Genomic DNA, 57,671 nt, shown 5'->3' with positions numbered 1-57,671 from the left:
TACAGCACGGTAAGACGAGTATCCGCTCACCTCTTCGAACTCATTACATAGCTGCTTTTCTTCTGATTTACTCGGAACGATTTCTTTAAACCGACGATAGGCAGCCATTAATTCTTCCCTGTCAATTCCTTTCTCATATACCCGTTCGATCGCTTCAAAAAATTTAACCACATCAATGACTTCTTCCGTTGACCAGTGCGTTGAAAAAGGATAAGAATAATTCATCCGTCACACCCCCTTTCCCTTCGCTTGCCTTTTACCCAAGATGATTTTCTTCTTTTGCATATTATTGAGCTTGCTAGGCAAACCTTTATGAACATGCTATAATCTTTTTGCTTTTATACAAATGTACTTGTACAAATAGTTACGTTATAACAGATGAGGTGAAAAGTAAATTGTCACAATTCGATACACCATTGTTTACCGGGTTAAAAGCCCATGCGGCAAAAAACCCTGTACAATTTCATATTCCAGGCCATAAAAAAGGCAGCGGAATGGACCCGGAGTTCCGCCATTTTATTGGTGAAAATGCACTTTCTATTGATTTAATTAATATATCACCATTGGATGATCTCCATCATCCTCATGGAATGATTAAGCAAGCCCAGGACTTAGCCGCTGAAGCATTCGGAGCGGATCACACTTTTTTTTCAGTACAAGGTACGAGTGGAGCTATTATGGCAATGGTAATGGCTGTGTGCGGACCAGGAGAAAAAATTATCGTTCCCCGGAATGTTCATAAATCGGTTATGACAGCGATTGTTTTCTCAGGAGCTGTCCCGATCTTTATTCATCCTGAAATTGATGCAGAGCTCGGAATTTCCCATGGTATTACAACAGATTCCGTTAAGCGGGCATTACAGGAACACCCAGATGCAAAAGGACTTCTCGTCATCAACCCAACGTACTTTGGCATTTCGGGGGATTTACAGCAAATCGTTGACATTGCTCATTCATTTAATGTCCCTGTTCTTGTTGACGAAGCACACGGCGTTCATATTCACTTTCATGATGAATTGCCGATGTCTGCTATGCAGGCAGGCGCAGATATGGCCGCAACGAGCGTTCACAAACTTGGTGGTTCATTAACTCAAAGCTCTATTTTAAATGTAAAAGATGGTCTCGTTTCATCGAAGCGTGTACAAACTATTTTAAGCATGATGACAACGACATCCACCTCTTATTTACTGCTCGCTTCTCTTGATGCTGCCCGGAAGCGCCTTGTTACTGAAGGGGAACAGCTGATTGATGAAGCCATTCATTTGGCACGCTCTATGCGTAAGCAAATCAACGAAATTCCCCATCTGTATTGTGCAGGGGAAGAAATACTCGGATCAAAAGCCACTTATGACTTTGATCCAACAAAATTAATTATTTCAGTAAAAAAACTAGGTATGACTGGGCATGAAGCAGAGAATTGGCTGAGAGAGAATTATAATATCGAAGTAGAGCTATCCGATCTATATAACATCCTTTGTATTGTTACACCTGGTGATACGGAGAAAGAAGCAGACCTTTTAATCCGTGCGCTTGCTCATATGGCCGATGTTTTCGAAGAAGCAGAACAAAAAGTTCATGCAGAAGCACTCCTGCCGGACATCCCATTATTAGCATTGTCACCGAGAGATGCTTTTTACGCAGAAACAGAGGTTGTGCCATTTGAAGAATCCGCTGGACGGATTAGTGCTGAATTTATCATGGTCTATCCTCCTGGCATTCCAATCTTTATTCCAGGAGAAATTATTACAGAAGAGAACTTAATTTATATTCGTAAAAATCTTGAGGCCGGTCTTCCTGTTCAAGGACCGGAAGACTTTCATCTAAACACATTACGAGTTATTAAAGAGCGGAAAGCAATTAGCTAACCAAAAAGCAGAACGAGCCGTTTTATATACAAAGAGGCAGCCTGAAGGTGTTTCGCATAGACTTTGTCTACATCAGCAGGCTGCCTTCATTCATTTCAACACAAGCTTATTTACACCACAATGGATGCTGTTATTTCCATCATCATTTAGCTGCATTCATGACTAGCACGGGTGCTGATCGTTTTTGCACACTATTTCTTAAACCTAATTGACCGTATTCGTTGGAACCCCAGGTGTACACCGCACCGGCAGATGTAAGCACGACTGTATGATTCTGCCCGGCCCCCGATTGAACGATATTTTTCAAACTGACTGGTACTGGGACATTGGTATTTTGACTTGGTGACCATACGTCATATATAGGAGTTTCACGTCCATTTCCTAGTTTTCCATACGTATTTTCTCCCCACGTCACTACATTTCCGTTATTCGTAATGGCGATACTATGGCGATTTCCCCCGTCCACTTGAAGAATATTTGTGACGTTCCCTTTATTATTGATTCCTTTCACTGGAACCGGATAACTTTTTATTCCTTCACGCAGACCGCTGCCCAGCTGACCTGTATCATTGTCACCCCATGACCAGATCGTGCCGTCTTTTTTCACAGCCAGACTATAATATGTTCCTGCTGCAATCGCTTTTACATCAGTCAAGCCATTCACCCTATAAGGAAGAACAACATTATTCATTAATTGTTGGCCTGTTTTTCCATTGCCAATTTGCCCGCGTTCATTGTTGCCAAATGCCCAAACCGTCCCGTCTGACTTCAACGCAAGTGTGTGATAACGGCCGCCTGCAATAGCAATTACTTTATTTAGTCCTTTTACTTGTATAGGTGTCGTAATTGTGGCTGGTTTCGTCGTACCGTTCCCTGCTTGGCCATAGTTGTTATTTCCCCATATCCATACAGTGCCATCCTTCTTTAAAGCAATCATATGTTCTTCACCAGAAGCAATATCTTTCACATTCGTAATAGGTATCTTATATGGAATTGGCTTAGGTCCATAAACAGAAGCCAAAGGAGATCCCCACATCCAAACCGTACCATTTGATTGCAGAGCAAGTGAATAGTTATAACCCGCCGCAATATCCACTACTTTGTTCAATCCTTTTACTTGTACTGCTTTAAAACTATTAACAGTTGTTCCATTCCCCAGCTGGCCGGTTTGATTCCATCCAAACGTCCAAACCGTACCATTTTTCTTTAATACTAACGTATGGTTTTCACCCGTTGCAATCGCTGTTCCAGGAATGCCTTTAATTGGCGGCGGCTGTTTTCCATTTACTTTTACTTGGATCTCTATCGTTAATCCTTCATATTGGGCTGTAATGATTGTTTGACCAGCCGATACGCCTGCAATCTTTCCTTTTGACACCGTTGCTATTTTAGGGTTGGCAGAATGCCAGGCAGCTAGGTTCGTTATATCCTTTTTTGTGTAGTCGGAATATTGGGCTATTAATTTAAGCTCCGCTGCTTTCCCTTGATCTACTGTAATAGATTTCTGCGCCACGTATAAATCTGTTACATAAGACTCGTCTACTTGCGGCTCATCGTCCTCATAGGGCAGTTCTACTTGTGAAGCATCCTCTTCGAGAACAAAAGAAAATTGAACTTTACTGGCTGATAGAGCATCAATTTTAACTTTTGCATATTTCCCGTTCTCTAATTGGATAAGATAAACAGCGTTTTGCTTCACTGTTAAACTCGTTAACGGATAACCCAGCCCGTCAGCAGGAAACTTCACACTGTTCAATGAAAGCGGTTCTGTCAATGACTGGTTCGTCATTTCAGCAATTTTTCTCGCACCGATATGACCATAACTATTGATCACAAAATCAGCTGCCTGCGCCTCTTTAGTCACGCGAACAGCATCTAGATCAAATCCGCCGCTTTTTAATGGATTTCCAGACCATTCTAATGTATGTGGATACAAAGGTTCATAAACGGCTCGTTGTACATCCGACCAATAAATAACGTCGTCCTTCGCCTGTACAGATGCGGATGAATTCCATACTTGAATCACTAAAAAACAAAAAGCGAAAACAATAAATGACAAGCTTTTTTTCATTTACCCATCTCCCTATTTTTCTATTTATTTGAAAATATTCATTTCTCTTCCTTTATCATAAGACAGTCTATTCCCTATTTTCAATCCTAAGTTATAGTACATTATATTCACTAAACAATAAAAAAAGAGACACCTATGCCCCTTTTGTCTTATTTATCTTACTCATTCATCTAACAACATTCAGGAAAAAATAAAAAACAGTTGAATCAACTGATAAACAACCTCCTTACCTGTCCAATAAAAGAGCATTATCGACACGGTAATGAACAAACCCTTCCTCTGTGAGCTGAGCATTTTCTGCGCTGCGGACATACAAAGATAAAAAAAGACGATAAATAAAAGTCCGTGAAACGTTTTAGAGTCTCCTTCAGACAGCCAGGCAGCCAGCGTATAAAAACTCCAAATCATCATATGAAAGATGAATATGAGATAATACTTCATCGATTTTCCGCCCATCTCTTCTTATTTTTAATCTTCCTTACACTTTCCTGTTGGTTTCGTTGGGAGCACTCACTTTCCCCTCCAATCAACAAAGCAGCACAACATTGCCTATTTTTAATACAGTTTATGGCTGCAACAGCAGAATTTTAACTAAATAAACATAAAAAATAGAACTGCCCAAAGGCAGTTCTATTTTTTATGTTTATTTTACGATATGAATCGGTGTTCCAAGAGCTACTTCCGCAGCTTCCATTGAAATTTCACCTAATGTTGGATGTGCATGGATCGTCATTGCGATATCTTCCGCTGTCATACCAGCTTCAATAGCAAGTCCAAGCTCTGCGATCATGTCAGATGCTCCAGATCCCGCAATTTGTGCACCAATAACCAATCCGTCTTCTTTACGTGTAATAAGCTTAACGAATCCATCCGTGCTGTTTAACGCTAATGCACGGCCGTTAGCTGCAAACGGGAATTTGGCTGCTGTGATTTGAATACCTTCTGCTTTTGCTTCTGCTTCTGTGTATCCGACAGTTGCTAATTCAGGTTCTGTAAAGCATACAGCCGGGATCGCTAGATAATCGATCTCAGAACGTTCTCCTGCAATTGCCTCTGCAGCAATTTTACCTTCATAAGAAGCTTTATGTGCTAATGGAGGACCTTGAACAATGTCACCAATTGCATAAATGTTAGATACGCTTGTGCGGCATTGTTTATCAATTTCAATTAATCCGCGTTCTGTAATTTTTACGCCAACCTGCTCAAGACCGAGCTCTGCTGTATTTGGTTTACGGCCAACAGTAACAAGTACGTAGTCCGCTTCTGCCTTTTCTTCTTGGCCATTCGCTTCATACGTAACAATGACGCCATTCTCAGTTTCTTCAGCTGATTTAGCCATTGCTTTTGTAACGATTTTTACGCCTTTTTTCTTTAAGTTACGTTTAACAAGAGCTGACATTTGCTTTTCAAAGCCGTTTAAAATCTCGTCCGCTCCTTCAAGAATTGTCACTTCTGTTCCAAGGTTAGCATAAGCAGTAGAAAGCTCAGCTCCGATATATCCGCCGCCGACAACGATCATTTTATTTGGAACTTCTTTCAATGCCAAAGCGCCTGTTGAATTAATTACGCGCTCTGAAAACTTGAAGTTAGGAATCTCAATAGGATGAGAGCCTGTCGCAACAATTGCATGGTTGAACTTATACGTTTGAGCAGAATTTTCGTTCATGACACGAAGCGTATTTGCATCTACAAAATAAGCTTCACCGCGAACGATTTCTACTTTATTTCCTTTTAACAGTCCTTCTACCCCGCCAGTAAGCTTCTTCACAACACCGGCTTTCCACTCTTGGACTTTTTCAAAATTAACTGTTACGTTTTCAGCTATGATTCCGATATCATCTGAATGTTTAGCCTGCTCATAACGGTGTGCAGCTGTAAGTAATGCTTTCGAAGGAATACAGCCGACGTTCAAGCAAACACCGCCAAGCTCTCCTTTTTCGACAATCGTTACTTTTTGTCCAAGCTGAGCAGCACGAATAGCTGCCACGTATCCGCCAGGACCAGCTCCAATGACGATCGTATCAGTTTCAATCGGGAAATCTCCTACTACCATGGTATTACGCCTCCATTAATAAAAGTTCTGGGTCATTCAATAAACGCTTAATATGATTAAGCGCATTTTGAGCTGTCGCTCCATCAATCATACGATGGTCAAAGCTCAATGATAATGCTAACACAGGTGCCGCTATAATTTCACCATTTTTTACAATAGGTTTTTCAGAAATACGCCCAATTCCTAAAATCGCCACTTCTGGATGGTTAATGACTGGTGTAAACCATTGTCCACCCGCTGATCCGATATTAGTGATTGTACAAGAAGCGCCTTTCATCTCGGCTGGAGCAAGTTTTCCTTCACGAGCTTTTCCTGCCAATTCATTAATCTCATCGGAAATCATAAACATAGACTTACGATCAGCATTTTTCACCACTGGCACTAGTAAACCTTTATCCGTATCAGCCGCAATTCCAATGTTGTAATAATGCTTGTGAACAATTTCCTCTGTTGCATCGTCAAGTGACGTATTTAAAGCTGGGTATTCACGCAAAGCACTCGTTAATGCTTTTACAACATAAGGAAGGAACGTTAACTTAATACCTTTTTCTTCAGCCACTGCTTTAAATTTCTTGCGGTGAGCCCAGAGCTTCGTCACTTCCACTTCATCCATTAATGTCACGTGTGGAGCTGTATGCTTAGAATGAACCATCGCTTTAGAAATCGCTTTGCGGATACCGCTCATTTTTTCACGTGTTTCTGGGAATTCACCTTCAGGAATAGCAGCAGCTGTACTTTTCGCTGTATCCGCATCCGGTTTTACAGATACTTCTTCCTGCTTGGCTGCTGGAGCTTCTACTGTCTTTTGGCCGCCGGCAATGAATTGATCAATGTCTCCTTTAAGCACTCGGCCATTTTTGCCCGAACCGGCTACTTGACGGATATCCACTTCGTTGTCACGCGCGTATTTACGAACAGATGGCATGGCCACAATACGACGGTTTGAATCAACCTCTGCTGGCTTTACCTCTGCTTCAGCTGGAACTTCTGCTTTGTTCACGTCCTGTCCCGCTTCCGCTGTCGATTGTACTTGCGCTTCTGTTTTATCGTCTCCATCTCCATGCCCTTTAAACTGCAAATCTTCATAGCCAGGCGCATCAATTTTAATCAGGACATCACCAACGATTGCTACTGTCCCTTCGCTAACTAAAATTTCTTCTACTGTTCCCGCCACAGGTGAAGGGATCTCTACTACCGCCTTATCATTTTGCACTTCACAGAGGACAGCATCTTCTTCGATTTTGTCACCTGGCTTCACAAACCATTTCACGATTTCCCCTTCGTGAATACCTTCACCAATATCGGGTAATTTAAACTCAAATGCCACAGTCTTCATCCTCCTCATGTAAATTCATCCTTTAGAGCTGACAAAAGCATACAAACAGATTTAGAATCTTCCGCTATACACTATACCTGTTATTAAAAATCGAGCACTTTTTTCGCTGTTTCGATAATATCTTTAAAGTTCGGAAGCCAAACAGGCTCAGCTTGTGAGAATGGATAAACCGTATCAGGAGCAGTCACGCGCAACACCGGCGCCTCTAGACTTAAAATAGCACGCTCGTTAATTTCCGCTACAACATTCGCCGCGATACCAGCTTGTCTTTGTGCTTCTTGAACAACGATGGCCCGTCCTGTTTTTTCGACGGAAGCAATGATCGTCTCAATATCAAGCGGTTGAATCGTACGGAGATCAATGACTTCTACAGAGTGTCCCTGCTTTTCCAATTCTTCGGCAGCTTTTATTGACTCGTGAACCATTGCGCCATATGTAATAATGGATAGATCCTTTCCCTCACGCTTCACTTCCGCTTTTCCAAGGGGAATCGTATATTCCTCCTCCGGCACTTCTTGGCGGAATGAGCGATATAATTTCATATGCTCAAGGAAAATAACTGGATCATTGTCACGAATCGCAGAGATTAATAATCCTTTCGCATCATATGGCGAAGATGGAATAACCACTTTCAAACCGGGCTGCTGAGCAACAAGTCCTTCTAAGCTGTCTGCATGAAGCTCAGGGGTAAATACCCCTCCGCCAAATGGTGAACGGATCGTTACAGGAGCAGAATACGTGCCTCCTGAACGATAACGAAGACGAGCTAATTGACCGCTGATAGAATCCATTACCTCATACACGAAACCAAAAAACTGAATTTCAGGAACTGGGCGGAATCCTTCTAAAGCAAGTCCTACAGCAAGTCCGCCAATTCCGGATTCGGCAAGCGGTGTATCAAACACGCGATCTTCACCGAATTCTTTTTGGAGCCCTTCTGTTGCTCGGAATACCCCTCCATTTACTCCAACGTCTTCCCCAAAGATCAATACATTTTCATCGTTCCCTAGTTCTGTACGCAGAGCATCCGTAATCGCTTGGATCATTGTCATTTGCGCCATAGCTTACTTCGACTCCTTCTCTTTATAAATTTCAAATTGCTCTTTTAAGTTAGCAGGCATTTCTTCATACATATTCGCCATTAAATCCGTCACTTTTTGTTTAGGTGTTTCATCTGCCAGTTTGATCGCTTCTTTAATTTCTTCTTTTGCCCGTTCAATAACAGCTGTTTCTTTCTCCTCATTCCACAAACCTTTATCTTCCAGATACTTACGGAAACGGACGAGCGGATCTTTCTTTTCCCACTCCGTATCCATATCGTTCGTACGATAGCGTGTCGGATCATCTCCAGCCATTGTATGAGGGCCATAGCGATAACACATTGTTTCAATTAAAGTAGGGCCTTCTCCATTCAGCGCGCGCTCGCGGGCTTCTCTAGTAACAGCGTAAACCGCTAACGGATCCATTCCATCGACAAGCACGCTCGGCATCCCTGCTGCGATACCTTTTTGGGCGATTGTTTTTGCAGCTGTCTGCACTTCACGAGGTGTGGAAATCGCAAACTGATTGTTTTGAACAATGAAGATAGCCGGCGCATTAAATGCACCTGCAAAGTTAATTCCTTCATAAAAATCACCTTGAGAGGAGCCGCCGTCTCCTGTATATGTAACTGCTACCGCTTTTTTACCGCGTTTCTTCAAGCCAAGTGCAACACCGGCATTTTGGATGTACTGCGCACCAATAATAATTTGCGGCGCAAGTACGTTTACCCCTTCTGGCACTTGGTTTCCGTGATAATGACCACGAGAGAATAAGAAGGCTTGATATAAAGGAAGACCATGCCAAACAATTTGAGGAACATCACGATAACCTGGCAACACCCAGTCTTCTTTTTCCAAAGCAAAGTGCGAAGCAATCTGCGAAGCTTCCTGCCCTGCTGTCGGCGCATAGAATCCCAGCCGTCCTTGGCGGTTTAGGGAAATCGAACGCTGATCCAATATTCTCGTATACACCATACGAGTCATTAATTCCTCGAGCTGCTCATCTGTCAAGTCAGGCATTGCATCTCGATTAACAACTTCTCCCTCTTCATTTAAAATCTGAAACATTTCAAACTGATCTTCAATCATTTCTAGTGTCTTCTTTGCATCAAATTGCGTTTTCTTTTTAACACTCATGAAAGCCACCTATCCTTTCTTTATTTATCACGCATCATTTTTCTGATTAAATCAGCTATTCCGATATTATCATGAATTCATTTATCATTAGTTCTGTACTAGTAGAAAATCCATAGAAACTAGTACAATCACATATTTCTTATGATAAGTCTATAATAAAAAACCGCTAAAAGTCAAACAAATTCCGCTTTTTAAAGGCAAGTTGTCCATTTCCCTTAATTCGATCCATTAAAACTGTATTACTCCACAAAACGGTCTGTATTATAAAAAAGTATTTTTTTCGAATCTGTTATAGAGTAGTTTTCTCTTCCTCATTTTTTTCTTTTCTTTTTACACGTATATCCTTTCCTTTTAAAAAAGAAAAAAACCGAGAAATTTATCTGCCCCCGGTTTTTGCTCTATTGATCCTGCTTTTTTTATTTTCTATACTTCAATTGACTCACCTTGCCGCTCCATCACAGCAGCATCATAAACAATAATCATTAATATAGCCTATTTTTTTACTACCCTTTTTTCTTCCACTAAAACCCCGCCTCTTTCGTTAACATTGTTTGCTTTTTTTGATAAACTATTTAGTAGACATCGTCCTATAGAAAGAAGGTACGTACATGATTACAATGAAAGACATCATACGGGAAGGCCATCCCGTATTAAGGGAAAAAGCAGCTGACGTCACTCTTCCGTTAAGTGAAGAAGATAAAAAAACAGCCGAAAGCCTGCTGGAATATGTTCAAAACAGCCAAACACCTGAAATAGCTAAAAAGTTTGGTTTGCGTCCAGGAGTCGGGCTTGCAGCTCCACAAATCGGACTATCCAAGCGAATGGTTGCCATTCAAGTATACGATGAAAACGGAACGCTGGTGAGTCATGCTTTAATCAACCCTAAAATCGTAAGCCATTCAGTAGAGAAGTCATATTTAACATCTGGAGAAGGCTGTTTATCAGTGGATCGGGATGTTCTCGGCTATGTCCATCGATACGCAAGAGTGACAGTAAAAGCACAGGATCTTGAAGGTAAAGAAATCAAATTACGCCTAAGAGGAGTACCCGCCATTGTTATTCAGCACGAAATCGACCACTTAAATGGCATCATGTTTTACGATCACATCAATCCGACAGATCCTTTCGCTATTCCAGAAGGGTCTTCACCACTTGAACGTTAAATATAAAAAAACTGACCCCAAAAAGTCATTAAAAACGACTTTTTGGGGTCAGTTTCTTTAGATTAAATATTTGAATATGTTTGGATCGTTTCAGTGAACATGAGAGAGCTTCCTCCCTTACTTCAAACCACTATTTTCCACTAGGTTGATTGTAGCGGAAAGCGAAGCACCTAAAGTGGAAATTAACACATCCTTTATATGAGTCTCAGCTCTTTAAGAGCCAAATAAATGCCATCTTCATCCACATCAACTGTCACCATATCAGCGATTTCCTTAACAGGCGGAAGCGCATTGCCCATTGCCACTCCTGTTCCTGCAAGTTCCAGCATTTCAATATCATTCAATCCATCTCCGAAAGCGTACACCTCTGCCGTTTCAAATCTTAGCCGCTCCATCATTTTCTTTATACCTTCCGCTTTGGAGCCGCCTGCTGGAAGAATATCAAGTGAATAAGGGTGCCAACGAATAAAAGAGAACTCTGGAAATTGTTCCCGATAAGGACTTTCCTCACTTTCTTCACAAAAAACAAGCGTTTGATATAAATCATTCTCTTTATAAAATTGGGGACTCACCTTAGGATAAGGGAATTTCAAACTAGAAATACTTTCTTCAATGTATGTATCACCAGAACAATTAGCCTTCATTACTTTCTCAGTCATATAGACAAGCGGATGCCCGCTCTGATCGGCATATTGCTTCAATCTGTCAAGTGCCTCCGCAGCAAGCGGATTCACATAAATCACTTCGCCTTCGAACACTACATATTGCCCGTTAAAACTGACAAATGAATGAATATCTAGTTCTTCTCTTAAATCTTCAAACATAAAGGGTGCTCTTCCGGTGGCAATGGCTGTATAAACACCATTATCCCTTAACAGCCGAACCGCTTCCTTTGTCTTTGGGGGCAGCTGTTTATTGTGATCCAGCAACGTCCCATCTATATCAAAAAAAACTATTTTTGTCATACAAACAGCCCCTTCTCTCCATCTATTCCCTCGTTCAACCTATCTCAACTTTTACTAAAAGTCAACGAAACCATACCTTTCTGGCGTTTATTACCACCCGTCTAAACAAATAATCATCCTTATATTTACTCATACTAATTAGCAGGCACGATGCAGGTTGATTCCATTTCTCTTTTTATTTAAATAAACTTGTGTTAAACTAATCCTAAGGAGTGATCCCACTATGTTAAAAAGGCTGAAAAAGAAGCTGGCTAAACAGTGGAGAGACATGCTCAGAAGAAAATCAATCGCATAATAAAGAATGGTGTAGCCCTTCCTTTATGAAGGGCTGTCTTTGTGTATATACCAAAAAGCTCGCATGTAAGCTGGGGACAATCGCTCGCTTTGTCACACGTTTTCAGTGAACTCAAAGGGGCCTAAAATAGATTTTTTCCATCTTTTGAATATCTTTATAAAATATATTTGGCAACATCAAAAATGTGAAAAACATGAAAAAAAAACAAACATTCTTTATAATAAGAAAAGTATAAGACAGACCGGCACGAAGGCAGTCAGCTTGTGACCTTGGGAGCTGGGCGCTGAAGGCAGATATAAAGAGAGCATAATTAACATAATGAGATGAACTGTTTACCTAGAATTTTCCAGGATTGCAGTTTTAATATATTAATCGGACAAGGAGAGAAACACATGATCTTTAAAGTGTATTATCAAGAAAACAATTCTGAAGTGGCTATACGGGAAAATACGAAAGCCCTTTATGCAGAGGCCGCTTCTGAACGGGAAGTACGAAATTTATTAAAAAACCGCCCTTATAACATCGAATACATCCAAGGAATTGAAGGTGCTTATTTAGCTTATGAACAACAATCACCAAACTACCGATTGGAGCAGCTATAATATATGAAAGCGGTAAAAAACGATCAAACAGCTGTTTTTGCCCTTGGCGGTTTGGGTGAAATCGGGAAAAATACTTACGCAGTACAATTTCAGGACGAAATCATTTTAATTGATGCTGGAATTAAATTTCCTGAAGATGAATTGCTCGGCATTGACTATGTTATTCCAGATTATACTTATTTAGAAAAAAACGCCGATAAAATTAAAGGTCTATTCGTTACTCATGGTCACGAGGATCATATCGGCGGCATTCCTTACTTGCTTCGCCAAGTGAACGTTCCTATTTACGGCGGGAAGTTAGCCCTCGGCCTCATCAAAAACAAACTGGAAGAACATGGATTACTCCGTCAAACAAGAATGCATGAAATCAATGAAGACGATGTCATTAAATTTAGAAAAACATCGGTCACTTTTTTCCGGACAACTCATAGTATTCCAGACTCCTACGGCATTGTCGTGAAAACACCGCCTGGAAGCATTGTGCATACGGGAGATTTTAAGTTTGATTTTACGCCAGTTGGTGAACCAGCCAATTTAACAAAAATGGCCGAAATCGGAAAAGAAGGAGTTCTTTGTCTATTATCCGATAGTACGAACAGTGAAGTACCAAACTTTACAATGTCTGAACGCCAGGTCGGTGAAAGCATTCAAGACATTTTTAGAAAAGTAGAAGGCCGAATCATTTTCGCTACTTTCGCTTCTAACATCCACCGGTTGCAGCAAGTCGTAGAAGCCGCTGTGGAAAACGGCCGAAAAGTAGCTGTATTTGGACGAAGCATGGAAGCAGCGATTAACATCGGTCAAGATTTAGGTTATATCCGCTGTCCAAAGGATACATTTGTTGATACACAGCAGTTAAATCGACTGCCAGCTGATCAAGTAACGATCCTTTGTACAGGTAGCCAAGGTGAGCCTATGGCTGCTCTATCGAGAATTTCCAATGGTACCCATAGGCAAATTCAAATTCAGCCTGGCGATACAGTTGTTTTTTCTTCTTCTCCAATTCCAGGCAATACAATCAGTGTCAACCGCACCATTAACGCCCTTTTCCGCGCTGGAGCTGACGTGATCCACGGATCGTTAAGCAACATTCATACGTCAGGACACGGCAGCCAAGAAGAGCAAAAGTTAATGCTGCGCCTAATCAAGCCTAAATTTTTCATGCCAATTCATGGTGAATATCGTATGCAAAAAATGCATGCGCAGCTTGCTGTCGACTGCGGTGTACCTGAAGACCACTGTTTTATTATGGATAATGGAGAAGTTCTTGCTCTCAGCAAAAACTCTGCGCAGCTTGCTGGCAAGGTTCCTTCAGGATCTGTTTATATTGACGGAAGCGGCATCGGTGATATCGGAAACATCGTACTCCGTGACCGCCGTATTCTTTCCGAAGAAGGTCTCGTGATCGTTGTCGTCAGCATTAATATGGAAACATATAAAGTGGAAGCTGGTCCTGACATTATTTCACGCGGATTTGTTTATATGCGTGAATCAGGTGACTTAATTTACGAAGCACAGAGTATGCTGAATAAACATATCCATCGTGTACTTAGTAAGAAAACCACTCAATGGTCCGAAATCAAAAACGAAATTATCGACACGCTCTCTCCTTTCCTTTACGAGAAAACGAAGCGCCGTCCGATGATTCTCCCAATTATTATGGAAGTATAAAACAAAAAATGATGCAGTCGTCGACTGCATCATTTTTTCTAACAAGGACAGCTCTTATGCCGCTCTCCTTTAACCATTCATTGCTTTTTGCTCAAAACGGTTAATATCTGAATCTGCCCCAATAACAATTAGGATATCTTCCTTCAAAATCTTTTCATCTGCCTGTGGAGAAACGATAATTTCCTTTCCTCTTTTAATCGCTACAATATTAATCCCGTATCTTGCACGAATATCTAAGTCCATTAAAGTATGCCCTGCCAGCACACTGTTCGCTACAATCTCCATAATGGAATGTTCATCGGATAGCTCGAGATAATCAAGAACATTGTTGGATAGCATATTATGAGCAATTCTTCGGCCCATATCCCGTTCTGGATGTACAACATGATCGGCACCAATTTTTCTGAGTACTTTTTCATGATAATCATTTTGCGCTTTGGCCGTCACTTGCTTTACGCCAATTTCTTTCAACATCAGCGTCGTTAAAATACTTGATTGAATATCGTCACCAATCGCTACAATCACATGATCAAAGTTCCGGATGCCGAGACTTTTTAAGACCGATTCATCGGTTGTGTCGGCTACAACAGCATGTGAAGCAATAGCAGCAAACTCATTGACACGATCTTCATCTACATCAATCGCCATTACTTCTACTCCCTGCTCAGAAAGCGCCCGGCAAATACTGCCGCCAAAACGGCCTAAGCCTATTACTACGAATTCTTTTTTCACATGAATTCCTCCACTATTTCAATGAAGTTAACTACTCCCTCATTCTACCATAGAAACAATCCTCTGTATGATTCATTTATCTCTTTTTTCCTTTCACGTAATCCGCATCAAATAAGAAAAGCTTCATCAGCAAATAGAGTGACGGTATCAACAAAAACAGCCCCAACACAAAAGCGATAACGAGCGCAGTCGCCATCGTTTCATTCGTCACACTTTCATGAAGAATGATATGCGGATACAAAATGTACGGCAGGTGAGACGCTCCATAGCCAAAGAAAGCGAAGAAAAATTGCAGCATCACTAAAATAAAAGCGGTGCCGAATTTTTTCTTTATATAAATTAAATACGATGCAATCATAAAACAAAGAAGAGACAGAGCAAACATCCACCAATACTCACCTACTGCTTTGTCAAAATGAATAGGATTATGCTCCCGAAGCGAAACGAATACAAGAAGACTCGCCGCAATCGTCGGCGGACTCCATAACAAAGCAAATTTACGTAAAATTGCCCTCGCTCCCCTATCATTTGCACGATCAGCATAGTAAGTTAAAAATGCGGAACTAATAAACAAAACCGAAACAATGGATAAAGCTACTACACTCCATGAATATGGACTCGTAAATAACTCCTTCGCCAAAAAAATAACTTTGTCCCCTTCTGTCTTTAAAAACCCGCCTTCAGAAATTGTTAAAGCTGTAGAAAGTGAAGCAGGAATTAACAAGCCTGTCGCTCCGTATAAAAACAAATAGGCGGTATTATTTCGTGAGCCATAATTATTAAACGCATAAAACGATCCACGAATAGCGAGCAAGATAACAGCTACACTTCCTGGAATGAGAAGAGCTGTTCCAAAATAGTAAGCCGTGCTCGGAAAAAAACCTACGATCCCAACGAAAAAAAAGACGAAAAAGACATTCGTTACTTCCCAAACCGGTGACAAGTATCTCGAAATGAGATCATTGATCAAGTGATCCTTTTTTGTTATTTTTCCGTAATAGGCAAAAAAGCCAGCACCGAAGTCGATGGATGCAACAATTAAATAACCGTATAAAAACGTCCATAGAACAGTAATACCGAGAAGTTCTAAATTCATTTTTTCTCATCCTCCTCCACTTTATTAACGGTTTGGAAAACGTTGTTCCAGTTCAGCTTCGGCCGGTGCATTTTTAAACATACGAATCAAAACGACAGCACACAGAATGCCTAGTACTAAATAAAGGAGGGCAAATAGAATAAAGGTTAATCCAACCCCATCGCTAGTTGTAGCAGCTTCAGACACTTTCATGTACCCTCTCAATATCCACGGCTGACGCCCTACTTCCGCATAAATCCAGCCGAATTCAATCGCTAACATAGCAAGTGGTCCGGAAGCCGTAATCATCCATAGCAGCGGCTTATTTAACTCATTAAACCGTTTTACTTTGTCCATTAAAATATAAACACCCGACACTCCAAGGATAAAGAAGCCAATGGTAACCATGAGATCAAACATATAATGAATCCACAGCGGCGGACGTTCGTCTTTAGGTATATCATATAGCCCGGTAACTACTGTATCAAATGAACTTCCCGCTAAAAAACTTAAAAAGCCCGGGAGACGGATTTCATTTTTTATTTCATGATTTTCATCAATCGTTCCAAACAAAATTAAGTCAGCATTTTTTTCTGTTTCAAAATGCCACTCCGCAGCTGCCAACTTTTCTGGCTGTTCCGCCGCTAAAAACTTGGCGGATACATCACCCGCCACTGCTGTTAAAATTGAAAAAATAAATGTGCAAATCACCGTTAAGCGCAGGGCCTTTTTTTCATACGCGCCGCGCTTTCCTTTAATAATCGCAAAAGCGGCGATGGCTGCCAATATGGCTGCTGCAGTCATATAAGAGGTAGTAATCACATGAAACACTTTGGACGGGGTAGCTGGATTGAACATCGCTGCTATCGGATCAATGTTCACCGCTTTGCCATTTTCCAAATCAAAGCCTTGCGGGGTATTCATAAATGCGTTAACCGTCGTAATAAACAACGCGGAAGCAGAAGAACCGATCATAACTGGGATGGTTAAAAGCCAATGAGTCATCTGATTTTTAAATCGATCCCATGTGTATAAGTAAATACCGAGGAAAATAGCTTCAAAAAAGAAGGCGAATGTTTCCATGAACAACGGTAAAGCGATGACCTGTCCGGCTACCTCCATGAAACTAGGCCAAAGCAAAGATAACTGTAAGCCAATGGCCGTACCTGTCACAACCCCAACAGCTACTGTGATTGTAAAACCGCGTGCCCAACGGCGTGCCAGCAGCAAGTAATAGGGATCACTTCTTCTAATCCCGATAAATTCAGCAATAGAAATCATTACTGGAATACCGACACCGATTGTGGCAAAAATAATGTGAAATATCAATGTCATTGAAGTCAACATTCGGCTGAGCATAACACTATCCAATTCCATAAAGAAACCCCCTTCTCTTACATTATCTCATTTTTATATTCCCTATTATCTCCATTGTAAGTGGTTAATATATAAAAGAATTAAACCTTATCGAATATTTTGTGACATTTTTCACAATCTGACACACAAAAAAAAAACCAGCTTATTAGCTGGCTTTCAGGCTGTTGAAACGCCCGCTTTCTTCACTCCGTCCCTCGTCAGGCTTCGTTCGTTAAAAGCAAAATGTTTCCAACCGGCCTAAAGATATATAAAATAGGCGCGGTCTATACTTTGAAATGACTTCTTTTATGCTTCGCTTTTCTCCGTTTCTCCTAACACGCGATTTACGCGTTTTTCAAGCATTTTCATGCCGCTGCCGCCTGCTTGGAAGTGACGAAGGTTACCGTCTTTATCGAAAACATAATAAGCAGGCACATATTGGTTTTCAAATGCTTCAGTCAATTTATGCTCACTGTCTACAAAAATTGGCTGAGAAATCCCATGTTCTTTCGCTGTTGCCTCGATTTGTTCCATATTCAAATCATCTTCAGAACGAGGCATATGAACGGCTACGACATTTAATTTGTCTTTATATTCATCCCGGAAGTTATTTACTTGCGGCATTGCTTCTTTACATAAGTGACAGCTAATAGACCAGAAATGAATAAGTGTTGGCTTTTCGCCGACCAATTCGTCTTTTGTCACTTCTCCATTCAACCAGGCTGTTGCACCATTTAATTCTGGCATCGGTTCTCTTAATTTCATTGAATTAACCTCCTTCTAATACTTAAGATCCAATTTTCCTATACTTTCAAAGGCCTAACTTATTCGTTAGGCCTTCTGTTTGTTATGCTCATTTATTTCTCTATAAAAACTCTTATAGAGTTTTTTGTCCTGGCTTCCAGTTAGCAGGGCAAAGTCCACCTGTTTGAAGTGCTTGAAGCACGCGAAGAGTTTCCTCTACGTCACGGCCAATGTTGTTATGATTTACTACTTGATATTGAAGTTCACCTTCTGGATTAATGATAAACAATCCACGAAGTGCGATTCCTTCTTCTTCAATTAGTACACCGTATTCACGGGAAACAGTATGGTTTGTATCAGCAGCCAATGGATATTTAAGCTCGCCAAGACCATTGTCTTTACGATCTGTATTGATCCAAGCTAAGTGAGTATGAATTGTGTCAGTAGAAACACCAATCACTTCTGCATCTAAATCTTCAAACTCATCATAGCGATCAGATAAAGATGTAATTTCTGTCGGGCACACGAAAGTAAAGTCCATTGGGTAGAAGAACAATACTGTCCATTTGCCGTTTTTCATGTTTTCTTCAAGACTTACTTTTCCAAACTCTTTGTTAGCCAATACTGCGTCCATTTCAAAACGAGGAGCTTGTTTACCTACCATGCGTTCTGCCATTACTAAAATCCCTCCAAAAATAAATATTGATTATAAATGAGAAAGTAAGAGTTATTTTCTCAATTACTTTCCTTATCACAATTTCATTATAATTGATACAGAAATTCACGTCAACAATTATTTATAATAATTTTAAAAAAGAAATTAATATAAACAATTACTTAATTAAAGATAGGCTTTATCCAACTCCCCTGTTGACTTTCGCTCCAATCAACAATAGTCATTCACATAGCCTAAAGATAAAAAAATGCTTTTTACTGTTTCTTCCTACTCATCCTTTTTAAGCGCTTCCTATTCTATCAACGGAGGAAAAAGCTCCCCCTTTATCGCTAAGAATTTCACTTTATATCCAGTGTAACATGATCTTGCCTTCTGACAAAATAATAACCTTCTTCAACGAGCAAATTATATGAACTGCCGAGAAAGCGGCTGTTCCTTCATACTTTTTTTCACACTTGGCTTTGTTAAGCTTCTCTGTTGATTACGTCCGGAACCCCCATCGCTGCTGCGGGGTCTTACGTGGACACGTCTTTTGCACAGGAGTCTTGTGTCTTCCTCGTATCAACAAAAGAGTAAAACAACATTAATCATTCACATAGCCTAATCCTTAAACTCTTCTACTACTTCAATAAATGCCTGAACTTGCTTGAGCTCAAATGCAGACTCGTATCCAAGCAGCCACGTGTCCCGGCTGAGAGGTCGCTGGTCCTCATCCAGCAAAAGCAGTTTATATACATCCTCTTCTGCTTCATCAAGTGTGATTGCCGGCAAAATAGCATAGCCTATGCCATTGAAAGCCATCTGTTTGCATGTTTCTATCTGATCAACAATAATAGATTGCTTAGGTGCCATTTGAAACTGGCGGTGCCACCATTCTTGTATCTCTTGATAATAATTGGAATCACTTTTAAATTGAATAAACGGTTTATCCGTCGTTAGGACTTCCTCCACATGCTGGATCTCCTTGTCTACTAAATACAAATGATCCTCGAAAAGGTGAATCTTTCTCCCTTTCCATTCCGGGGTCCCGCGAATAATACCGATATGTACTTCTCCTTCATAAAGAGCTTTTGAAATTTCACTGCTCCAGCCGGTCATTAATGAAATTTTAGCATGGGGATACTTTTTAACAAATCGCTTTAATACTTGAGGCAGCCAATTTTGGCCTACAATGGAAGCACAAGCAATTTTAAGCGTACCGTGTACCTCCGATTCAAGTGCTTGAATACTCTCGAGCACCTTTTCTCTTTTTTCTACTACCTCGCCAGCAAATTGAATGATAATTTCTCCGGAAGGCGTTAAAGACAAACCTTTCGTAGAACGGTTAAATATTTTGGTTCCCCAATTTTTCTCTATTGTTTGCAAACGCTGGGACAAAGCAGGCTGCGAAACAAACAATCGCTGCGCTGCTTTTCTCATATTCATCTCTTCTGCTAGAATCTTCAATACTCGGAACTCCGAAAACAACACTTTACTCCCCCCAAACCGTAAGTGGCTCACTCACCTTTCTTTAACAACAATAAAAAGAGAAATGAAAATACGGCAAAAATGAACACAACGACATAAATAGCATGCAGTGAATAAGATAATCCTTCCTGCAGAACACGGAACACACTGGCGGAAAGTACCTCGCTTTTTTTCCCGAGCAGCTGATTGATAGAATCAATCGATAAAGAACGCATGCTTTCATCAGGCTGGTTGTTCAAGAATGACTGCAGACGGCTATTCAAAACACCCCCGAGCAGCGCTGCACCCACAGTATTTCCTAAATTCCTCATAAACATGTTCGCTGCTGTGGCCGCACCGCGCTGGTCCCATTCCACTGAATTTTGAATAGAAACAATAAAAGCTGTCGATGTAAGCCCCATGCCAACTCCTACAAAGAAAGAGGACGCTGCTGCCCACCATGGACCACTTTCAGCATTCATAAAAACAAACAGCAAACTGCCAAAAATAAGCGACAAACCGCCGATAATGGTTGTTTTTCGATAACCGATCGATAACAGCATTTTCCCTGAAAGCGTAGAAGCAATCGGCCAGCCGATCGACATCGCCGTTAATGTAAATCCAGCTACCGTAGCACTTTGTCCCATGACTCCTTGTACATAAGTAGGAAGGAAGCTGGAGATGCCAATTAACATGACACCAGTCGTGAAAGAAACAATATTGGCAATTAAGATCGAGCGCACCCGCCAAAGATTAAACGGCATCATCGGAGAAACAGCCCGCCTTTCGATCCGGATAAACACGATAAAGGCAGCTGCAGAAACAGCAAGTAAACCCACACTTTGTCCAGATAACCACGGAAAGCGAAAACCGCCCTCTACTAATAAAAACATCAGGCTTGAAATAGAAAGTAAAAATACAAACGTGCCGGCATAATCAATTTCGGGCTTTTTCTTTTCAATATTTTCGTGTAAAAACATAAATAACCCGCTGATAGCAAGCACACCTAAAGGGAGATTAATCCAAAAAACAAAACGCCAGCTCACGTATTCCACTAGAAGGCCGCCAAGCGCTGGACCTGTCACCGCTGAAATTCCCCAAACACTGGATAGGTATCCCTGCACTTTAGCCCGTTCTTCTTTCGTATAAATATCTCCAACAATCGTAGTGGCAATTGGCATCACAGCCCCTGCCCCTAAGCCTTGAAGCAAGCGAAAGAAAATAAGCTGTTCCATTGAATTAGCCAAACCGCAGAGAAAAGAACCAACTAGAAAAATCAAAATGCCGATGATTAATACAGGCTTACGTCCAAAAATATCGGAGAGCTTCCCATAAATCAGGACAGTAGCTGCATTCATTAACAAATAAGAAGAGAATACCCAGCTGTAAAGAGTAAAACCTCCCAAATCAGCTACGATTGCCGGCATAGCAGTAGAAACAATCGTCGCTTCAATCGCTCCCATAAACATGGCGAGTATGACGGCTGCCAATACGAACGGACGCTTCGTTAATTTTCTGTTTTTACTAAATGCCTTGTCCATTTTATTCTGCCCTCCTTACAGACTACAAACAAAAAAAACCGGTCCCTTTAAGAGTGATCAAAAAAGCTTTCGCCTTTTCAATTCACTCTCTTCATAAAAGGGAATCCGGCCAGAATTAAAGTTGTGATTTACTTAAGCTGATCCACATGATAATTCAGATGCTTAAGAATGACTCTTCTCGTTAGTATCCCCTGAAACACTCCCTCTTCATCCGTCACACATAAAAAAGGATGATTGATTAATAGCCCAAGCGCTTTTCGAAAGTGGTCATGAACAGTAAGCCACGGCTTATCAGTCGCCATGACTTCTTCCACTTTCATGTGTTCCAGTTTTTCAAACTCGATCCTTTCCAGTCCGAGAATTGCCTCCGTGATTCTTGGCGAGCTAATTAATCCTTGAAGCCTGTATTTAGCATCCAAAACAGGAATAGCTGTATAACCGCTTTTCGTTAGAACTAACAAAGCGTGCTCTAAATTATTTCCAGGCTGTACGTGGGCGACTTTCTCAGCAGGAATAACATAATCCATTATGTTCGTCTGAAGTACGTCTTTACTCTCAAAAGAAATCATCTGACTACTACCCCTTTACACTTTTCTAAGCGCTTTCTTTTTATGAATACGACTTCCCGCACTCCCCATTTGTCTAAGGTGCTTCTTTAATTATAGCAAACTTTTCTCTAATATTTCCATGATCGTCCAAAAACCCCGCTTTTCCTTTTAAGCAGGGCCGAAAGAATGTATTACTTTTGCTTCTCTTCCTGTAGAAGCTCGAAAATTTCAATGGCTGTCATATCAATATCATCAAAAGGGTACTTGCTGGCCTTTCCATCTTTATCGTATACCTCTAACTCAAATGTATCTTTTCCCGGGAAAAACTTCACCTGACATAAAGTCTTGCCGTTCACTTCAAACAAGCGCTGTTGGACTTCTCCTGTTTCCCCGCCTTCTTGTAATGATTTTAATCGTTGGATAATACCTATTAATTGTGACATAAAACTAATCGGCCCCTTTCATATTGCTATCCAATATTTATTTTGATTTTTGACTGTCCCGTATCTGTTTGTTATAAAATAAATAGGCAAAAGAAATATACCACACATCGATTTCATATCCAACCATTTTATTTTTATTATTATATTCAAGAAAAACAAAGGAGAAACTGAATGAAGTCCATTATTTTATATACCCAGCCCGATTGCCCCCCATGCCAGATTGTAAAATTATTTTTTAATGACCGTGGAATTAATTACGAGGAAAAAAACATCTTAACAGATGAATCAGCAAGAAATGACTGGAAAAATGTATGGCATGCTTCATCTACTCCTGTCGTAATCGTTCACAATGAAGCCGTCACGGGATTTGACCTTGATAAGTTGACTTTTCTATTAGAAAAACATGGATACTAATCAACAAAAAAAGGATGGCAGAAAATCTTTTGCGCCATCCTTTTTATCTGCTGTCACCTACCACCTGCCAGCTAAATAAAAAATAAATAGTAAAAGGAAACCGAAACCGATAATGTAGGCCCAAAAAATTGGATTCTTTACATATGGATTAGACTGGATATGTTTAGGAATCGGTTCATCTATTCCTGCCTTTGCTACTGACTGCTGCTTTACTACTTTTATTGTATAGATAAGCGAAATTATAACAATCGCAATAACAGCAATAATGAAAATGGAAAAATAACCTCCCACTTGACCACTCCTTCTTCTTTCTTTGAATTTAGTGTGCGTATCGCCTTCAATTTTATGCACGCAGGGCGAGGCAAAATCATTTAATAATACCCGCTTTTCCGTTACTATTAAAGATATGTCTGACAAATTGTAGACAAAATCCACTTTATACCGCCTCGGGCTGATTGAAAAAACAGTCTGTCGGGGACGCAGCCTGATATCTTATTTTATTTTTTGAAAGAGTGATTTGATATGGCGAAAAAATATTCCCGCCGTTCCTTTTTAAAACAATCCCTCCGCTTTTTCCTTTCTCTTTTCGGCCTGGCAGGCAGCGGGTATTTGTATTCCAGATTTATCGAGCCAAAGCGTCTGCAAATACGTGAATTAGATATCAGCCATGAATTGATCCCACACGCTTTTCATAACAAGCGAATCGTTCAGTTCAGTGATACTCACTTAGGTTTTCAATACACACTTGAACAGTTAAACAAACATGTTGAAAAGATTAATTCACTCCGTCCAGACTTCATTTTTTTCACTGGCGATCTGCTGGATAGGCCTGATCATTACGGACCATCAGAGACAAATTTAACCATATCGGTTTTACAGAAATTAAAAGCGCCTTTTGGCAAGTTCGCTGTTTATGGCAATCATGATCACGGGGGCTATGGCACAAATCTTTACGAGCTGATCATGGAAGCAGGCGGATTTCACCTGTTAAGAAACCATTCTTTCGAGCTCAATCATTTAAACGAAAGCATTTATTTACTAGGTATAGACGATGCCTCTCTTGGACAGCCGAGCTTCAGCCAGACAAAAAGAAATGTAAAAGACGGAAGATATCTTATCTTACTTTCCCATGCACCTGATTTAGCTGGAGAAGCGGCAGATGCCGGTATACATTTGCAGTTGAGCGGACACTCCCACGGCGGACAAATTCAACTGCCATGGTACGGTGCACTCTACACTCCTCCTTACGCAGAAATTTATAAAGAAGGACGGTATGAAATAAAGGGGAAGACACCATTAACTCTTTACGTTAATCGCGGGCTTGGTACAACGAGGCTTCCTTTTCGCTTCTTGTCTGTTCCTGAAATTACTGTATTTACATTGAAATCTTTACGATAAATATGCCATTATAATAATTGGAATGCTTTTCATTCCACTGAAAAAAGGTTATAATAAGTTAAAATTAGTCTGAAAGGAGTCTTTACATTGAGTACTCTTAAAGAATCTCCTGATCATTCTCCATCTATTCCGAACCTCGCTAAAGCAATTTTTACCGTTAATCGTCATGCTAAAACAGCGACCAATCCTAAATACTTATATTTATTGAAGAAGAAAGCCCTTTTAAAAATGATTAATGAAGGACGTGCGAAAAAAGTCGGCCTTCATTTTTCAAGTAATCCTAAAAATAGCCAGCAGCAATCAGATGTTCTCGTTGTATGCGGTGATTATACATTTCACATTCCACCTTGCAAAGAAGATTTTTCTACACTTCCCCATTTCGGCAGTTTAGATGAAAAGCGGCGAAATCCAAAGACATATATGAACTTGACGGAAGCGAAAAAAATCCTGCAGTTATATACAGGTTTTATAGAAAAAAATGAACGAACCGCCCATCGTAAAAGGCCATATAATAAACCTGTTTTTAAACCCCTCGGCCAATCATATTAAATCAGTCTAAAACTGTTTGATATAGGCTTTACCTATCATAAAAAACCACCGGCAATGAAGTGAACCGGTGGTTTTTATATCGGAAGACTAGAGCACAAGCTGATCAATTTTCTTGATCAGTTCAGCAATTTCTGGCTTGCTCACCTGAGCGTCTGCCCCTACTCCCTCTCCCTTATGGCGCAAATCCTCGGTAATGAGTGAAGAAAAGATAATGACGGGCAGTTGATTCAGCTCTGGATGTTCTTTGATCCGTTTCGTTAGATGATGTCCGTCCATCTGCGGCATTTCAATATCCGTAATCAATAGCTGTGCTCCGCTCCCAGCGGCGACCTCAGCCGCTTGATTTTCCAAATAATCCAAGGCCAGCTTTCCATTTTCAAAAAACTCAACAACATCATAGCCCGCTTCAGCTAACGTATCGCTAATTAATTTTCGTAACAGCGGAGAATCTTCTGCAACGATCAATCGCTTAGAAGACCGTTCTCTTTTACCGAGCTGCTTAACCTGCCCTACATGGATACCTGATTGCGGATTAATATCTACCATGATTTTCTCGAAGTCAAGCAGCAAAATCATTTCACCGTTCATTTTAATCACACCGATCACTTGACTGCTGCCTCCTTGATACATATCAGAAGGCTTTTCAATGTCTTTCCAGGAAATTCGATGAATCCTCGTCACGTTTTGAACGTGGAATACAACTTTCTGTTTGTTAAATTCTGTCACAATATACTTGTCTGTCTCTCCTATGCCTTCCCCCGGCAATCCAAGTACTTTAGCCATATTCACAACAGGCAGTACTTCTCCTCTCAGCTGTACGATCCCTTCAATGTGTTCATGAGCATGGGGAATAAAAGTGACTGGCACCGGCTGAATAATTTCTTTTACTTTAATCACATTAATTCCATACTTATTATGACAAACCTCAAACTCAACAATTTCCAGTTCATTCGTTCCACTTTCCAGCAAAATTCCGTTTTCATTGCTCATCGTTACTATCCCCTTATGCTTTTGATTTACCCTCTCACTAATAATGTCGGTTGTTTTTAGAAAATATTTAGGCCGGCACACCGAACGGCGGCTGCTTATGAAACAGTTACTTCTTCTTTTTACGAAGCTGCAGCCAGCCCATTTTCACGAACATAAAAAACATGGCCAGTGCGATCACAGCCATTACAGTAAGAACGATGAAATAGCCATAAGGTACGGAAAGTTCCGGCATGTGCTCAAAATTCATTCCATATACTCCTGCGATAAACGTTAAAGGCATAAAAATGGTTGTAATAATCGTCAAAGTCATCATAATATTGTTCATCTTATCTGAATTGACGGATAAGTAGCTATCCCTTACATCAGAAGAAAACTCACGATATGATTCGAGCATTTCTACTAATTTCATCAGGTGATCGTGTATATCTCCAAAATAAATATGCCGATCCTTCATATAATCAAGCCGAGTTGAATTCAGCAGCCTATACAGAAGGTCTCTCATCGGAATAATTGTTCGTCTCAGCTTCGACATATCATGACGAATATCAAATAAGCGGTCAATTAAATCGTTTCTCGGATTCCTGTCCAACTCCTCATCTATGCTATTTAACGAATCTTCAATATGGTAAACGGGCGGAAAATACTCATCGACAAACCGATCAATCAACCTATGTAAAATAGCAGCTGTTCCTTGCCTAGTTCTTTCATTTTCCATTCTTAAACTTTCCCACGTGTCATTGATTTCCTTTATAGGCTGCTGGTGAACGGTCACTATCATTTCACTGTTCATAAACACCCCCGCTTCTTTTCCGTCAAATGTTTGATGGTCAAGGGCATGAACAAGAAAAAAAGTGTAGCTTTCATAAAAGTCGAGCTTAGGCCGGCCGCTTTGATTATCTAGACAGTCCTCTACCGCTAAAGGATGAAAATGAAAAAACTCTCTTAACAACTTGGCTTCTTTCTTATCTGGATCAAAGAAATCAACCCAGTACCATACCGTATCGTTTGCCTTCACTTCTTCCAGCTGACCGTCAAGCACTAACTCACCATTCGTTTTTAACATACAAATTTTAATCATCTGTCTCCCCGCTGCTTTTCATTTTCAACGCTGTTTGTTTATTCCTTCAATGCTACAATAATTTAACATAGTGAACATAAAAAAGCACTTGGATTCAGCATAAAAACAGGCGTATCCGAATGCTTCTTCTTTTTATGTCTTCTCAAAAGGATTTGTCAAACTCCCCTGTTGATTTTCGCTGGGGCGGTCCATCACTATCGCTCCACTCAACAAAAGAGCAAAACCAACACTAGTCAGGAACTTAGCCTCTCAAAAAAAAGACCTGCCATCCGGCAGGTCTAAAGAAAAGGGGGTTGTGAGTGAGAATCTCCACTTAATCATGCTTAACTATATCATTCCCACTCTCCCGGCTTATTAAACCATAACAACAAACTTTTTTTATTTTTAGCTTCGTTAAACTCACCCTGTTGATTTCCGCTGCAGGCAGTCCGGGAGCCTCCTCGCCGCTGTCGCGCCTGCGGGGTCTCCCGTAAACACACTTTACCGGAAAGAGTCCCGCGTTTTCCACTCCAATCAACAAAGCGGCACTATCAACAATGGTCATTAACACCGCCTTTTAAATAGAGCGAATCATTCCGCCATCCACTAAGAAACTGCTTCCCGTCATATATGTATTAGCATCAGATGCCAGGAAGGCGACGACATTCGCAAATTCTTCCGGCTCCCCGTAACGGCCCAGAGGTATTTTCTTTTTAATCTGCTCGTCCAATTGTTCGATGGATACCCCCTGCCTTTCAGCATTAATCTGATCAAGGTATTTCAATCGATCTGTCGCAATTCTTCCTGGTGCCACCGTGTTGACTAAAATATTATATGGTGCCAGCTCCTCAGCAAGTGTTTTAGAAAGACCGACAATCCCAGTACGAAACGTATTGGACAAAATTAAGCCTGAAATAGGCTCTTTGATCGAGGAGGAAGCAATATTAATAATTTTCCCTCCTTGATTTTTTAAATAAGGCAGCGCTTCCCGAATCGTCCGAATGTACGATAATAAATTCAACTCAAACGCTTGCTGCCACCTTTCGTCAGTCATGTCCTCAAATGTTCCGGCAGGCGGTCCTCCCGCATTGTTAACTAAAATATGAAGCGCTCCAAATTTCTCAACCGTTTTACTGACTAGTGCCTTAATTTCTTCCGGCTTTGTTATATCACAAACGGTGTAGTCAATCCGCCCTTCATTGCTTCCATCAAGTTGCTGCTTTACCTCTTCAAGTTTGCTGCCGCTCCTGCTGGCAAGCATCACGTTGGCTCCTCCTTCTGCAAATTTTGCAGCAATCGCCTTTCCAAGCCCCTGACTGGAAGCAAGAACTAACGCGGTCTTTCCTTGAAAATCTCCATTCATCTTTATAATCCCCTCCTGTGTATATATGATTATATGATATTTAGAATTTTCTTTCACTTTTTACATCGATCCACCATTTTCCTCATTCCAGTGAAACAACAAAAAAATGGAGCTGTCCCATAAGAGACAACTCCATCAAAAGTGGGGAAAATGAAGATGAAAAGGCTTGAGTAAACCTTACTTGTACTATTATCTATTATTCCCCATTCTGCTCCATTTACATACTTCTTTTACTGCTTTTCTTTTTTAATGATTATTGTAGATTAGAGCGGAAAGCGAGTGCTTCCAGCGGACATCAACATGGGAATTTCGCATAGCCTTTTAATTAAAGACTATTCCGCTAATCCTTCTTTTTTTAACATTTCACTAAGTGTTTGCAATGCTTCTTCTTCATCTGTTCCTTCTGTGCTGATTTGAATCGTTTCATTTCGGCCGATCCCTAACGACATAACACCCATAATTGATTTTAAATCTACCTTTTTTTGATTATGTTCCAATTGAATATCGCTGGAAAAGCGGCTGGCTGTTTGTACTAATAATGTAGCTGGGCGGGCATGAATACCCGTTTCTGCTGTTACCGTAAATTTTTTTTCGATCATGATCCATCTACTCCTTCATTATTGCTTGTTATTAATAGAGTTGCCATGAAGATTGGCTTACAAACGTGAGGCGAGACACCCTCTTTATCTCATTGAAAGAATAGCATGCTTTTTACTGAAAGCTCAACGAATGAGGGGAGAAACAATGAAGAAATTCATTCATCAGCTTCTCGCCTCTTCCATATAGTAATATAAAACGGAACCTCCGCGCTGAGCTACTCCTCTAAAATGTTTAAAATCTTCTCTATTAACGAGCGCACGCCGAAAAATAAGAAAATGTTCTTTACTGACATGGCACTTATCGATTTCACCGTTTTGCAATTGATTCATTAAATCCTCTGCATCAGAGAAAGTCATAGTTCCACTTCTTTCTGAATTTTTTATATTATTAGGCAAAACACTTTACTCTTTTCCATAAATAAGGCAAACTGTAAAGTAATCTATTTGACAACTTATTATAATGAAAGAGTATTTTAACACGATCAATGCTGAGCTATGCTCTCAAAAGCTTAATATAAAAATCGCTAAGAAACAACAGTTATGACTTTTACATTAACCTTCAAAGGAGAGATAAAGAGATGACAATAGCAGAAGTGGGGAATGTGATTGAATTCAGAAATGGACTACAAGGAATCGTAGAAAAGGTCAATGAAAATTCAGTCATTGTTGATTTAACGATCATGGAGAATTTCAGGGATTTAGATTTAGAAGAAAAAACCGTCGTAAATCATAAAAACTATACGATTATTCATTCTTCTGTAAATGCATAATCTTTTGCTGTGGCCCATTTCATCCGAAATGGGTCACAAATCATTTTATCCCCCGCTTAATGAGCATCTCCCTTACTGTAAGAAACACTCCCTGTACCAAACAGGCACTTACTCTTTTTTTATTTCAAAGGATTTTCATTCTATTTTGTACAAGCTTTTGTTAAAATAAGTGCTGTAGTGAAAGAGAGAGGAGTTTAGTAAATGGCGCTTCTTAAAGATTGGCGACTGATTTTTAGTGTAATTGTTGCACATGTGCTGCTATATATGACATTCTCAGATCGCGACATTTTTTGGTATTTATATACGGCCGCAAACCTTTTCTTCATCAGTTTTGCCATTACCAGCGAAAAAATAGATGATAAACAAAAAACAGAAAGCTATTTAAAATACGGAATTTTATCCGGATTGCTTTTATATGCTGTGTTCTTAGCAGGGCATTTTCTTCTTCCCTACCTCCCGTTTTCATGGGATAAACAGGCAGCAAGCATGTATCGTTGGTATTCCCCTCAGTTTTCTTGGCACTATATTGTATTAATACTCGTTTTTATTCCCGGCGAAGAGTTATTCTGGCGCGGATTTGTCCAAAAGCGGCTTGCTAGTTATTTCAATGATTTAACAGCTATACTGGCGGCTTCCGCCCTATATGCTTCCATCTTTATTTACTCGGATAAATGGATTTGGGTGATTGCAGCCTTTATCGCTGGTTTATTCTGGGGAACTCTATATGTATGGAAACGCAGCATTCCGATGCTCATCATCTCTCATCTTGTATTTGATTTATTATTAATTGTGTTGTTTCCTTTATTCTAGGAAACACATGCGGCGCTTGCGCTAAAAAATAAACCGGGCCGATTGGCCCGGTTTATTTTTTCCAAAGTAACACAAGAAAAACTAGACTAATGAAACCAAACAGCGGATATAACAAGCTAAGCAAAGTTCCATATGAGACTTGACTCAACAAAAATCCAGCAGAAAAAATAAGGAAAAGCAAAACGGATGGCGGCCATGACACATGAGTTTGCAGCTGCTGTTTTAAACCGTAAACATTCCCAATGACAGATGTAAATATTTCCCCGTAAATAAGGAAAGCGTAGACGAAGTGAAAGGCCGGCACAAGCTGCTCAACTACTTGTGCCATCGGAATGTCATATTGGGCAAACCCAGGCAATTGAACTAAGCTAACATGACTAGCCAACATCAAACATGTTAATACTGCTCCTCCAAGAAATGCTCCCTGTTTGATCGTCTGCTTATCTTTTATTTCAAAAGCAAGCGGCACTAAAACCGCCTGAGCTAATGCTAAATTAAATGCTGCATAACTAAATGGAGAGGTCCATACTTTCCACGTTTGATCCATTTCTTCCCTAATTAAAACATTCTGCATAAAGCCTGGACTATTTGCAGCCTCTCCCCCCGCGTAAAGATGAAAAAGGACCATAAGCGGAACGACAAACACATTGACGACAAGCAAGCCCGACACACCTTTTCTCATAACTAAAAACCCTATAATGATTGTCAATAAGATGCCGACATTAGCCGGAATATGGAACCTCTCTTGGAACAATGCTCCAGTTCCAGATAGCATAACTCCTGTCACTCCAACGAGCATAAGAAATTGAACGACCGTTGCCGCAAAACCAAACTTTGCTCCGAAAAGATAAGAATTAAACTCTTGAAAAGATTTTGCCTGCAGATCTACCGCCTTCAGCATAATTTTTGCTCCGAGAAAGATAAACAAACAGCCGCTGACTATAATGCCAAATACCCCGTAAAAACCAAACTGAGAAAAGAATTGTACGATTTCTTTACCGGTCGCAAAACCTGCTCCAATAATGGTTCCTATGTAAACAGCTGCGACTTGGCAGGCTCCAATCCATGATCTCAAAGCCATCCCCCGCTTTAAACGTATTATTTTACCTTATGCTTGTCTTTTGCTTTCAAGAAGAAAAAAGAGCTTTTTAAAAAAGCTTGGTTAAACTCTCCTGTTGATTTGCAGAGAAGTCTCACACCTTTCACTCCAATTAATAAAGGAACAGCATCAACAATAATGATTCACATAACCTTAAAAAAAGAATAAAAAATACTTGAAAGTCAAAAAAGGTCAAAGTATAATAAAGTCACAAAGATCAAAGTTAGTCAAAGTCAATAATTACACAAAATCATCCAAGTGACTAGATAAATATAGAAAGGAATGAAGCGTATGTTGTGTCAAAATTGCCTGCAGCATCAAGCAACTATTCAATTCCGCATGAACATGAACGGACAAACTAAACAACTTCGTCTCTGTTCAGACTGTTATCAAAAAAATAAACAAGAGATTGGAGATGGTTCAATGAGCTTTCAATCATTTGGAGGATTCCCTTTTGATGAGTTCATCAAAGGATTCGGTTTTTCTAGTTACGGACAACACATAAACGGACAGCCGGCTTCTGCACCGCCTCACGCGCAGACAAACCGGGGCAGTAACTTCCTGGATCAATTCGGACGCAACTTAACAGATATGGCAAAGACAGGTCTCATTGATCCGGTCATCGGCCGAGAAAAAGAAATTAGCCGTGTCATTGAAGTGTTAAACCGCCGCAATAAAAATAATCCTGTATTGATCGGTGAACCAGGAACGGGAAAAACAGCTGTCGCTGAAGGACTCGCAGTAAAAATTGTCGAAGGTGACGTGCCTGCTAAATTAAAAGGCAAGGAAGTATATGTATTAGATGTTGCTTCCCTCGTAGCTAATACGGGTATTCGCGGCCAATTTGAAGAAAGAATGAAACAGTTAATTACGGAACTGCAAACTCACAAAAATGTTTTATTATTTATCGATGAAATTCATTTAATCGTCGGTGCGGGTTCTGCCGAAGGCTCTATGGATGCCGGCAACATACTAAAACCAGCTCTTGCCCGTGGTGAACTTCAATTGATCGGCGCGACTACTTTGAAAGAATATCGTCAAATTGAAAAAGACGCTGCTCTAGAGCGCCGCTTCCAGCCCATTCAAGTAAGCGAACCAACAGTAGAAGCTGCCATTCAAATTTTATCTGGTCTGCAAAAGCGGTATGAAGCTTTCCATGAAGTGATATTTACACAAGAAGCAATCGAAGCTTGTGCCAAATTGTCTCACCGTTACATTCAAGACCGCTTCTTGCCCGACAAAGCGATTGATTTACTCGATGAAGCAGGCTCAAAATTGAATTTAACGATCAACACACAAGATAAAGAATCAATCAGCGAACGTCTTGCACAAATCACGAAGGAGAAAGAAGCAGCTTTACAAAAAGAAGACTATGAAAAAGCTGCAAAATTACGTGACGAAGAAGCCGCATTAGAGGAAAAATTGGCGGGTACAGAAGAAGCATCGGAACGCCCGATTGTTACGGTAGAACACATCCATCAGTTAATAGAGGAGAAAACAGGAATCCCAGTAGGTAAACTACAGAAAGATGAGCAGCAGACAATGAAGTATTTAGAAGCTCATTTAGCGAAAAAAGTCATTGGACAAGAAGAAGCCGTTAAAAAAGTAGCGAAGGCGATCCGCCGCAGCCGCGCTGGCTTAAAATCCAAAAATCGCCCAATTGGATCTTTCTTATTTGTCGGCCCAACAGGAGTCGGTAAAACAGAGCTGACAAAATCGCTTGCAGAAGAATTATTCGGCTCTAAAGAAGCGATGATCCGGCTGGATATGAGTGAATTTATGGAGAAACACAGCGTGTCTAAGTTAATTGGTTCTCCTCCAGGCTATGTGGGCCATGAAGAAGCGGGACAACTGACTGAAAAAGTGCGCCGCCATCCATACAGCATTATTTTACTGGATGAAATTGAAAAAGCCCATCCAGATGTTCAGCATATGTTCCTGCAAATTCTCGAAGACGGCCGCTTAACAGACAGCCAAGGCAGAACAGTGAGCTTTAAAGATACTGTGATTATTATGACAAGTAACGCTGGAACAGCCATCAAACCTATCACTGTTGGCTTTGAGAAAAATAACGCTGTGAAAGAAAGCTCGATTCTCGATTCACTCGGCAGCTTTTTCAAACCAGAATTCTTAAACCGTTTTGATAATATCGTTGAATTTAAACCACTCGAAAAAGAAGACTTACAACAAATTGTTGAGTTAATGCTCGCTGATGTGAATGACACACTCAAAGAACAAGACATCGTGCTTCACATCGCGGCTGAAGTAAAAGAGCAATTAAGTGAACTTGGCTATCACCCTGACTTTGGGGCCCGTCCGCTTCGCCGCGTTATTCAAGAACAACTAGAAGACGGCATCGCTGACTTCATCCTTGATCATCAAGATACGAAAGAATTGCAAGCGGTCTTGAAAGACAAAGAGATTCTTATTGAAATGGCCTAATAAAAACAGAGACTGACCCAAAAGGTCGTTAAAAACGACTTTTCAGGTCAGTCTTTTCCTTCAGATTCTCTTTCTTGGATATTATTGGATGATTTTAGTGAACATAAGAGAAGTTACTCTTCTTACTTCACACTACTATTTTCCACTCAGTTGATTGTAGTGGAAAGCGAAACACCTGGAACGGAAATCAACGGACAAGTTTAAAGAGCTGTACAAAAAAGCTGATGCCCCTCAAAGTTATACTTTTGGGACACCCCCTTCGGACTGCAAGCGCTCCAATCAACAATAATCAGTAACTTAGCCAAAATAAAAGTAATAAAAACCATTCTATTTATCGTTCAACAGCTGTTCTCCCGCTTGATCCAGCCACTTTTCGATCGGTTCAATGACTTTTTCTATACATTGTTCGGTAAATGGGGAGGTTAAACCAGCCCGCTCAACTATTTCAGTAAAGGACAAGCTTCCTCCCACCTTGCAAATGTTTACATAATCTGTCCACGCCGCTTCCCTATCTTCCTTCATGCGCTTCCAAAATTGAAGCGCACACACTTGCGCAAGCGTATAATCAATATAATAAAACGGCACTTCGTAGATGTGGCCTTGACGCTGCCAGAAGCCGCCTGCTTCCAAATATGGAATGCCGTCATAGTCCCGATGAGGCAAATAAGCCTGCTCGATTTCTTTCCAAACCGCTTTTCTCTCAGCGGGCGAAAGATCAGGCTGCTCATATATTCGGTGTTGAAATTCATCCACCGCCGCCCCGTAAGGCAAAAATAAAATCGCCTCACTTAAGTGAGCATACTTATATTTATTTGTATCTTCTTCAAAAAACAGCTCCATCCATGGCCATGTAAAAAACTCCATGCTCATCGAATGAATCTCGCAGGCTTCATACGTTGGCCATAAATATTCTGGAACCGAGAAATGTCGGCTTAAGTACACTTGAAATGCATGTCCCGCTTCATGAGTCAATACGTCAATGTCCCCGGATGTTCCGTTAAAATTAGAAAAAATAAACGGCGAATGGTAATCGGAAATATATGTACAATATCCTCCGCCCGCTTTTCCTTTTTTGGCGACGAGATCCATTAATTCATGACGGAGCATAAATGTAAAAAATTCATCCGTCTCCTCTGAAAGCTCCTTATACATTTTCCGGCCGTTCTCAATGATCCACTCCGCCGGCCCTTTTGGCTTGGCATTACCTGTTGTAAACTGGTATCCTTCATCGTAAAACTTTAACTCTTTTAAACCGATTCGTTCTGCCTGTATCTTTCTCAGCTTATTAGCAAGAGGAACAATATACTTCTTTATTTGCTCCCGGTACCCCTTCACCATATTCGCATCATAATCTACTCTCTTTAAACGAAGATAGCCTAGCTCGACAAAGTTTTGAAAGCCAAGTTTACGGGCGATCTCCGTCCGTACTTGTACCAATTCGTCATAAATCGCATCAAACTGTTTTTCATGATCGGCAAAAAAAGAAAAGCGGGCTTCTGTTGCTTGTTTCCGTACAGACCGATCGGTTGCTTCAGTAAACGGTTCAATCTGAGCTAGAGTCAACACGTCTCCTTGAAACTCAATTTGCGCAGAGGCAACGAGCTGAGTATACTGCGAAGACAGCTTATTCTCCTTTTCTAGCAGCGGAAGAACTTCTTCGGAAAAAGTTTTCACTTGAGCTTCTGCTAAAAGAAACAGCTGCTTGCCAAATTGTTTTTCCAGTTCCTCTCGAAAAGAAGAAGACAACAAGGCTTCATTGATTCGGGATGCGATTCCTTCCATTTTCGGCGAAACCTCATCTATATACTCTTGCTCCCCCTTGTAAAATGAATCATTCGTGTTAATCGTATGCCTAATGTAACATAGATCGGCCATTGTACTAACATGATTGCGAATATCATTCAGCTGGTTCAGTGCCTCTACTTGTTTTTCTACACTCTCTGCTTCTTTGAAATGCTTCAGCCATTGGGCAGTTTCTTTCTCGATTCTTTCTATATCTGGCCGCTCATACATATACTCGTTAAACTTCATATAGGCCACCCCTTTCTTATGGTTCACTTGCTGCCGTTCTTTCCTCTGCATACAAATTATGAATAAATCACCTTCCAATTATGATCAGCCTCTGCCTTGATCGTTCCATGCCTTTTTATATAATCTGCAAGCAATTCCGCCATGTCTGTTTGTATTTCTTTTATCACTTGTTTACCTTTAAACATCCAGTAATCGCCGCCTCCGCCTGCACGATAGTTATTCATCACAACCCGATAGCGTTTCTGTGCTTCCACGGGCTGTCCATGATAAGTTAATTGCTCAATTCGACTTCCCGCGTCTTCATTGATATTTATTGTATATTGAATCCCTTCCCACATGTCGTAATTGTAATGCTGCGGTTTTGGATGGGAAAACTTAGGGCTCACTCCAGGGCTCCCATCCGGAAGCAGCGTGAAATAAGAAGCTGAGCGTTCTAAAGCTTGTTTCATTTCTTCCCCTGTGATTTCAATGACCATTAATGAGTTCGGATAAATGTAGTTGGACACAATATCCCGCATCGTGACTTCAGACGGAAGACCCCGCGATTCATTATGAAAAAGAGCTGTGCACGAAATGTTTGTCTCAGCTGCCTCCATTTGTACCCGATTAATCAATTCGATGAGCGGATGTTCTTGTAACCTTGCTTGAAAAGAATCTTGAATGCACATATCTCCATCGATTTTTCCAATGACCTCATCGAGCCATTGCTGTGTTTGCTGCTCTTCCGTTTCTACTAATGCAAGAACCTCTTCGTCTGCTTCAAAATGCTTGGCTTCTATCACTTCAACGGAAAGATCGCTTAATTCTATTTTTTCTCCTGACACATGAAACTCAGCCGTCACCTGTCCGATTCCTGCCCCGCTAAATCCAGGTTGAACAACGGCTACACCATTCACCATTTCAGCCGCTATTCGATGCTGATGGCCTGTTAATAATACATCAATTCCTTCTACTTCCGTACAAATTCGGTATGCTTGATTTTCCCCTTTTTCTTTCGTTTCAATTCTTTCTCCACTGCTAAGGTCCACTTCAAATCCACCATGATAAGAAACAACCATTAGATCGGGTTTTTCGGCTTCTTTAATATGTTTTACCCATTTCTTCGCGGCAGCAACAGCATCACAGAAGGTCAATCCGCGAATATGGGACGGTTTTTCCCAATTTGGTATGTAACAAGTCGTTAGCCCAAGCACAGCTACTTTGAGAGCAGAATCAAACTGCCTAATCACGTAAGGACGGCCAAAGTAAGGCTGTTCTGTCTCACTATGTAAAATATTCGCACTTAAAAATGGAAATTGCGCATCTTGTGCCGCTTTATTCAAAATATCCAGTCCATAATTAAATTCATGATTACCAAGTACAGCTGCATCGTATCCAAGATGTGTCATCACTTTAATCATCGGATGCACTTCTTGGCGCAGCGAACGGAAATAGAAACTTGCTAACGGTGTTCCCTGAAGAAAATCACCATTATCAACTAACAAAACATGGCTGTTTTCCTGACGTGTCTTTTTAATAAATGTCGATAGCCGTGCTAAGCCATGAGCAGCGGGATTGTTTGTACCATAATGAATGGGAAGAACAGCCCCATGCATATCACTCGTTTCCAGTATCTTTAAATAAATTTTTTTCATCCTCTTCCTCCCTATTATTCCTTTTCTTCAACTTACACGTTTTTCCTCTATTTTAAAAGAGAGCTTGAACTGAAAGTTTTTACATCGTAAAGAGGTGAATGTTTTCATAGTTTGCTATAATGGGATAGCAAGAACTTTTTTCAAAGGACGAAACTACATGGATAAACATGAACGATCGATATATTTTTTCATTGTCATACTTCCAGCCATCCTTGCCATTATCGGATGCTATCACTTTCTAGCTGACCGTGCCAATGAGCAGCAGCGAGAAAAATTAGAATGGGTTGCAACTATTCATCGAAACCAGATGGATCAATTTATTAACGAAACAAAAGTAGGTATGGACATACTAGCTGTCACTATTGAGGAAGAATTACAAAGCTTGGACAAAGCTGCTGCAGCACAAAAGGTCCAAGTAACATTAAAGAAAATGGCTGGGAAGGATCCTCGGTACGGAGGCATTTATATCCTGGATTTCGAAGGCAGCTTACTCAGCGGAACGAATGATTTATTGAAACAATACAACCTTAGAAACAAGCCTTATATTAAAGATGCACTATTAACAAAAGATACGGCCGTTTCTGATGAAGTGGAGACATTATCCAATAACCAGCCTGTGATTGCAATCGCTGCGCCGGTGATGAAAGATGAGCACGTCGAGGCAATTCTCGTTTCGCACATTCGGCTCGACTATATGAAAAATATCATGAGGATGTTAACACCTGAGTATTCTATTTCTATTGAAAATGCAAAGCAAATACCCATTTTTTCTGTCAATGAAAAATTGGCTGCTGATGAAGACGAACAAGCCGCCAAATATCCGCTTGCCCAACTTCCGTGGAATTTAGTCATCTCCACGAATGATTCCGAACAAAACAGTCTGCTTCCTCTGACTGCCATGTTTGGTGCTGCTATTTTTATGCTGCTGCATATTCTTTTTTTACTCGTGAAATATGTCATGCTAAAAAGGCAGACAAAGTTTGAAAGAATGCAGCAGGAAGCACAAAAACTGGAATTAATCGGGACACTGGCCGCCGGTACAGCTCACGAAATACGTAATCCATTAACTGGAATCAAAGGGCTTGTCCAGCTATTGAATGAAAAGTACGACCATCCTGAAGATGAGCTATACTTTACCGTCATCGATAAAGAAATTAATCGAATTAATCAGATTGTGAGTGAATTTTTGATTTTAGGCAAACCAACTGCCCAAACGATGCAAACAGTCGATATTCGTGAAATTCTCTTTGACTTAAATCCACTGATTCGCTCGGAAGCTAATTTATACTCTATTCAATATGAATTAACGCTTCCCGAACAAGAAATATGGGTTCATATAAATATGGACCAGATGAAGCAGGTTTTACTAAACTTGACGAAGAATGCATTTGAAGCCATGCGCAAAGAGGGACAAGTAAACGTCATCATTTTAATGGGCGAAGAGCATTGTCATATTGCCATTTCAGACAATGGGCCCGGAATCAAAAAAGAGGACTTGGAATTCATTTTCAAACCATTCTTTACTTCCAAAGAAGATGGAACAGGTCTTGGCCTAGTCGTTTGTAAACGAATTATTGAATCATTTGGCGGTACAATCGAAATAGAGAGCGAATTTGGGTTTGGCACGGTCGTCAATATCACCCTTCCCCTCTATTCCCACCAGTCAGCTGAATAAAAGCTTTTTCATAAGAGGCCTTCCTGTTAGTGTCTATTTCCCTGCACTTAGGACGGCTTCTTCTTTTTTATGTTTAGTTTGTTAATGACTGGTGCTCTGTTACCCTTTATTGATTGGAGTAGAAGGCGTGAGACTCCTGCATGAAAAGCGTGTCGAGGGGAGACTCCGCGGGAGCGACAAGGTGAATCCCGGAGCGCCTGCAGCAGAAATCAACAGGTAAGTTTAATAAAGGCTTATGTTTATATCTTTTTTAAATAGGGTATATATTTTTGGGATATTTGGCTGCCAGTTCCTCATTTGATACAAACAAACGTTGACTACATAGCGGTTTGCATAGGATCATATCCTGTTATACGAGAAAGTTAAATAGTATACTCCCTATTCCTTTTTTTGTATAATAGCGATTTAAAAGAATTTGCTGTATAATGCTATGATGTATTGGAACTTATCCATCAGCCAGATGCCACATACTATATTTAACCGGGTGATTATTCATGTCTAAAAGAGATTTTTATTTTGATAATGCCAAATTTATTTTGATTGTTTTTGTTGTGTTTGGTCATTTTCTTCGCTCGTATATCAGTGATAACTCTGTCATTTTCGCCTTGTATGTAACCATTTATTTGTTCCATATGCCAGGATTTATTTTAGTATCAGGTTATTTCGCAAAAAGTTTTCATAAAAAAGGCTATACCAAAAAAATCACTCAGAAGATTTTGCTGCCTTTTTTTATTTTTCAAATGATCTATTCCTTTTTTTATTTTTACCTGTACGAAAATAAAGAATTTCATCTCAATTTACTCGTGCCGAATTGGTCATTATGGTTTTTGCTCAGCTTATTCTGCTGGAACTTACTGCTGCTGATCTCAGTTAAATGGCTGAAATTGAAACCAGCTATATTAATCGTTCTTTCCTTTGCTGCTGGAATCATGATTGGCTGTATCAACGGTCAGCTGGATGTATTAAGCTTTGCTCGTACATTTATCTTTTTCCCATTCTTTTTAATCGGTTATTACTTAAAAAGAGAACATTTTACTTTCCTCGCCGACAAAACGGTCCGAATGGTTTTATTGTTAAGCATACCTGTTGTTTTTTATAGTGCTTATACTTTCTCAGACTTTGACCAAAGATGGCTGCTTGGCTCTTCTTCTTTTGCGGAATTAGACAGTTCAAATGTAGAGGGAATGATGTACCGAGTCGGGATTTACGTAGTAAGCTTTATAATGATTGCCGCCTTCCTCTCTTTCGTTCCAAAGAAAAAATTCTTTTTTACGGATTGGGGAAGAAATACACTGTACGTTTATTTACTGCACGGCTTTGTGATTAAAACTTTCCGTGAAAGTGAAGTGAAAGAATCCACAGAATCGATCATTCTCTTGTTGATCGCTTCCTTGTTTCTAACGATGCTGCTTTCTTCAACAGTAGTAACAGCCATTGCACAACCATTTATAGAAACAAAATGGTCCAAGCTAAAAAACTTGTTTTCCCATAGATACAAACAAGAAAATATATCAGAAAAGCTATAAGGAGAAAGTCACTAATGAATGTTGTCCTCAGCACTTTAAACGCTAAATATATTCATACAAACTTAGCTATTCGGTATTTAAAAGCCTTCATACAGCCAGAATACGAAGTAGAGCTTGCCGAATATACGATCAAAGACCCTGCGATGAATATCGTCACAAACTTATATAAAAAACAGCCGAACGTCTTAGGATTCAGCTGTTACATTTGGAATATCGAAGAAACAGTTACAGTCGTAAAAATGATAAAGAAAATACTTCCGGAGACAGTGATTGTTCTTGGCGGTCCAGAAGTTTCTTATGACGTTCCCTATTGGCTGGAACGAATTCCTGAAGCAGACTTTATTGTCATCGGAGAAGGAGAAGAAACGTTTAAACAACTGCTTCATGAAATCAATAGTGAAAATGATTGGAGCAAAGTGAGTGGAATTGGCTATCTTGAAGATGGAAAACCAAAAATCAATCCACAGCGAAACAAGTTAGATTTGCGGGAGCTTCCTTCTCCTTTTCGCTTTGAAGAAGATAAATCACAGCTATCTAAACGTGTCACTTACATTGAAACGAGCCGCGGCTGTCCATTCCGCTGCCAGTTCTGCCTTTCCTCTATTGAAGTCGGTGTCCGTTATTTCAATCGTGAAACGATTAAAGAAGATATCCGTTATTTAATGGCAAATGGCGCGAAAACAATTAAATTTGTTGACCGGACATTTAACATCAGCCGCAGTTATGCGATGGAGATGTTTCAATTCCTGATTGACGAACACGTTCCAGGCACCGTCTTCCAATTTGAAATTACTGCTGATATTATGCGGCCGGAAGTCATTGATTTTCTCAATAAAAACGCACCAAAAGGATTATTCCGTTTCGAAATTGGTGTGCAATCGACGAATGAAGCAACAAATGCACTCGTTATGCGTAAGCAAAACTGGTCAAAACTAGTCCGCACGGTCACTATGGTAAAAGAAGGCGAAAAAATTGATCAGCATCTCGATTTAATCGCTGGTTTACCTGAAGAAGATTATGATTCTTTCCGTAAAACGTTCAATGACGTCTTTGCCTTGCGTCCGGAAGAACTGCAGCTTGGCTTTTTGAAAATGTTGCGCGGCACCGGTCTTCGTCTGCGGGCAGATGAGCACGATTACGTATATATGGACAAGTCTCCATATGAAATTTTAAGTAATAATGTCCTTTCATTTGCTGATATGGTGAAAATTAAGCAAGTGGAAGATGTGCTCGAAAAGTATTGGAACGATCATCGTACAAATGAAACGATCGAATGGCTCGTCACTCATAGCTTCGAGACACCATTTGACTTTTTTCAATCTTTTGGTGCCTACTGGGAAGAACAAGGCTGGGGCCGAATCGGTCATCAGTTAGAAGACTTATTCAAACGACTGCAACAGTTCTTAAGAGCTGTTCGGCCTGACCAGTATCCACAGGTTGAAAGCATCATGAAATATGATTACTTAATGAATCAGCGTTATAAGCCTAGAAAGCCTTGGTGGGAACCTGTCCTTGACAAACAGGATCGCTCTGTATTGTATCAGAAAGTTTTGCAGAATCCTCTTCTTCTCGGTTCAGAGTTTGCTAAACTCGGCTTATCGGAAAAAGAAATGTATAAGCATATGATGATTGAACCGCTAACAATGTCATTTGTGAATGGCAAATGGGTTCAGCAGGATATTTATCTTTTCATCTATTTTGAGCCATCTACCGGCCTTCCTGCTGCTTTTTTCTTGAAAAACGAAGCAGCAACCAGTGCCAGCTGAAGATATGAACTTCACACATAAAAAGCGGATGTTCTAAAAGCCTTTGCTTTGGAACACCCGCTTTTTATATAAGTGCATAAGTTCAAGACCCTACTATTTTTTCCCCTCTCGGCTCTAAACTATATTCATCTGGTTCTACTGTAATACCAATTTGATCAAACTCTGTATCTTGCGCAAATTGGTAAGTCAACATTCCAGAACCCCTTTCATCAGGCTTAAATATTCCTGCATTTTTACGCTTGCCGTTTTTTAATAACCATACTTGATAGACTTCCGAACCTTGTAGCTTTGGTAAATCCTTCAATTGAACAACCAAGCTCTTTCTCTCCCCTTGCTGTATGATAAAGGCCGCCCCCCCTGTGTTGATACGTTCGTTCACTGGATTAACAGCTTGTAAAGAAAGTGTAGACAGCACCTCGATTGGCTGTTCATTTTTAGTATAGACAGCTGTTAATTCGTCCTGCATTTTGCTATTAGCAAAGGCGAGTGAGATGGAAAGCCCCATTAATAAAAGGACTGTCACCATTGCTGTCGGAGAAAACTGTCGAGAAAACAACCCGAGCCATTTCGTTATTTTAAATGATTCCTTTCTGCTTTTTTTCTCATTATTAAAAACAAATTCCATGACATCCGCTTTTAATGATTCTGGTACTTCCTGTTCTTCTATATCTAAATATAAAGAGTGCCAGACATCGGTCATGTTCTCATACTCCTTTGAACATTTCGTGCACTGCTGCATATGCTCCTCAAATTTCCTTTTATCTCTCTCCCCCAATTCATCTGCAATAAATGAAAGCAGGTGATCACACATCCTTTCCATTCACAAATCCCCCACTTCTAAATGCTTCTTCAACTGTTTCAATGATTGATGCAGCCTGCTTTTTACTGTTCCAACTGGTTCATTTTCCATCTTTGCAATTTCCGTTAGGGAAAAGCCTTTCCAGTAAAATAAATCAATTAGTCTTTTCTGAGCTGTATTTAACTTATTCTTAGCAGCAGATACTTCGTTACACGTCAGCCTTTTTTCAATCTCATCGACTGGATCGGCTAGCTCACCGGGAACACATTCATCTATTTGATGGTTATTCTTTACATGAAGATTATCCTTCCGAATATAATCCACACATACATTCCGAGTAATCGTCAAAAGCCAATTAACAAATTTACCCTTTGAAGAGTCGTAGCCGCTTTTCGTTGTCCATAACTTTAAAAACACTAACTGGACCATCTCTTTCGTTGATTCTGTATTGCTATTTGCAAACTTAAATGCAAAGCTATAAATCAATTTTACATAGCGGTCATACAGTTCTTCCAGGGCAGGCCGGTGTTTCTTATTCACCAGCAACATTAATTCTTCATCACTTTTCCCCTTCAATCAGACCCGCCCTCCTCACCATTCACATTAAGTGAAACCTTATTCTTACTTTACACTTCAAAATGAAGAACAGAGCTGTCCCATAAAGATCTGCTCCGCCAACATTGTATATACACTCATCTTTAATGATTGAAGGGTGTATATACACTTGAAGGAAGCCGACACTTTCTTTTGGAGACAACTCTCTATTCTTTCCCTATTTAAAAGCAGTTTCACTATTTACAATAAACCATACATCTTTCACACCTTGACCGTTTGTATCTCCTTCTTTTTGATCTTTGACAAAATAATAAAGCGGAAAGCCTTTATACGTCACTTGCTCCATTCCGTTATCTTCTCTTTTGATCGTTGCAAAATCTTCTTTATTCCATCCAGCAGGCACATCAAACTGTTTCGCTGTAAACGGAGGCCATTTTTCTACACATTCACCGCTGCAATTACTTTTTCCTGCCTCATCTTTCTTAAAATAATAAAGTGTCATTCCTTCAGAATCAGCAAGATAGTCACCAACCGCTTCATTCTCCAGTAATTTCAAACTTGCTGATTCTTCAACAGCTGTTTCCACAACAGGCTCTTGATCAGCCGCTGGTTCAGCAGCATTGTCATTGTCAGATTTTCCACAAGCAGCTAAAAGCAATAACATAACAAATAGTGACGCCATCCATAATTTTTTAGTCATTTTCATCTACTCCTTCATTACTTATTCCCATCCCCATTTTTTAAAAACCTGATGGGCTTTCTCCGTTTTTAAATATTCAATAAACTGTCTTGCTTCTTTTTTATTGTCTGATTGATTGGTCATACTGATTGGTGTTCCTCTGTACAGTTTGTCCTGTTCCGGAAGCTGAACTAAATCAGTGACATCGCTTAATCGATAATGCCACGATTCATACGTGATCCACGCATCATATTTGGCATTCGCTTTCCAAAGCTCAATCGCTTCAGCACTCGTTTTAACAGATTTAGCGATGTTTCTTTCAATGCCGGGAATCAATCCTTTTCTTCCCGCTAAATCTTCCCATAGTCCTAGTTGTCCTGCTCCATTTACATCAATAATTTTCACACCGTTGTTTGTTAAATCCTCTAGTGATTGAATGTTTTTCGGATTTCCTTTTCTCACTAATATACCGGCTGCCCGCATATATAAGTCTGTCCTTGTTTTTTCATCAATCATATTAGGATGACTGTTTATAAAACTAGTGAGCATATACTCTGAACCACCGTAAATGATATCTGCCTCCTGTTTCGCCTGCCCGATCCACTTCTCTTCCGGACCAGCTATTACTTCCACTTTTATTCCTGTTTCTTTTGTAAATTGTTCCGCAGCCTCTTTCATCGGTCCGAGAGGTCCTCCTGGTCCATAGACTTTGACAACTGCATCATTGTTCATCGCGCTCCCCTTTTTTGAAATGACAGAGGATATACTTCCGAACAGTACGAGCATCGTGATTAATAAGCCAGTTAACACAATGGTATTCTTCAATTCACCTTTCTGCTCCTTTCCACTTTTTATTTATCTATATTAGGTAACGGTTAAATATAAAAAACGGTTTTAAGTTTTTTTAATTTTTTACAATTATCCCAAAAACATCGTGATTTCCTATCTATATTAAAGGTATGTCAAATATATAATTGAAGCATGTGCAGAAAAAATGTATAGTTGACTAGTCAACTATATAACGAAGGAGCGATCATACGGATGACGGACCAAGTATTTCATGAGTATTTACAGTTATCCAGGCTTTTAATTAATAAGCTGAATAGTCAGCTTACTACAAATGAACTGTATCACTCTCAGTGGCTCATTACGAATTATTTAAAAAACTTTGGCTCTTCCACACTTGTAGAAATTTCCCACTATTTGCATGTAGAAAAATCAGCTGTTACCCGTACAGTGAACCGCTTGGAGAAAAAACAGTTAATCCAGCAAGTTCCGGGAAATGACAAACGTGAAAAAAGAATTATGCTCACTGATAAAGGGGAAGAAATGTATACGTTAGGCAGTGAACTAGTTCATAAAATTGAACAGAATGCATTACAAGGTATTTCCCAAGAAGAACAAGAGCAATTTTTCACAACGTTGAGAAAAATAAAAAATAATGTAAACGAGTAAAATGAGGAGCCCTACATATGAGTAAACAAAAACTATGGACGAAAGATTTTTTCATCGTTTTTTCTACAAATCTTTTTCTCTTTCTAACCTTTTATTTATTAGTCGTCATTTTTTCAGAATATGCGATGGAGAAGCTTCATGCTACGCAAAGTCAAGCCGGTCTCGCTTCGAGCATCTTTATTTTAGGTGTTTTAATTTCCCGCCCTTTTGCCGGAAAATTTCTTGATCGGCTGGGCCGAAAGAAAATGCTGTATGCCGGCTTAATTTTCGGGTTGATTACTACTGCTTTATATTTTGAAGTAAATAACTTACTTTTGCTTCTTTTAAACCGTTTCTTTCACGGTGTATCCTTTGGGATTGCAGCTACTGCGACAAATACCATTGTAGTAGGACTCGTTCCCTCTGAACGGCGCGGTCAAGGAATTGGATACTTCACATTAAGCAATACCCTCGCCGCGGCCATCGGTCCATTTTTAGGGGTATTCATCACTCAGCATGGAAGTTTTAATATGATTTTTCTCGTTTGTTTTCTGTTTGCAGCATTCAGTTTTCTCGTTACGATCTTTTTGAAAATTCCTGCTGTGGACCAGCCAAAAACACAAACTTCCTCAATGAGCGGCTTTCACATAAAAGACTTTATTGAAAAGAAAGCAGTCCCTATTTCTATTGTAGTAGCCATTATCAACTTTAGTTATTCCGGCATTCTTACGTTTCTTATGACTTATTCTAAAAATATTCATCTGCTGGACGCTGCCAGTTTCTTTTTTGTCATATTTGCTTTATGTATTGTGGCTTCAAGACCATTTACCGGTAAATGGTTTGATGCGAAAGGGGAAAATTTCGTTATGTATCCCTCGCTCATTTTATTTGCTGTTGGTTTATTCCTGCTTAGTCAAGCACATCACGGATTTACCCTATTATTAGCGGGAGCTTTCATTGGTTTAGGCTTTGGCACACTTCAATCAAGTACGCAAGCCATTGCTGTTAAGCATGTTCCGCCTCACCGTGCCGGATTGGCCACCTCTACCTTTTTCATTTTAGGCGATATAGGAATGACTACTGGACCGTACATATTAGGCTTCCTTCTTCCTCTGACAGGGTACCGGGGATTATATATGGCGATTTCCCTTCTTGTACTTTCCAGCATCTTTTTATATTATCTGTTGCATGGAAGAAACAAGGCTCCTCATCATTCCATCCTTAAAGCCGGTTAAATATAAAAATGAGTCGACTCAAAGTTATTGAGTCGACTCATTTTGTCGATAACGAGCTCTTTCTGTTTTTCAAAAGGTTTAATTGCTATGAAAAGAAGAGGAAGGTCAATAGATTAATCTATTATTGATGTATGCATTGTCTAACATCGTCTTCCTCTTTTCTTTATGGTCTTTCATCGTGTCTCTTTCTTTGATAACTTATTGGCAGGTGCAAACCAGCCGATTAGAGCAATGCCTACCAATACACCATAGAAGATCAGAGTCCAAACGGTACTGTGTGGAAAATCATGACTTAAGACACCAATATCCTCGTGCGCGAGAGTAATGACAGTAAGCTTGACTCCGACCCAAGCAACAATTGCATAAGCCGTTGTTTCCAATGCTGGACGTTGATCAAGAAGTTTAACAAACCAGGTTGCCGCATACTTAATCAAGATAAGACCGGCAATCCCTCCAAGAACAACAACAATAAACTTTCCGGCATCCATGCCGCCAAAGTCACCAAGCGGTGAATCTGGAAGACCGAGTGCTAGAGCAACCGCAGCTAGAATTGAATCAATGGCAAAAGCCAGGTCAGCTAAACCAATTTTCCCTACTGTGGGCCAGAAGCCTTTCCCTGCAGCTACCTTCCCTTCCTCTTCAACCTCTTCACGAATATTCTCATTTTCTTTGCCGAACCGGGCCCCAATGACATGCTTTAAGCCCAGGTAAAGGAGGTAGGCTGCTCCTATCGCTTGTACTTGCCAAACGTTTGCAATGAAAGAAATGGCAAAAAGGGCAGCAAATCGGAAAACGAAAGCCAAAATGATTCCGTAACTAATCGCTCTTCTTTTCTGATCATCGGGTAAATGTTTGGCTATCACCGCCAGTACTAGGGCATTATCAGCCGATAACAATCCTTCTAATCCAATTAAGATTAATAATGCCCAAGCATACTCTAGCCAGATTGAATCCATAAATAAAATCTCCTCCTATAGCTCCTCTCATATTTTTATCCAGAGGAACTGAATATAAACAACAAAAAAGACCTTTGCCCATAAAATAGGCAAAGGTCTCGCTGGACATGCTTCTACTCATGTCAACAAAGCCGATGGATGGCTCTCATCCATGAATTGACGACTTTGTTTTAGGTATAATACCTAACGCTACTCCCCTTTGACTTGCGTCATTGAAGATTCAGTTGTTTATACAATTAGTATAAAGCTTATTTATGGGCTTGTAAACATTTTTTAGCTATTTATTTTTCTCGTTTCTTTGTCAAAGAAGCTATACACAACAGGAATGACAAATAAAGTTAACAGCGTACTGGACACGAGGCCTCCTATAACTGCAATCCCCATCGGCTGATTAATTTCTGTTCCGCTGCCAACGCCAATGGCAAGTGGAACAAGACCGAGAATGGTCGTTAAAGAGGTCATTAAAATCGGACGCACTCTGTCTTTTGCTGATTCCACAATCGCGTCATAGCTGCTCATTCCATTTCTCTTCCTTTGAATAATGTAATCAACAATAACAATAGCATTATTCACGACAATACCAGCAAGTATCAGAATACCAATAACAGCCGGTATACTGATCGGCGTTCTTGTTGCTGTTAAAGCAAGAGCAACACCAATCACCGCTAATGGAACGGTAAACATGATCACAAATGGGTATTTAAACGACTCATATTGAGCAGCCATCACAATGTAAATTAAGACGATCGCCAAAATAAGCGCCAACACCATATCATCGATAGAGCTTTCAAGTAATTCGCGATCACCACCAAATGCAATCGTCGTTTCATCGGATAAATCAAGATCCGCCATTTTTTCATCTACCTTTTTAGATACAGCGCCTAAGTTCGTATTAGCTGTATATTTTGCAGTAAACTGTACGGCTTCTTGCTGATTAATACGCTGAATGACTACAGGTCCTTGTTTGATGTCGATATCTGCAAGATCTTCCAGTTTATAAAAATTGCCCGACGGTGTTTTGACGAGCAGTTTCTTCAATTGACTGATACTTTTTGTTACTTGCTCGTCATAGCGGACAACGACAGTTTGCACTTCTGAACGTTTATTAATAATTTGTGCAGCAAGAACTCCCCTTGTTGCATCATTTACAATCGAAGCAATTTGAGCAGGTACAATGCCGGCTTCAAGCGCTTTGTCCCGTTTCACTGTTATTTGAATCTCTTTCACGGTTTCTTCTCTATTAGTAGATACCTCTGTCATTTCAGGAATATCCGCAACAGCCTTCTTCACCTCTCGAACGGTCTGATCAAGCCGTTCTGGATTTGCATCGCGCACGTTAAAGACGAGCGTTTGCGGACTTGATCCAGAGGCTGACTGCATGTTAAACGTCACTTCAGCCGTACTGTTTACTTGACGTGCAGCCTTTTCTACAGTCGGCTTCATCTCATCAACAAAAGCAAAAACAGAACGCTCCCTTTTTTCAAGAGGCTTCAACTTCACGTATAGCTCAGCGACATTCGATGAACCTGTTCCTCTAAATGTATCTTCTTGGGTTGATCCCACAAGACTAACGTACACTTCTACGTCTTTTTCCTTCCTTAATTCCTTCTCTATCGCTTTCACTACTTCATTCGTCTTGTTTAAAGAAGTGCCATTTTCCACTTCCAGCCTAATGTTAAAAAATCCTTCATCCGTTGCCGGAAGAAATTGTGTACCGACAGTCGTTAATCCTAATCCGCCAACAATCAGCATAACAAGTGAGGTTAAAATCACAAGCAGCCGATGACGCAGTGCCCAGCGGACAGCGGATTCGTATCGCTCGATTGCTCTTGACTCTTTGCTGCCTGCCTTTTTCGCTGCCGGCTGCTTTAACCAGCGGCTCGCCATCATTGGAATGACAGTTAAAGCAACAACAAGTGAGGCAGCAAGACTAAAAGAAATCGTCAAAGCAAATTCTTTAAAAATCTGCCCAAGAATTCCGGAAATAAAGACGACAGGCAAAAAAACAGCAATAGTCGTTAACGTGGACGCTGTAATCGCCGTCCCTACTTCCTTTGCTCCATCACGAGCCGCCTGCCGGGAATCTTTTCCCATTGATAGATGGCGGTAAATGTTCTCAATGACAACAATAGCATTGTCAACGAGCATACCAATTCCTAAGGCAAGCGCACCAAGCGTCATAATATTTAAATTAAAGTCCGCAAAGTACATTAATACGAACGTAACGATAACTGAATAAGGAATAGCCACACCAATGATGAGCGGGCTTCTAACATTTCTCAAAAAAGCAAATAAAACGAGCATGGCAAAAGCGCCGCCAAGCACGAGCGAGCTGCCAATGTTTCCAATAGCAAGGCGAATATAATCCCCTTGATCGAATAAAATATCTGCCCGGACACTCTTATATCGCTTTTCCTTCAGTAATTCATCAAGCCGCTTTTTGAACTCCTTAGATACTTCCGCTGTGTTTGCATCTGCCTGCTGTAATACACTTAGCAGAACCGCTGGATGTTCATTTGCTCTCGTTACACTGCGAGCCGTTTTTCTTTTTGATTCAACCGATGCAACGTCGCCAATAGTGATTTCGGTTCCGCTAAGAGGATTCACAGTCAGCACCAGATTCTTCACTTCTTCAGTGCTTGTCAGCTGGCTGATGATCCTTGTCGTTAAGGACATTCCATTTGACTCTACTGTACTTCCAGGAAGTGAAATGTTATTAGTCTGAATCAGCTGTACGATATCAGATTGCGATAAGTTGTATTCCTCCAGCTTTTTCTCATCTAGTTCAATAACAATTTCCTCGTCAAGAGTACCTGAAACATTAACATTAGCGACTCCTTCTACTGTCATTAAGTCTTTTTCCAATTGATCAGCCAGTTTTTGCAATTCTTTTTCATTGCCGGCTGACTGCAGTGATAATTGAATAATCGGAAATTGAGAAGGATCAAATTTCATAAATTGCGGTTTACTCGCTTCTTTTGGAATAGGTGTCCGATCAATCCGCTGCAGCACATCCGACTGAATGTCCTCAATGTTCGTACTCCAGGAAAACTCCATTAAGATCAGGTTGGATCCTTCTCTCGTAGTGGAAGTAATATTTTTAATTCCAGGAAGAGTGGACAAGCTCTCTTCTAAAGGCTTTGTCACTTTTTCAACAATCTCTATCGGACTTGCCCCTTCATAAGAAGTAACAACAACCGCAACAGGCGGGTTAATATCAGGGATTAATTTAAGCGGAATTTTGAAAAGAGAAACCGCACCTAATATAATGACCAGAAACATAACAACAATTGTAAATACTGGCCTCTTAATAGAAAAGTTGCTAATTCTCAAAATAAATCTCCTTTCATACACCTCATTCACTTTTTGTAATGGCTTACCTATTTAACTATAATGTACTAATATTCGACATTCAACTTTGAGCAGCGAATTCAAAGCACTGTTTTAAGACAAATAAGTGAACACCCTATAGATAATCATCCTATAAAAAAGGCTATCTAAAATTCCCTTGTTAATTTCTCCTCTAATCGACAAAGCATCAACATCAACACTAGTCATTAACATAGCCAAAAAAAAAGAGAACGAATAAACGTTCCCTTCTACAATTATTATTTTTTCGTTAATGTCCAGCCAGTCATGCCATATAGAATAGTGAGTATAGGACTCAACAGACAAAAGAAGGCGAATGGCAAATAGTCAACAGTCGCCACTCCAAGCATGTTCGTGATAAATACACCGCATACTCCCCAAGGGACAAGCGGATTAATAACGGTACCAGCATCTTCTAATGTTCTTGATAAATTCTTTTTTGCCAAACCGACTTTCTCAAACTGCCGCTGAAAGGCCTCACCTGTTAATAAAATAGAGAGATACTGTTCTCCAATAATGAAGTTAATGCCTATGGCTGATCCAGCTGCAGCTGCCACTGTGCTCCCTGCGTTTTTCAAACGATGCTCAACTGCTTCAAATAAACGCGGGATGACACCAAGAGAAAATAGCAGGCCGCCAAGACTTAGCGACAGCAAAACGAGCGAAATCGTAAACATCATACTATCCATTCCGCCTCTTGTCAGTAAAGCATCGACATCGGCATTGCCTGTTTTAGACGTAAAGCCTGAAAATAAAATGCCCCATACGTCAGCCAGTGACCGATCTGAATGCAAAAAGGATAACAATACACCGAAAATAGAACTAAGAGCAAGTGTAATAATCGGTGATACCTTCTTTATCGATAACAGAAAAAGCAAAACAAGAGGAAGCCATGCATACCAATGAATTAAATCCATTTCATGTAATGCCTCTTTAATTGCTTCTACTTTCGGAAATTGCGTCTGTCCTACTTTCGGGGAAATAAAAGCAAATAAGATAAGCGTGATCAAAAAGGCTGGAATGGTGGTCCACCCCATATTGCGAATGTGGGTAAATAAATCAACTCCAACAATCGATGCGGCTAAGTTCGTCGTATCAGATAACGGTGACATTTTATCGCCAAAAAAAGCACCTGATACGATCGCTCCAGCTGTGATCGCAACGGAAGCATCCACTACCCCGCTTACACCGATGAAGGCTACCCCTATTGTCGCCACTGTCGTCAAGGAACTGCCTATGCCAAGACCAATGATCGCCGTAACGATAAAAACAATACTGTAAAAAAAGTGCGGCGTCACAAAACTAAACGCTGTATAAATCATCGTCGGAATCGTACCCGACATCATCCAGCTGCTAATAAGCACACCGATGAGAAAAAAGATAAAAACAGCCCCCATCCCGCTTTTCGCCCCTTCGAGCATCCCTTCTTCCATTTTTTTGAATGAAAGCTTTTGAACAGCTCCAAATGCGAGCAGCAAAAAGATAGAAAGCAAAATGGGAATATGCGGAACCGACTTCAATTTGATAATTGAAAAACTGATCAGTACCACAATCATGGCTGTCAACGTGAATGCAGCCGGCAAAGAAGGCCTTATTTTCGGTTCAATTTTAAACATGAAAGTCCACCTCAAATGTTGTCTATTACTCTTTCACTTGAACGCTTTTATGCATTGAAGTATCAACATTCATTATCATTGACATGAATCGAACTGTCAATTGCTTTTTCAGAAAAATTTTATCAACAAATTCACCTATCTTTATTTGCCGCCAGCCGATCCTTAAGAAAAGCTGTTATTTCTTTTATTACAAAGGTTTTGATGAGATAGGGAATAGACGAATTCATTCACCATTAGCGATACACCCCTTCATAATTTATTATTCTCCATACAACGAATGAAAAAAACCAGCTGCCGTCGGCAAACTGGTTTTTTCGTATAGGTTATGTGAAATCATCCTATTAAGAAAGCAAATTTCTCCACCTTGTAGATGAATGATAAAGTCAGGAATTAATGCTCTTCGTCCATCGGATGATAGAGCTTAATTTGCTCATTTTTATCTTGGAACCAGCGAAGCGCAAATTCATTCTCAAATAAAAAGACGAGCTTCCCTTGACGGTCTTTTACTAGCAGGCTTCTTGAGTTAGAAAGGCTTTCTTTCACTGCTTCCTCGTTTTCAATCCAGCGGGCAATTTTGGAGCCCATTGGTTCCATCACCACTTCGGAATTGTATTCGCCTCTCATTCGATGCTCAAATACTTCAAACTGCAGCTGTCCGACCGCTCCAAGAATATAATTCTCCGTATGAAGTGTTTTATACAATTGAATAGCTCCTTCTTGAACGAGCTGTTCAATCCCTTTGTGGAAGCTTTTTTGCTTCATCACATTTTTGGCACTTACTTTAACAAACAGCTCCGGAGCAAACTGCGGCAGTTTCTCATATTGAAACAGCGGCTTGCTGCCCACAAGCGTATCACCAATTTGATAATTCCCTGTATCATATAAACCAATAATGTCACCGCTCACAGCTTCATTTACTGTACTGCGGTCATCGGCCAAAAACTGTGTTGACTGTGATAATTTCAACGACTTTCCTGTTCTCGCTAACGTTACACTCATTCCCCGCTCAAATTTTCCAGAACAAATGCGGAAAAAGGCGATGCGGTCACGATGAGCAGGATTCATATTCGCCTGGATTTTAAAGATAAAACCTGAAAATTGTTCACTAGCAGGGTCTACCGCTCCTTGATCAGACTGGCGTGCTTGAGGAGGAGGAGCAAACTGCAAATAAGTTTCTAAAAAGGTTTGGACACCAAAGTTTGTCAGCGCACTTCCAAAAAACACCGGTGTCAATTCTCCAGATGCGATTCTTTCTTCGGAAAAATCATTTCCCGCTTCCTCAAGCAGCATCACCTCTTCCAGCATTTGATCATATAAAGAAGATTTTTTAATTTCATGATCGACAGCCAGTTCTCCCTCCTCATTTAATGGAAGAAACCGGTTCTCTTCGCTAGCCGTCCGAAATTGTTCAATCCGCTTATTAAAGCGGTCATAGATACCGAAAAACTCTTTTCCCATACCGATCGGCCAATTCATCGGGTAGGATTCAATTCCAAGTACTTCTTCAAGCTCTGCCAGCAGTTCCAACGGCGGTTTTGCTTGGCGGTCTAATTTATTAATAAACGTAAAAATAGGAATTCCTCTCATTTTACATACTTTAAATAACTTTTTCGTCTGTGCTTCGATCCCTTTGGCCGCGTCAACAATCATCACAGCACTGTCGACCGCCATTAACGTCCGGTACGTATCTTCACTGAAATCTTCATGCCCTGGTGTATCAAGAATATTCACGTGACAGCCTTCGTAATAGAATTGCATCACCGAAGACGTGACAGAGATGCCCCGCTGCTTCTCAATTTCCATCCAATCAGATGTCGCGAATTTCCCTGTTTTCTTCCCTTTTACTGTCCCTGCATCGCGGATCGCTCCCCCGAACAATAACAGTTTTTCAGTCATTGTTGTTTTTCCCGCATCCGGGTGAGAGATAATCGCAAATGTTCTTCTAGACAGAACTTCTTCCTTTAATGAAACCATATAACCGCCAACCCTTTCAAAAATAAAATCTGTTCTTATTGTTCATCTTCCGACAAAAAATATAGCGACAAAGCTATCTCTCGCCCGTTACATTTCATGTGTCCATTGATAAATTCGCTGGCTCATTTCAGACGCGCTTTGTGCATCCAAATTCGTGCCAGCTAATGAATCCGCCAACCGCTCTATCAATGCTTCTCCTGCTTCTTCATAAGTGAAAGAAATGGACCATTCTGCGGAAGGAACAGCGACAACGACCGTTTCTTCCTTTTTATTTTCATAAATGAATACTTTTACTTCTTCCTCATTCAAATACGTTTTTCTAATCTTCATGCGTAATCACCCTTAACTTACATAAGATATGCTCATCAAACACTTGATTTTGTCGAATAAATTCATTATAAACTATACACTTGTACACGCGAAAAAGAAATATGCAGAGACAAGAAAAACGCTCGTCCATTTGCTTCCTTTTCATATTCAAACCATTATTGGTAAAACATTTTTAAAGCTTTATTGACTTTTTATGTTTTATATGAATGGATTCGGGAATAAATAAACCAAGCACGACAGATTACAACAGCAAGGAGGAAAAAAAATGGGCTTTATTATGTTTTTAATTGTCGGTGGGATTATCGGCTGGCTGGCGGGGCTTATTTTAGGAAGGGACCTTCCAGGCGGTATCATCGGTAACATTATTGCTGGAATTATCGGGGCTTGGATCGGCGGTGCACTGTTTGGAGACTGGGGACCTGATATTGGCGGTATCGCTATTATCCCTGCCTTGATTGGTTCGCTTATCCTGGTATTTATCGTCAGCTTTGTCTTAAGAAGCATGCGACGCGACCGCGCTCACTAATCAGTAAATATGGCTTTACGTTTAATAAAATGAGGCTGTCCTTCGTTAATGAAAACGGATAAAGGACAGCCTTTTTTACTTATGTGGCAACAAGTGGTTTTATAGCCTGTAATGCCTCATTAAAATCGGAAATTAAATCTTCTGCCGATTCAAGTCCGACCGATAATCTCAATAACCCGTCGGTAATCCCTCTTTTATATCTTTCCTCTCTCGGCATAGCCGCGTGAGACATTTTCGCTGGATAAGACAGGATCGATTCCACCGCCCCAAGGCTGACAGCAAACACGGGAATTTTCACTCCATTAACAAACTGCCGCACAGCTTCTTCATTTTTTAATTCAAAGGACAGAACCGCTCCGTATCCCGATGCTTGATACGATTGCAGCACGTGACCATCGTGATCAGATAAGCCAGGATAGTATACTTTTTCTACAAGCTCATGCTTCTGTAAAAAATCAGCAATGATTTGCGCCGATTTGGAAGACTGCTCCAAGCGGACATGAAGTGTTTTCAGCCCTCTCAGCACGAGCCACGCATCTTGAACACCAAGCACAGCACCGAATGAATTTTGCAAAGCATATAAGCGCTGACCAAGTTCTTCATCTTTTGTCACTGCAAGTCCTGCGAGCACATCACTGTGACCTGATAAAAACTTCGTTGCACTGTGAAGAACAACGTCGACACCTAGCTCAAGCGGACGCTGAAGAGCGGGTGTTAAGAACGTATTATCTACAAAGGTTAAACAGTTATTTGCTTTTGCCAGCTTCACAATCCCTTGAATATCTGTCACTTTTAACAACGGATTAGACGGTGTTTCAATATAAATTAACTTCGTGTTTTCTTTTATGTTCAAAGCGACTTCATGCAAATTCGTCATATCCACAAACGTATGTTCAATGCCAAATCGATTCAATACGGTTGTTACCATCCGATATGTGCCGCCATATACGTCTTCTGTGATTAATACGTGATCCCCTTTAGAGAGTAAAAGAAAAGCAGTTGAGATCGCAGCCATCCCTGAAGAAAAGGCAAATCCTCTTGTACCGCCTTCCAGTTCGGCAATCGCCTCTTCCAACGCTTGTCTCGTCGGATTTCCCGAACGGCTATAGTCGTAACTTCCAAATGTATCAAAATCAGTTTGATGAAAAGTAGAAGCGTGTTGAATAGGTACGCTAACCGCCCCCGTTCCTTCATCAAATTTATGACGGTTATGCAATAATTTCGTTTGGAAAGAATAATTTTCACTCAATCTTCTCACTCCTTCATCTTTTTAAATGCCTGTGCTAAATCAGCGATTAAATCTTCTCCATGTTCAA

At 40.3% G+C, this 57,671-nt stretch carries 52 protein-coding genes and 1 riboswitch (2 of these 53 only partly in view); of the genes, 16 read left to right on the top strand and 36 right to left on the bottom strand.

Going from position 1 to position 57,671, the window contains the following annotated elements:
- On the bottom strand, positions 1-225 hold the 5' portion of the coding sequence (locus QYG89_RS04095) for a UPF0223 family protein (protein WP_404314850.1). The gene continues 48 nt to the left of window position 1, outside the view; 225 of the gene's 273 nt are visible here — the first part of the coding sequence; the start codon lies at positions 223-225; its stop codon lies off the left edge, out of view.
- 170 nt (positions 226-395) lie between these two features.
- Here QYG89_RS04095 and QYG89_RS04090 point away from each other — a divergent pair, with 170 nt between their 5' ends.
- Positions 396-1,865, top strand: a complete 1,470-nt coding sequence (locus tag QYG89_RS04090) for an aminotransferase class I/II-fold pyridoxal phosphate-dependent enzyme (RefSeq protein WP_404314848.1) — start codon at positions 396-398, stop codon at positions 1,863-1,865.
- A 142-nt stretch (positions 1,866-2,007) separates the two neighbouring features.
- Here QYG89_RS04090 and QYG89_RS04085 read toward each other — a convergent pair whose 3' ends face one another.
- From QYG89_RS04085 to pdhA, 5 genes are all read right to left on the bottom strand, one after another.
- Complete coding sequence (locus QYG89_RS04085) at positions 2,008-3,936, bottom strand: RCC1 domain-containing protein (RefSeq protein WP_404314846.1); 1,929 nt, start codon at positions 3,934-3,936, stop codon at positions 2,008-2,010.
- Positions 3,937-4,579: 643 nt separating this feature from the next.
- On the bottom strand, positions 4,580-5,989 hold the full coding sequence (gene lpdA / locus QYG89_RS04080) for a dihydrolipoyl dehydrogenase (protein WP_404314844.1): 1,410 nt from the start codon (positions 5,987-5,989) through the stop codon (positions 4,580-4,582).
- A 4-nt stretch (positions 5,990-5,993) separates the two neighbouring features.
- Positions 5,994-7,316 carry a dihydrolipoamide acetyltransferase family protein gene (locus QYG89_RS04075; protein ID WP_404314842.1) on the bottom strand — a complete coding sequence of 441 codons (1,323 nt, stop codon included), beginning with the start codon at positions 7,314-7,316 and terminating at the stop codon, positions 5,994-5,996.
- Between the two features lie 92 nt (positions 7,317-7,408).
- Positions 7,409-8,386 carry an alpha-ketoacid dehydrogenase subunit beta gene (locus QYG89_RS04070; RefSeq protein WP_404314840.1) on the bottom strand — a complete coding sequence of 326 codons (978 nt, stop codon included), beginning with the start codon at positions 8,384-8,386 and terminating at the stop codon, positions 7,409-7,411.
- Positions 8,387-8,389: 3 nt separating this feature from the next.
- On the bottom strand, positions 8,390-9,502 hold the full coding sequence (pdhA, locus tag QYG89_RS04065; RefSeq protein ID WP_404314838.1) for a pyruvate dehydrogenase (acetyl-transferring) E1 component subunit alpha: 1,113 nt from the start codon (positions 9,500-9,502) through the stop codon (positions 8,390-8,392).
- A 608-nt stretch (positions 9,503-10,110) separates the two neighbouring features.
- Between pdhA and def the strand changes: the two genes are divergently transcribed.
- Complete coding sequence (gene def / locus QYG89_RS04060; protein ID WP_404314836.1) at positions 10,111-10,665, top strand: peptide deformylase; 555 nt, start codon at positions 10,111-10,113, stop codon at positions 10,663-10,665.
- Positions 10,666-10,859: 194 nt separating this feature from the next.
- Here def and QYG89_RS04055 read toward each other — a convergent pair whose 3' ends face one another.
- A complete protein-coding gene (locus QYG89_RS04055; protein WP_404314834.1) occupies positions 10,860-11,630 on the bottom strand; it encodes a Cof-type HAD-IIB family hydrolase in 771 nt (256 codons plus the stop codon).
- Positions 11,631-12,317: 687 nt separating this feature from the next.
- Here QYG89_RS04055 and QYG89_RS04050 point away from each other — a divergent pair.
- Together QYG89_RS04050 and rnjA are read left to right on the top strand one after the other, a co-directional pair.
- Positions 12,318-12,527, top strand: coding sequence for a DNA-dependent RNA polymerase subunit epsilon (locus QYG89_RS04050; RefSeq protein ID WP_404314832.1), 210 nt, complete (start codon positions 12,318-12,320; stop codon positions 12,525-12,527).
- A 3-nt stretch (positions 12,528-12,530) separates the two neighbouring features.
- On the top strand, positions 12,531-14,198 hold the full coding sequence (gene rnjA, locus QYG89_RS04045; RefSeq protein ID WP_404314830.1) for a ribonuclease J1: 1,668 nt from the start codon (positions 12,531-12,533) through the stop codon (positions 14,196-14,198).
- Between the two features lie 69 nt (positions 14,199-14,267).
- Here the strand turns inward: rnjA and QYG89_RS04040 are convergent, their stop codons facing one another.
- The 9 genes from QYG89_RS04040 to QYG89_RS04000 form a co-directional block, all read right to left on the bottom strand.
- A complete protein-coding gene (locus QYG89_RS04040) occupies positions 14,268-14,930 on the bottom strand; it encodes a potassium channel family protein (RefSeq protein ID WP_404314828.1) in 663 nt (220 codons plus the stop codon).
- A 76-nt stretch (positions 14,931-15,006) separates the two neighbouring features.
- On the bottom strand, positions 15,007-16,026 hold the full coding sequence (locus QYG89_RS04035; protein WP_404314826.1) for a cytochrome d ubiquinol oxidase subunit II: 1,020 nt from the start codon (positions 16,024-16,026) through the stop codon (positions 15,007-15,009).
- 24 nt (positions 16,027-16,050) lie between these two features.
- The gene (locus QYG89_RS04030; RefSeq protein ID WP_404314824.1) at positions 16,051-17,382 is read right to left on the bottom strand and encodes a cytochrome ubiquinol oxidase subunit I; all 1,332 of its coding nucleotides are present in this window, start codon (positions 17,380-17,382) and stop codon (positions 16,051-16,053) included.
- Positions 17,383-17,667: 285 nt separating this feature from the next.
- Positions 17,668-18,126 (bottom strand): TlpA family protein disulfide reductase, encoded by a 459-nt coding sequence (locus QYG89_RS04025; RefSeq protein ID WP_404314822.1) that lies wholly within the window; start codon positions 18,124-18,126, stop codon positions 17,668-17,670.
- Positions 18,127-18,238: 112 nt separating this feature from the next.
- Positions 18,239-18,781, bottom strand: coding sequence for a peroxiredoxin (locus tag QYG89_RS04020; protein ID WP_404314820.1), 543 nt, complete (start codon positions 18,779-18,781; stop codon positions 18,239-18,241).
- A 600-nt stretch (positions 18,782-19,381) separates the two neighbouring features.
- Positions 19,382-20,251: a LysR family transcriptional regulator gene (locus QYG89_RS04015; protein ID WP_404314818.1), complete on the bottom strand. Its 870-nt coding sequence runs from the start codon at positions 20,249-20,251 to the stop codon at positions 19,382-19,384.
- Between the two features lie 26 nt (positions 20,252-20,277).
- Complete coding sequence (locus QYG89_RS04010; protein ID WP_404314816.1) at positions 20,278-21,768, bottom strand: MDR family MFS transporter; 1,491 nt, start codon at positions 21,766-21,768, stop codon at positions 20,278-20,280.
- Positions 21,769-21,896: 128 nt separating this feature from the next.
- Positions 21,897-22,337: a cyclic-di-AMP-binding protein CbpB gene (cbpB, locus tag QYG89_RS04005; protein WP_404314814.1), complete on the bottom strand. Its 441-nt coding sequence runs from the start codon at positions 22,335-22,337 to the stop codon at positions 21,897-21,899.
- A 170-nt stretch (positions 22,338-22,507) separates the two neighbouring features.
- The gene (locus QYG89_RS04000; RefSeq protein ID WP_404314812.1) at positions 22,508-22,759 is read right to left on the bottom strand and encodes a YkuJ family protein; all 252 of its coding nucleotides are present in this window, start codon (positions 22,757-22,759) and stop codon (positions 22,508-22,510) included.
- 171 nt (positions 22,760-22,930) lie between these two features.
- On the opposite strand from QYG89_RS04000, the gene QYG89_RS03995 reads away from it, so the two are divergent.
- A complete protein-coding gene (locus tag QYG89_RS03995) occupies positions 22,931-23,173 on the top strand; it encodes a glutaredoxin family protein (protein WP_404314810.1) in 243 nt (80 codons plus the stop codon).
- 57 nt (positions 23,174-23,230) lie between these two features.
- Here QYG89_RS03995 and QYG89_RS03990 read toward each other — a convergent pair whose 3' ends face one another.
- A complete protein-coding gene (locus tag QYG89_RS03990; RefSeq protein ID WP_404314808.1) occupies positions 23,231-23,464 on the bottom strand; it encodes a hypothetical protein in 234 nt (77 codons plus the stop codon).
- A gap of 231 nt (positions 23,465-23,695) precedes the next feature.
- Between QYG89_RS03990 and QYG89_RS03985 the strand changes: the two genes are divergently transcribed.
- Positions 23,696-24,571: a metallophosphoesterase gene (locus tag QYG89_RS03985; RefSeq protein WP_404314806.1), complete on the top strand. Its 876-nt coding sequence runs from the start codon at positions 23,696-23,698 to the stop codon at positions 24,569-24,571.
- 87 nt (positions 24,572-24,658) lie between these two features.
- Positions 24,659-25,120: a YkyB family protein gene (locus QYG89_RS03980; protein WP_404314804.1), complete on the top strand. Its 462-nt coding sequence runs from the start codon at positions 24,659-24,661 to the stop codon at positions 25,118-25,120.
- Between the two features lie 87 nt (positions 25,121-25,207).
- On the opposite strand, the gene QYG89_RS03975 is transcribed toward QYG89_RS03980, so the two are convergent.
- The 5 genes from QYG89_RS03975 to QYG89_RS03955 all read right to left on the bottom strand — a co-directional run bounded on the left by QYG89_RS03975 (position 25,208) and on the right by QYG89_RS03955 (position 29,486).
- Positions 25,208-26,110, bottom strand: coding sequence for a chemotaxis protein (locus QYG89_RS03975; RefSeq protein WP_404314802.1), 903 nt, complete (start codon positions 26,108-26,110; stop codon positions 25,208-25,210).
- A gap of 106 nt (positions 26,111-26,216) precedes the next feature.
- Positions 26,217-27,188: a magnesium/cobalt transporter CorA gene (gene corA, locus QYG89_RS03970; RefSeq protein WP_404314800.1), complete on the bottom strand. Its 972-nt coding sequence runs from the start codon at positions 27,186-27,188 to the stop codon at positions 26,217-26,219.
- A gap of 556 nt (positions 27,189-27,744) precedes the next feature.
- Positions 27,745-28,530: an SDR family oxidoreductase gene (locus QYG89_RS03965; RefSeq protein ID WP_404314798.1), complete on the bottom strand. Its 786-nt coding sequence runs from the start codon at positions 28,528-28,530 to the stop codon at positions 27,745-27,747.
- A gap of 332 nt (positions 28,531-28,862) precedes the next feature.
- The gene (locus QYG89_RS03960; RefSeq protein WP_404314796.1) at positions 28,863-29,129 is read right to left on the bottom strand and encodes a phosphocarrier protein HPr; all 267 of its coding nucleotides are present in this window, start codon (positions 29,127-29,129) and stop codon (positions 28,863-28,865) included.
- Between the two features lie 162 nt (positions 29,130-29,291).
- Positions 29,292-29,486 (bottom strand): hypothetical protein, encoded by a 195-nt coding sequence (locus tag QYG89_RS03955; protein ID WP_404314794.1) that lies wholly within the window; start codon positions 29,484-29,486, stop codon positions 29,292-29,294.
- A 221-nt stretch (positions 29,487-29,707) separates the two neighbouring features.
- Between QYG89_RS03955 and QYG89_RS03950 the strand changes: the two genes are divergently transcribed.
- Together QYG89_RS03950 and QYG89_RS03945 are read left to right on the top strand one after the other, a co-directional pair.
- Positions 29,708-29,899, top strand: a complete 192-nt coding sequence (locus QYG89_RS03950; RefSeq protein ID WP_404314792.1) for a YkvS family protein — start codon at positions 29,708-29,710, stop codon at positions 29,897-29,899.
- A 201-nt stretch (positions 29,900-30,100) separates the two neighbouring features.
- Positions 30,101-30,709, top strand: a complete 609-nt coding sequence (locus QYG89_RS03945; protein WP_404314790.1) for a CPBP family intramembrane glutamic endopeptidase — start codon at positions 30,101-30,103, stop codon at positions 30,707-30,709.
- A gap of 52 nt (positions 30,710-30,761) precedes the next feature.
- Here QYG89_RS03945 and QYG89_RS03940 read toward each other — a convergent pair whose 3' ends face one another.
- A complete protein-coding gene (locus tag QYG89_RS03940) occupies positions 30,762-31,784 on the bottom strand; it encodes a YkvI family membrane protein (protein WP_404314788.1) in 1,023 nt (340 codons plus the stop codon).
- Between the two features lie 315 nt (positions 31,785-32,099).
- On the opposite strand from QYG89_RS03940, the gene QYG89_RS03935 reads away from it, so the two are divergent.
- Entirely contained in the window at positions 32,100-34,250 is a 2,151-nt protein-coding gene (locus QYG89_RS03935) for an ATP-dependent Clp protease ATP-binding subunit (RefSeq protein WP_404314786.1), read from the top strand.
- A gap of 327 nt (positions 34,251-34,577) precedes the next feature.
- On the opposite strand, the gene QYG89_RS03930 is transcribed toward QYG89_RS03935, so the two are convergent.
- Both QYG89_RS03930 and QYG89_RS03925 read right to left on the bottom strand, forming a co-directional pair.
- A complete protein-coding gene (locus tag QYG89_RS03930; protein WP_404314784.1) occupies positions 34,578-36,281 on the bottom strand; it encodes a M3 family oligoendopeptidase in 1,704 nt (567 codons plus the stop codon).
- Between the two features lie 56 nt (positions 36,282-36,337).
- Complete coding sequence (locus QYG89_RS03925) at positions 36,338-37,915, bottom strand: bifunctional metallophosphatase/5'-nucleotidase (protein ID WP_404314782.1); 1,578 nt, start codon at positions 37,913-37,915, stop codon at positions 36,338-36,340.
- A 157-nt stretch (positions 37,916-38,072) separates the two neighbouring features.
- Here QYG89_RS03925 and QYG89_RS03920 point away from each other — a divergent pair, with 157 nt between their 5' ends.
- The 3 genes from QYG89_RS03920 to QYG89_RS03910 all read left to right on the top strand — a co-directional run bounded on the left by QYG89_RS03920 (position 38,073) and on the right by QYG89_RS03910 (position 42,882).
- A complete protein-coding gene (locus tag QYG89_RS03920) occupies positions 38,073-39,590 on the top strand; it encodes an ATP-binding protein (RefSeq protein WP_404314780.1) in 1,518 nt (505 codons plus the stop codon).
- A 494-nt stretch (positions 39,591-40,084) separates the two neighbouring features.
- Complete coding sequence (locus QYG89_RS03915) at positions 40,085-41,116, top strand: acyltransferase family protein (RefSeq protein ID WP_404314778.1); 1,032 nt, start codon at positions 40,085-40,087, stop codon at positions 41,114-41,116.
- 14 nt (positions 41,117-41,130) lie between these two features.
- Positions 41,131-42,882, top strand: coding sequence for a B12-binding domain-containing radical SAM protein (locus tag QYG89_RS03910; RefSeq protein WP_404314776.1), 1,752 nt, complete (start codon positions 41,131-41,133; stop codon positions 42,880-42,882).
- Positions 42,883-42,964: 82 nt separating this feature from the next.
- Here the strand turns inward: QYG89_RS03910 and QYG89_RS03905 are convergent, their stop codons facing one another.
- The 4 genes from QYG89_RS03905 to QYG89_RS03890 form a co-directional block, all read right to left on the bottom strand.
- Positions 42,965-43,702 (bottom strand): anti-sigma factor domain-containing protein, encoded by a 738-nt coding sequence (locus QYG89_RS03905; protein ID WP_404314774.1) that lies wholly within the window; start codon positions 43,700-43,702, stop codon positions 42,965-42,967.
- Complete coding sequence (locus tag QYG89_RS03900; RefSeq protein WP_404314772.1) at positions 43,703-44,257, bottom strand: RNA polymerase sigma factor; 555 nt, start codon at positions 44,255-44,257, stop codon at positions 43,703-43,705.
- A 196-nt stretch (positions 44,258-44,453) separates the two neighbouring features.
- On the bottom strand, positions 44,454-44,936 hold the full coding sequence (locus tag QYG89_RS03895; protein WP_404314770.1) for a COG4315 family predicted lipoprotein: 483 nt from the start codon (positions 44,934-44,936) through the stop codon (positions 44,454-44,456).
- 21 nt (positions 44,937-44,957) lie between these two features.
- On the bottom strand, positions 44,958-45,740 hold the full coding sequence (locus tag QYG89_RS03890) for an extracellular solute-binding protein (protein WP_404314768.1): 783 nt from the start codon (positions 45,738-45,740) through the stop codon (positions 44,958-44,960).
- A gap of 216 nt (positions 45,741-45,956) precedes the next feature.
- Between QYG89_RS03890 and QYG89_RS03885 the strand changes: the two genes are divergently transcribed.
- Positions 45,957-46,370: a MarR family winged helix-turn-helix transcriptional regulator gene (locus QYG89_RS03885; RefSeq protein ID WP_404314767.1), complete on the top strand. Its 414-nt coding sequence runs from the start codon at positions 45,957-45,959 to the stop codon at positions 46,368-46,370.
- A 17-nt stretch (positions 46,371-46,387) separates the two neighbouring features.
- Entirely contained in the window at positions 46,388-47,584 is a 1,197-nt protein-coding gene (locus QYG89_RS03880; RefSeq protein ID WP_404314765.1) for an MFS transporter, read from the top strand.
- A 173-nt stretch (positions 47,585-47,757) separates the two neighbouring features.
- Here the strand turns inward: QYG89_RS03880 and QYG89_RS03875 are convergent, their stop codons facing one another.
- From QYG89_RS03875 to QYG89_RS03855, 5 genes are all read right to left on the bottom strand, one after another.
- Complete coding sequence (locus tag QYG89_RS03875; RefSeq protein ID WP_404314763.1) at positions 47,758-48,540, bottom strand: TerC family protein; 783 nt, start codon at positions 48,538-48,540, stop codon at positions 47,758-47,760.
- Positions 48,541-48,577: 37 nt separating this feature from the next.
- A riboswitch (yybP-ykoY riboswitch) is annotated at positions 48,578-48,750 on the bottom strand.
- A 63-nt stretch (positions 48,751-48,813) separates the two neighbouring features.
- The gene (locus tag QYG89_RS03870; RefSeq protein WP_404314761.1) at positions 48,814-51,873 is read right to left on the bottom strand and encodes an efflux RND transporter permease subunit; all 3,060 of its coding nucleotides are present in this window, start codon (positions 51,871-51,873) and stop codon (positions 48,814-48,816) included.
- Between the two features lie 275 nt (positions 51,874-52,148).
- Entirely contained in the window at positions 52,149-53,525 is a 1,377-nt protein-coding gene (nhaC, locus tag QYG89_RS03865) for a Na+/H+ antiporter NhaC (RefSeq protein WP_404314759.1), read from the bottom strand.
- Between the two features lie 390 nt (positions 53,526-53,915).
- Positions 53,916-55,499 (bottom strand): peptide chain release factor 3, encoded by a 1,584-nt coding sequence (locus tag QYG89_RS03860; protein ID WP_404314757.1) that lies wholly within the window; start codon positions 55,497-55,499, stop codon positions 53,916-53,918.
- An 87-nt stretch (positions 55,500-55,586) separates the two neighbouring features.
- Positions 55,587-55,829: a YueH family protein gene (locus QYG89_RS03855; protein WP_404314755.1), complete on the bottom strand. Its 243-nt coding sequence runs from the start codon at positions 55,827-55,829 to the stop codon at positions 55,587-55,589.
- Positions 55,830-56,094: 265 nt separating this feature from the next.
- Here QYG89_RS03855 and QYG89_RS03850 point away from each other — a divergent pair, with 265 nt between their 5' ends.
- Positions 56,095-56,355, top strand: coding sequence for a GlsB/YeaQ/YmgE family stress response membrane protein (locus QYG89_RS03850; RefSeq protein ID WP_404314753.1), 261 nt, complete (start codon positions 56,095-56,097; stop codon positions 56,353-56,355).
- Positions 56,356-56,434: 79 nt separating this feature from the next.
- On the opposite strand, the gene metC is transcribed toward QYG89_RS03850, so the two are convergent.
- Both metC and QYG89_RS03840 read right to left on the bottom strand, forming a co-directional pair.
- Positions 56,435-57,604 (bottom strand): cystathionine beta-lyase, encoded by a 1,170-nt coding sequence (metC, locus tag QYG89_RS03845; protein ID WP_404314751.1) that lies wholly within the window; start codon positions 57,602-57,604, stop codon positions 56,435-56,437.
- Positions 57,605-57,609: 5 nt separating this feature from the next.
- Positions 57,610-57,671, bottom strand: partial view of a methionine biosynthesis PLP-dependent protein gene (locus QYG89_RS03840; protein ID WP_404314749.1) — the 3' end only. Its footprint extends 1,045 nt past the window's final position; 62 of the gene's 1,107 nt are visible here — the last part of the coding sequence; its start codon lies beyond the right edge, outside the window; its stop codon occupies positions 57,610-57,612.

This window comes from Bacillus lumedeiriae, from assembly GCF_044891285.1.
Lineage (GTDB): Bacteria > Bacillota > Bacilli > Bacillales > Domibacillaceae > Pseudobacillus > Pseudobacillus lumedeiriae.
This window is presented reverse-complemented; position numbering and strand designations above follow the sequence as displayed.

Bases quoted from the DNA above. Each gene is read 5' to 3' on its own strand.
- QYG89_RS03965 (WP_404314798.1), bottom strand. From the start codon at position 28,530: ATGAATGGAGATTTTCAAGGAAAGACCGCGTTAGTTCTTGCTTCCAGT.
- QYG89_RS03850 (WP_404314753.1), top strand. From the start codon at position 56,095: ATGGGCTTTATTATGTTTTTAATTGTCGGTGGGATTATCGGCTGGCTG.
- QYG89_RS03995 (WP_404314810.1), top strand. From the start codon at position 22,931: ATGAAGTCCATTATTTTATATACCCAGCCCGATTGCCCCCCATGCCAG.
- QYG89_RS03930 (WP_404314784.1), bottom strand. From the start codon at position 36,281: ATGAAGTTTAACGAGTATATGTATGAGCGGCCAGATATAGAAAGAATC.
- QYG89_RS03955 (WP_404314794.1), bottom strand. From the start codon at position 29,486: ATGACTTTCTCTGATGCAGAGGATTTAATGAATCAATTGCAAAACGGT.
- QYG89_RS03975 (WP_404314802.1), bottom strand. From the start codon at position 26,110: ATGAGCAATGAAAACGGAATTTTGCTGGAAAGTGGAACGAATGAACTG.
- QYG89_RS03950 (WP_404314792.1), top strand. From the start codon at position 29,708: ATGACAATAGCAGAAGTGGGGAATGTGATTGAATTCAGAAATGGACTA.
- QYG89_RS04025 (WP_404314822.1), bottom strand. From the start codon at position 18,126: ATGAAATTAAGAGAACCGATGCCAGAATTAAATGGTGCAACAGCCTGG.
- def (WP_404314836.1), top strand. From the start codon at position 10,111: ATGATTACAATGAAAGACATCATACGGGAAGGCCATCCCGTATTAAGG.
- QYG89_RS03855 (WP_404314755.1), bottom strand. From the start codon at position 55,829: ATGAAGATTAGAAAAACGTATTTGAATGAGGAAGAAGTAAAAGTATTC.
- QYG89_RS03910 (WP_404314776.1), top strand. From the start codon at position 41,131: ATGAATGTTGTCCTCAGCACTTTAAACGCTAAATATATTCATACAAAC.
- QYG89_RS03860 (WP_404314757.1), bottom strand. From the start codon at position 55,499: ATGGTTTCATTAAAGGAAGAAGTTCTGTCTAGAAGAACATTTGCGATT.
- QYG89_RS04010 (WP_404314816.1), bottom strand. From the start codon at position 21,768: ATGGACAAGGCATTTAGTAAAAACAGAAAATTAACGAAGCGTCCGTTC.
- QYG89_RS04070 (WP_404314840.1), bottom strand. From the start codon at position 8,386: ATGGCGCAAATGACAATGATCCAAGCGATTACGGATGCTCTGCGTACA.
- QYG89_RS03945 (WP_404314790.1), top strand. From the start codon at position 30,101: ATGGCGCTTCTTAAAGATTGGCGACTGATTTTTAGTGTAATTGTTGCA.
- QYG89_RS03985 (WP_404314806.1), top strand. From the start codon at position 23,696: ATGGCGAAAAAATATTCCCGCCGTTCCTTTTTAAAACAATCCCTCCGC.
- QYG89_RS04000 (WP_404314812.1), bottom strand. From the start codon at position 22,759: ATGTCACAATTAATAGGTATTATCCAACGATTAAAATCATTACAAGAA.
- QYG89_RS03960 (WP_404314796.1), bottom strand. From the start codon at position 29,129: ATGATCGAAAAAAAATTTACGGTAACAGCAGAAACGGGTATTCATGCC.
- QYG89_RS03895 (WP_404314770.1), bottom strand. From the start codon at position 44,936: ATGACTAAAAAATTATGGATGGCGTCACTATTTGTTATGTTATTGCTT.
- lpdA (WP_404314844.1), bottom strand. From the start codon at position 5,989: ATGGTAGTAGGAGATTTCCCGATTGAAACTGATACGATCGTCATTGGA.
- QYG89_RS03935 (WP_404314786.1), top strand. From the start codon at position 32,100: ATGTTGTGTCAAAATTGCCTGCAGCATCAAGCAACTATTCAATTCCGC.
- QYG89_RS03920 (WP_404314780.1), top strand. From the start codon at position 38,073: ATGGATAAACATGAACGATCGATATATTTTTTCATTGTCATACTTCCA.
- QYG89_RS03885 (WP_404314767.1), top strand. From the start codon at position 45,957: ATGACGGACCAAGTATTTCATGAGTATTTACAGTTATCCAGGCTTTTA.
- QYG89_RS03905 (WP_404314774.1), bottom strand. From the start codon at position 43,702: ATGGAAAGGATGTGTGATCACCTGCTTTCATTTATTGCAGATGAATTG.
- nhaC (WP_404314759.1), bottom strand. From the start codon at position 53,525: ATGTTTAAAATTGAACCGAAAATAAGGCCTTCTTTGCCGGCTGCATTC.
- QYG89_RS04055 (WP_404314834.1), bottom strand. From the start codon at position 11,630: ATGACAAAAATAGTTTTTTTTGATATAGATGGGACGTTGCTGGATCAC.
- cbpB (WP_404314814.1), bottom strand. From the start codon at position 22,337: ATGATTTCTTTTGAGAGTAAAGACGTACTTCAGACGAACATAATGGAT.
- QYG89_RS04030 (WP_404314824.1), bottom strand. From the start codon at position 17,382: ATGGAATTGGATAGTGTTATGCTCAGCCGAATGTTGACTTCAATGACA.
- QYG89_RS03925 (WP_404314782.1), bottom strand. From the start codon at position 37,915: ATGAAAAAAATTTATTTAAAGATACTGGAAACGAGTGATATGCATGGG.
- pdhA (WP_404314838.1), bottom strand. From the start codon at position 9,502: ATGAGTGTTAAAAAGAAAACGCAATTTGATGCAAAGAAGACACTAGAA.
- QYG89_RS04050 (WP_404314832.1), top strand. From the start codon at position 12,318: ATGATCTTTAAAGTGTATTATCAAGAAAACAATTCTGAAGTGGCTATA.
- QYG89_RS03880 (WP_404314765.1), top strand. From the start codon at position 46,388: ATGAGTAAACAAAAACTATGGACGAAAGATTTTTTCATCGTTTTTTCT.
- QYG89_RS03915 (WP_404314778.1), top strand. From the start codon at position 40,085: ATGTCTAAAAGAGATTTTTATTTTGATAATGCCAAATTTATTTTGATT.
- QYG89_RS04085 (WP_404314846.1), bottom strand. From the start codon at position 3,936: ATGAAAAAAAGCTTGTCATTTATTGTTTTCGCTTTTTGTTTTTTAGTG.
- corA (WP_404314800.1), bottom strand. From the start codon at position 27,188: ATGATTAAAATTTGTATGTTAAAAACGAATGGTGAGTTAGTGCTTGAC.
- QYG89_RS04035 (WP_404314826.1), bottom strand. From the start codon at position 16,026: ATGAATTTAGAACTTCTCGGTATTACTGTTCTATGGACGTTTTTATAC.
- QYG89_RS03875 (WP_404314763.1), bottom strand. From the start codon at position 48,540: ATGGATTCAATCTGGCTAGAGTATGCTTGGGCATTATTAATCTTAATT.
- rnjA (WP_404314830.1), top strand. From the start codon at position 12,531: ATGAAAGCGGTAAAAAACGATCAAACAGCTGTTTTTGCCCTTGGCGGT.
- QYG89_RS04020 (WP_404314820.1), bottom strand. From the start codon at position 18,781: ATGGCAGAACGCATGGTAGGTAAACAAGCTCCTCGTTTTGAAATGGAC.